This window comes from Paraburkholderia sp. EG286A (assembly GCF_040965375.1).
GTDB lineage: Bacteria > Pseudomonadota > Gammaproteobacteria > Burkholderiales > Burkholderiaceae > Paraburkholderia.
Genome location: NZ_JBFRCB010000003.1, coordinates 342,240 through 396,972 on the forward strand (window position 1 = coordinate 342,240; position 54,733 = coordinate 396,972).

The following is a 54,733-nucleotide window of genomic DNA, read 5'->3' on the forward strand; positions in this document are numbered from 1 at the left end:
CGACCGTCGAGGGCCTCGGCTGGCTGCGCAGCGCGAAGCAGCGCACCGCCGAACTCGCCTGAGCCCCTACGCACATTCACGCATTCGCTTTCACGGAGACACAAGATGGCAAAGATTGGCTTTATCGGACTCGGCATCATGGGCGCGCACATGGCGCGCAACCTCATCAAGGGTGGCCACACGCTCGCCGTGAACGGCAAGTATCCGGTACCCGACGACCTGCGCACGCAAACCGAAGTCGTCGCCGATTCGACGGCTGTCGCGAAGGTGTCGGACATCGTCATCGTGATGGTGCCGGACACGCCTGATGTCGCCAACGTCCTGTTCGCCGACGACGGCGTCGCCAAGGGTCTCTCGGCCGGCAAGCTCGTGATCGACATGAGCTCGATCTCTCCGCTCGAAACGCAGCAGTTCGCCAAACAGATCAACGCGCTCGGCTGCGACTATCTCGACGCGCCGGTCTCGGGCGGCGAAGTCGGCGCACGCGAAGCCACGCTGACGATCATGGTGGGCGGACCGCAGAAGTCGTTCGATCTTGCCAAGCCGCTGTTCGATCTGATGGGCAAGAACATTTCGCTCATCGGCGACAACGGCGCGGGCCAGACCTGCAAGGTGGCGAACCAGATCATCGTCGCGCTGAACATCGAAGCCGTGGCCGAAGCGCTGCTGTTCGCGGCACGTTCGGGCGCGGACCCCGAGCGCGTGCGCAAGGCCCTGATGGGCGGCTTCGCTTCGTCGCGCATTCTCGAAGTGCACGGCGAGCGCATGACCAGGCGCACGTTCAATCCGGGCTTCCGCATCGAGCTGCACCAGAAGGACCTGAACCTCGCGATCGACGGCGCGCGCAAGCTGGGCATCGCGCTGCCGCATACGGCGAGCGCGCAGCAGCTCTTCAGCGTGTGCGCCGCGAACGGCGGCAAGGCATGGGACCACTCGGCCATGATCCGCGCGCTCGAAATCATGGCGAACTTCGAGATCGCCGAGCCGCAAACGCAAGTGAAGGCGGCTTGAGTTTTAGCCGTAGCAGGCAGCAGGACGGCGGTTTGCGCGACGCAACGCGCGGACCGCCCGCAGAACCGGATCACGCATACCGGCTCGCGCGCAACGACTGAAGCGCACGAGCCTCCCGTGGGGCGCTTCGCGGCGGCGGCAACCGCCGCGAGGCAAATCGGTGCCGCTCTGGGCTGAGGGCGGCCAGTGGGGTCCGAAAGCGGCGCCCGGTGACGACGGGGAAGCCTTGGTCGGTCAGACGTCGTCATCGGGTGTCCGCGTGTCGGATGCCCGTTTTTCTTTGCCCTCTCTTTTCTCTCCCCGATTTCACACTCTTTGACGCTGCCCCGATGGACGCCTTCGCGGCCGCGTTTCTAGAATTGTGCTTTCATCCGGCTGTCACGCAGACGGGTCAAGGTGGACACGACGCGTGACCACCCAGTCATTTCCAGCACGTGAGGAGTGTGATCGATGGGCATTATCAATTTCATCAAGGAAGCAGGCGAAAAACTGTTCGGCACGGCTGCAGCGCCGGCCGCCGCCGCGGAACCCGCCGCCGCACCAGCAGACCCCGCAGCGAATCTCGCCGAACTGAACCAGAAGGCCGGCGACGCGATCGCGGCCTATATCCGCTCGCAGGGCCTCGACGCCGACAACCTCGGCGTGACCTACGACGGCGTCTCGCACACGGTGACGGTCACCGGCAACGCCGCCGACCAGCCGACGAAGGAGAAGATCCTCGTCGCGGCCGGCAACGTGCAGAACGTCGACAAGGTCGACGACCAGATGACCGTCACGAACCCCGCGCCCGAAGCGCAGCACCACACGGTCGTTGCCGGCGACAACCTCTGGAAGATCGCCGAAAAGTACTACGGCAGCGGCGCGAAGAACGACGCGATCTTCGAGGCGAACACGCCGATGCTCAAGAGCCCGGACAAGATCTATCCGGGTCAGGTGCTCGTGATTCCGCCGCTGCAGTAAGCGCGGCGCCACGCACGCACGGCAAGAAACGCAACGGGCCTGGCGGAGCGATCCGCCAGGCCCGTTTCTCCTTGTGCGCGGCCAGCCTCAGTACGTGTCGAACACGTCCTGCAGTCCCGCCTTGTCGGTCGTGCCCGCTGCCAGCGCGAGCAGCAGCAGCACACGCGCCTTGTACGGGCTGAGCGTGCCCGACGAGACGAAGCCGAGCGTATCGTCCTTGGCCGCGCCGTTGTGCATCACGTGACCCGAGCCGACGCGCGAGGCACGCACGACGGCCACGCCCTTGGCGGCCGCTTCGGCCAGCGACTGCTGCAACGCGCCGTGAATCGAGCCGTTGCCGGTGCCGGCCACGACGAACCCATCCACACCGGCGGCGACGAGCGCTTCGACCGCCGCGCGCGACACGCCCGCGTAGCTCGTCACGATCTCGACCTGCGGCCATTGCGCCGACGCCGCAAACGGCGCATCGACCGTATGCGGGCGCAGCGCGCGGCGCTGGAATTCCACGCGGCCATCCTGCACCCAGCCCAGCGCGCCGATTTCCGGCGACTGGAAGGCATCCACCGCGTAGGTGCTGACCTTCGCGACGTCGCGCGCGCAATGAATGCGGTTATTGAACGCCACCAGCACGCCCTGCCCGGCCGCGGCCTCGCTCGCCGCGAGCGTGACGGCATTGAGCAGGTTGAGCGGGCCGTCGGCGGAAAGCGCCGTGGCGGGCCGCATGGCCGCCGTCAAAATACATGGCTTCGCGCTCTTCACCGTGAGATGCAGCAGGTACGCGGTTTCTTCGAGCGTATCGGTGCCGTGCGTGATCACCACGCCGTCGACGTCGTCGCTGGCGAGCAGTTCGTTCACGCGCTGCGCGAGCGTGGTCCACAGCGCAAGCGACATGTCCTTGCTGTCGATGCTCGCGATCTGCTCGGCATGGATCTGCGCGATGGCGTCGAGGCCCGGCACCGCTGCGAGCAGTTGCGCGACGCCGATCACGCCGGCCTGGTAGCCCGCGGTGTTCGCGGCGTCCGCGGCGGAGCCCGCAATCGTGCCGCCGGTGGCGAGCACGGCGATGCGCGGCAGCGTGCTGGGCGCTGCCGCGGAAGAGGAAGTGGAAGTATTCATGGCGGCGATTTTAAGCGATCCGCCGCCCGCCGAGAAAATCAGCGCGCTTTTCAGGTTGCCTCGCGCAGCTGGCTCGCGATCTGCTGCTCGGTCAGCTGCGGCGCGAACATTTCGATGAGCCGGTACGCGTACTGGCGCAGGAACGCGCCCTTGCGCAGGCCCACGCGGGTCGTGCTCGCGTCGAAGAGATGCTCCGTGTCGAGCGCGACGAGTTCGCTGTCGCGCTTCGGGTCGTAGGCCATCGCCGCGACGATGCCCACGCCCATGCCGAGTTCGACGTAGGTCTTGATCACGTCCGCGTCGATGGCGGTCAGCACCACGTCGGGCACCACGCTCGCCTTCGCGAACGCCTGGTCGATATGCGAGCGGCCCGTGAAGTCCTGGTCGTAGGTGATGACCGGATACTCGGCCACGTCTTCGAGCGTGAGATTTTCGCGGCCCACGAGCGGATGCGTCTTCGGCACGACCACCACGTGATGCCACGAGTAGCACGGGAACGTGACGATATCGGGGAAGCGGTCGAGCGCCTCGGTCGAGATGCCGAGGTCGGCCTCGCCGTTGATGATCATCTGCGCGATCTGCTGCGGATTGCCCTGGCGCAGCGCGAGGTGGACCTTCGGAAACACTTCGCGGAACTGGTGCACGACCTTCGGCAGCGCGTAACGCGCCTGCGTGTGCGTCGTCGCGACCACGAGGTGGCCGCTGTCCTGGTCGGCGAACTGGCGCGCGACGCGGCGCAGGTTCTCGGCGTCGAGCAGCATGCGCTCGATCAGCTGATGCACGGCCTTGCCCGGCTCCGTGAGGCCGGTCAGACGCTTGCCGCGGCGAATGAAAATGTCCACGCCGAGTTCGTCTTCGAGATCCTTGATCTGCTTGGAGACGCCCGATTGCGACGTATACAGCACGTTCGCGACTTCGGTCAGGTTCATGTTCTGCCGCACGGCTTCGCGCACGAAGCGCAACTGCTGAAAATTCATGGTCTTCTCTCCGGGACTGCTGACCGATTATTCGTTTTTGTCGATGTGAGCACTGTAACGCTCATTGCGCCGGAAATACGCGCAGCCCGCGCGGCACCGCCGTCACGCCCTCGCCCACCGAAAGCCCCAGCGCGCGCCACAATTCGCGGTCGAGCTCGGCTTCGAGCGCGCCGCCCGTGCGGCTTTCCAGCTCCACGCGCACCGAGCCGCCCAGCGTCACCACGCGGCGCACGTCGACCACGATGCCGTCGCGATGATCGCTCGCTTCGCGGTGCAGCACGAGGTCGTGCGGCCGCACATAGGCGAGCGCGGGCCCTTCGAAGCCCGCGTGCACGGAGATCGGCTGCGCCGCGCCCTCGGCGACGAAACCGCGTGCATCGACGCTGCCGCGCAGCCGGTTCGCGGCGCCGAGGAATTCGTACACGAAGGACGTCTGCGGATGATCATAGACGTCCTGCGGGCTGCCCACTTGCTCCACGTGGCCATGATTCATCACGACGATGCGATCGGCCACCTCGAGCGCCTCCTCCTGGTCGTGCGTAACGAAGATCGTCGAGATGTGCAGGTCGTCGTGCAGGCGCCGCAGCCACGAGCGCAACTCCTTGCGCACCTTGGCGTCGAGCGCGCCGAACGGTTCGTCGAGCAGCAGCACCTTCGGCTCGACGGCGAGCGCGCGCGCCAGCGCGATGCGCTGACGCTGGCCGCCCGACAGCTCGGACGGATAGCGCTGCGCGAGCCAGTCGAGCTGCACGAGCTTGAGCAGCTCATGCACCTTTTCGCGAATCACGGCCTCCGAGGGCCGCTCGCTGCGCGGCTTCACGCGCAGGCCGAAGGCCACGTTCTCGAACACCGTCATGTGGCGAAACAGTGCGTAATGCTGGAACACGAAGCCCACCTGACGCTCGCGCGCGCCCACCTCGCCCACGTCCAGGCCTTGCAGCACGACCTGGCCCGCGTCGGCGTATTCGAGGCCCGCGATCACGCGCAGGAGCGTGGTCTTGCCACAACCCGAAGGTCCGAGCAGTGCAACCAGTTCGCCCGGCGGAAAGTCGAGCGAGACGTTGTCGAGGGCGGTGAAGTCGCCGAAGCGCTTATGCAGATTGCTGACGGTGATGCCCATGTTTACTGCTCCCCTGCTTGAATCGGTTGGCGCACGGCGCGAGGCGCTGCGTGTTGTGAGACGTGTTGCGCGGCCACGGGTTGCGGGCCGGCGTAGGCGGGAATCTCGTCCGCGCCGCGCAGTTCCGACGAAAGGCGGCGCTCCGCGAGCAGCTTCAGGCCGAGCGTGACGAGCGCGAGCAACGCGAGCAGCGATGCCACGGCAAACGCCGCCGCGAAGTTGTACTCGTTGTAAAGGATCTCGACGTGCAGCGGCATCGTGTCGGTCTGGCCGCGAATATGGCCCGACACCACCGAAACCGCGCCGAACTCGCCCATCGCGCGCGCATTGCAGAGAATCACGCCGTACAGCAGGCCCCAGCGGATATTGGGCAGCGTCACGCGGCGGAACATCTGCCAGCCCGAGGCGCCCAGCACGTGGGCGGCCTCTTCCTCGTCGTTGCCCTGCGCCTGCATCAGCGGAATCAGCTCGCGCGCGACGAACGGGAACGTCACGAAGATCGTGGCGAGCACGATGCCCGGCACCGCGAAGATGATCTGCACGTCGTGGTCTTCGAGCCACGGCCCGAGCCAGCCCTGCGCACCGAACAGCAGCACGTAGATGAGCCCCGAAATCACGGGCGAAACCGAAAACGGCAGGTCGATCAGCGTGGTCAGCAGCGCCTTGCCGCGAAACTCGAACTTCGCGATCGCCCACGAAGCCGCGAGGCCGAACGCCAGATTCAACGGCACCGCGATCGCCGCCGTGATGAGCGTGAGCCTGATCGCGGCGAGCGCGTCGGGATCGACGAGCGACGTGAAGTAAAAGCCAATGCCCTTCGACAGCGCCTGCCAGAACACGGCGACGAGCGGCACCACGAGAAACAGTGCGAGAAACGCGAGCGCGATGCCAGTCAGCAGCCAGCGCACCCACGCTGATTCGGTGACCGGGTCGGGACGGCGCGTGCTGCGTTGTTGCGGCAGCGTGCTCATTGCGCACCTCCCGCGACGGTAGCGCCCACCACGGCATTCGGCGTGCTGCCGCCCGAGACGCCGCGGCTCGTGCGGCGCTGCAAATACCACTGCAGCGAATTGATGAGGAACAGCATGACGAACGACACGCAGAGCATCATTACGGCGAGTGCCGTCGCGCCCGCATAGTCATATTGCTCGAGCTTCGTGATGATGAGCAGCGACGTGATCTCCGACTTCATCGGCACGTTGCCGGCGATGAAGATGACCGAGCCGTACTCGCCCAGCGCACGCGCGAACGCGAGCGCGAAGCCGGTGAGGAGCGCCGGCAGCACCGCGGGCAGCACGACCCGGCGGAACGTGAGCCAGCGCGAGGCGCCGAGGCACGCGGCGGCCTCTTCCTGTTCGCGCTCGAAGTCCTCGAGCACCGGCTGCACCGTGCGCACGACGAACGGCAAGCCGATGAAGGTCAGCGCCACGAGCACGCCGAGCGGCGTGAAGGCGATCTTCAGACCGAGCGGCTGCAGGAACTGGCCGATCCAGCCGTTGCCCGCATACACGGCGGCGAGTGAAATGCCCGCCACGGAAGTGGGCAATGCGAACGGCAGATCGACGAGCGCATCGATCACCCGTTTGAACGGGAACGTATAGCGCACGAGCACCCACGCGAGCAGGAAGCCGAATACCGCATTGATCAGTGCCCCGCCGAGCGCGGCGCTGAACGTGAGCCGGTACGACGCGATCACGCGCGGCGACCACACGGCGCGCACGAACTGGCTCCAGTCGAGTGTCGCCGTCTTGAGAAAGGTGGCGGCAAGCGGAATGAGCACCACGAGGCTCAGGTAAGCCACCGTGATGCCGAGCGTCAAGCCGAAGCCAGGCAGCGCACTGGGCTTGCGCAATCGAAACGTTGTCATGCTCATCGTCCAGACATGGGTTGCGCGATTCGTGCGTTGCCAATTCGCGCCGAAAAGCGCGCCCGTAGGCGCGCTTCGTTGTTATGCGGTCACGTCGTTATGCGGACCGCGTACTGCCTGACAACTTTACTGCGGCTGGTAGATCGAATCGAACACGCCGCCATCTGCGAAATGCGTCTTCTGCGCGTTGGGCCAGCCGCCGAAGGTGTCGTCGACCGTGTAGAGCTTGAGCTTCGGAAACTTCGCCGTGAGCGCCGCCGGGACCTTGTCCGAACGCGGACGGTAGAAGTTCTTCGCGGCGATCTCCTGGCCCTCTTCGCTATAGAGGAACTGCAGGTAGGCCTCGGCCTCCTTGCGCGTGCCCTTCTTGTCGACGACCTTGTCCACCACGGCGACCGGCGGCTCAGCCAGAATGCTCACGGAGGGCACCACGATCTCGAACTTGTCCGGGCCGAATTCCTTGAGCGAGAGGAATGCTTCGTTCTCCCATGCAATCAGCACATCGCCGATGCCGCGCTGCACGAAGCTCGTCGTCGCGCCGCGTGCGCCCGAATCGAGCACGCCCGCGTTCTTGTAGAGCTTCGTGACGAAGTCCTTCGCCTTCTGCTCGCTGCCGCCCGGCTGGTGCAACGCATACGCCCACGCCGCGAGATAGTTCCAGCGCGCGCCACCCGAGGTCTTCGGATTCGGCGTGACGATCGAGACGCCCGGTTTGGTCAGATCGTCCCAGTCCTTGATGTGCTTGGGGTTGCCCTTGCGCACGAGGAACACGATGGTCGACGTGTACGGCGAGGCGTTGTCGGGCAGACGCTTTTGCCAGTCCTTCGCGACGATGCCCTTGTTGGCGAGCGCGTCGATGTCCCATGCCAGCGCGAGCGTCACGACGTCGGCCTGCAGGCCGTCGAGCACCGAGCGCGCCTGTGCGCCCGAGCCGCCATGCGACTGCTTGATGGTGAGCGTTTCGCCCGTCTTCGCCTTCCACTGCTTGATGAAGGCTTCGTTGATGTCCTGGTACAGCTCGCGCGTCGGATCGTAGGAGACGTTGAGCAGCGAGGTATCCGCGTGAGCGGCGATGGGCGTCATGGCCGCCATCGCCGTGACCCCGACGAGCGGCACAACGCCGATGACCAGTTTTGCCGCCAGTGTTTTCAGCCAGCCCGCGCGCCCCGTATGTGTCGTGCCCATCTATCTGTTCTCCGTTCTCGTGTGTGCTCGTTTGCGCTCATTGTTGAGTTGCAGCTAACGATGGAGGCCAGTCTAGCGATCCGCTTACATTATTAAAAATGATGTTTTTTCATTTTTTAATACGCAAAAGTGGTAAGGACAGAGGAAGTCGCTGCTGGAGCGCGGTTTCATCCGCGCAAACACGGGAAAGCGGCCTGATGGCAACGCTCAGTCGATGAACTTCAAGTAACACTTGAAAAGTGGCGAGTACTGTATAAAAATACAGTTACCTGTTCAAACATACAGTGGCGCCATGACCAAACTCACCGCACGACAGCAGCAGGTTTTCGATCTGGTTCGCCGGGCCATCGAACGCACGGGCTTCCCGCCCACGCGTGCCGAGATCGCGGCGGAACTCGGCTTCAGCTCGGCCAACTCCGCGGAGGAGCATCTGCGTGCGCTCGCGCGCAAGGGCGTGATCGAACTGGCTGCGGGCGCCTCGCGCGGCATCCGCCTCGTGCCGGGGCCCGACGACCTGCCGCACCAGTTCACGCTCCCGCACCCGAGCATCATGCAGCTCTCGCTGCCGCTCGTCGGGCGCGTCGCGGCGGGTAGCCCGATCCTCGCGCAGGAGCACATCTCGCAGAACTACATGTGCGACCCGGCGCTCTTCTCGAGCCGCCCCGACTACCTCCTGAAGGTGCGCGGCCTGTCCATGCGCGACGCCGGCATCCTCGACGGCGACCTGCTCGCCGTGCAGAAGAAGGCCGAAGCGAAAGACGGCCAGATCATCGTGGCGCGCCTTGGCGACGACGTCACCGTGAAGCGCCTGAAGCGCCGTCCGAACGGGCTCGAGCTGATCGCCGAGAACCCCGACTACGACAATATTTTTGTCGAGGCCGGCAGCGCGGAATTCGCGCTCGAAGGCATTGCGGTCGGCCTGATCCGCCCCACCGAATTCTAAGCAATCCGTCTGCGCGCAGTTCACGCAGAGTTTGCGCACGCACCGTCTGCGCACTACCTGGAGAGAGTCATGGAACGCCTTGCCCGCCTGCTGCCCTTCCGCCAATTCGGCCGTCTTCGCCATCTCCGTGGAATCGCCTCGTGCGCGGTCCGCGAAGTGCGCGGTTCGGCTGCCGCGCTGAGCGGCTCGCTTTTCGAAGACTCGCCAGAGATGGTGGCGGCCAGCACGGCCGACCTGCCCGTGCTGCCCTCGGCCCAGCCCGCGTTTGCGCGCGTGTCGCTCAACAGCACGCTCAACACCGAACAGCCCATGCGCCGCGCGCCCGTGCGCGTCTATCAGGGCCCGTCGCGGCTCATCCTCGTCGGCACGGTCGACGCGGTTTGCCGCGCGATCGACCGCTGCATCGCCGAGCAGCACAGCGACCTGCCCGCGGCGCTCGCGAAGTAAGCGGCAACACGGCTTAAATGTGAGAAGAGGTTACGGGCGGGATCGTTTCGCCTGGTTTGCGGTCAACATCGTGTTTGAACGATTTGCCCTATGCCGATGACGGAATCTCTCTCTACCCCGCGTAAGACCCAAGGCTGGAAGAAACCCGTTGCGATCACGGTTGCCGTCGCAATGGTGGTTGCCGCGATCGGCTACGCCTATGCGTCGCCCTATATCGCGGTGAAGCACATGAAAGCCGCCGCCGACGCGCGTGACGCCGTCGCGCTCAACGAGTACGTCGATTACCCTGCGCTGCGCCTGAGCCTGAAACAGCAGGTGGGCGAGATGCTGCATCGGCGCGTCGAGGGGCAGCACAGCAGCAATCCGCTGCTGATCCTCGGCGCCGTGATTGGCGCGGCATTGATTAGTCCGCTCGTCGATGCCTACGCCACACCGGAAGGCGTGGCCGCCCTGCTCGATGGCATGCCGCCGACGGGCAAGCCCGGCGACCGGCCGCACGCGCCGCCACCGGCGGAATCCGGCGCGCCATCCACGCAATCGGCGGAACCGGCGCAATCGGCACCCGCCTCTGCCGCGCCACCGGCCCCGGCGGCATCCGGCAATCCCGCGCCCGAGGCCCGGCCAGTGACCACGGCCGGCTATCGCGGCCTCAACGAGTTCGCGCTCACGTGGGACCGCGACAGTACGGGCGAGCACTACGCCGCCATCCTGCAGCGTCACGGGCTCTTCTCGTGGAAGCTCTCGGCCGTCGAGCTCGACGAAGGCAACGTCTCGAACTGAGACAGACCGGCAATGACAGCCGAGCCAGGCCGGTTCTCTACGAACCGGCCCGCTTGATCCGCTATGCGGCGGCTTGCTGCTGCTTTTCCTCAGCCGCCGACGAACACGCCACGAGAATGCTGCACGAGACGCGGTCGAGCAGCGGCGTGTTGCCCGCGCCCATCCACCAGCGCGAGAGCCCCGTGCGGCAGCGGTGGCCCACCACCACGAGGTCGGCATTCAGCTCGTTGGCCAGATTCGCGATTTCGTCGATCGGATGACCGAACGCGAAATGCCCCTGAGCGCGCACGCCGCGCTCGGTTAGCCAGTCCACGCCTTCCTGAAGGATCTCGCGCGCCGTTTCTTCGAAGCGGCCGCAGGCCACGTCGGTCAACAGGCCGGCGCTCTGGGCGATCGTCGAACGCATGTCGACGACCGAGAGCAAATGCGTCTCGGCTTGCAGATCGAGTGCAAGATCGGCGCCGCAACGCAGTGCCTTGCGGCCTTCGCGCGAGCCGTCGTAACAGAGCAGAATTTTTTTATAGCTCGCCATGATCGCTTCTCCCCGCCCGCGTGATTTGCAGGCTGTGCGATTCTCATGATGGTGCGCCGCAATTCCACATGCAAGGGCTGGAAAACGCCAGGTGTGCATCGAAAAACGCCAGATGTGTCGCGACCGGCGCACGCATCTTGCTCAGTGCTGAATGCTTGCCGTGACATGCATTTGCCCCTGCATTGTCAAACCGCTTCGAAGCGAGGCCCGACCCGCCACGCAGCAATGCACTAAAATGGGCCGCCTTGTTTCGTGCGATTTTTCGTTCGGTACTTCGAGCGACTCGCGCGATGCCCGTTCGACTCACGTTCAACCGGTCCATGCCAGCACCCGCCATCGAATTCGAGCAGGTCATCAAACATTACGGAGACAGGGCGGTCGTCAACGGCCTGTCGTTCGACGTCGTTCCCGGCGAGTGCTTCGGACTGCTCGGCCCGAACGGCGCGGGGAAAACCACGACGCTGCGCATGCTGCTCGGCATCGTTTCGCCCGATGCGGGTCGCATCAGCCTGTGCGGCGAGCCGGTGCCGGCGCGCGCACGCCACGCCCGCCAGCGCGTGGGGGTGGTGCCGCAGTTCGACAATCTCGACCCCGACTTCACCGTGCGCGAGAACCTGCTCGTGTTCGGCCGCTACTTCGGCTTGTCCGCGCGCGAAACGCGCGACCTCGTCGCGCCGCTGCTCGAATTCGCGCGCCTCGAAAGCAAGGCCGACGCGCGCGTGGGCGAGCTCTCCGGCGGCATGCGCCGGCGTCTCACGCTCGCGCGCGCGCTCGTGAACGACCCCGACGTGCTCGTAATGGACGAGCCCACCACGGGCCTCGATCCGCAGGCGCGGCATCTGATCTGGGAGCGGCTGCGCTCGCTGCTCGCGCGCGGCAAGACGATTCTCCTCACCACGCATTTCATGGAGGAGGCCGAACGGCTTTGCAATCGCGTCTGCGTGATCGAGGAAGGCCGCAAGATCGCCGAGGGCGCACCCAAGGCGCTGATCGAATCGGAGATCGGCTGCGACGTGATCGAGGTGTACGGACCGGACCCGGTGGCGCTGCGCGACGAACTCGTGGGCGATGCGAAGCGCACGGAGATCAGCGGCGAGACGCTGTTCTGCTATGTGGACGACCCCGCGCCCGTCCATGCGAAGCTGCGCCATCGCTCCGATTTGCGCTACCTGCACCGGCCCGCGAATCTCGAAGACGTGTTCCTGCGGCTCACGGGCCGCGAGATGCAGGATTAACGGCGGCTGGATTAACGGCGGCAAGATCGACGGCGGCGTACGAATCGCCAAGGACACCATGCAGACACGCACCAACAACCCGACGCCCTCGCGCCCCGAGCATGCGAGCGTGCGCGAGCCGCGCGCCGCGCTGCCTTCGAACGCCACGCACTGGATGGCCGTGTGGCGGCGCAACTATCTGGTCTGGCGCAAGCTCGCCCTCGCGTCGATGTTCGGCAATCTCGCCGACCCGATGATCTATCTGTTCGGTCTCGGCTTCGGGCTCGGGCTGATGGTCGGGCACGTCGACGGCGTCTCGTACATCGCGTTTCTCGCGGCGGGCACGGTGTCGTCTTCGGTGATGATGTCGGCGAGCTTCGAGTCGATGTACTCGGGCTTCTCGCGCATGCACGTGCAGCGCACGTGGGAAGCGATCATGCACACGCCGCTCACGCTCGGCGACGTCGTGCTCGGCGAGGTGATGTGGGCCGCGAGCAAGTCGGTGCTCTCGGGCGTGGCGATCATGGTGGTGGCGGGCCTGCTCGGCTACGCGAGCTTTCCTTCCATGCTGCTCGCGCTGCCCGTGATCGCGCTCGCGGGCCTCGCGTTCGCGAGTTGCGCGATGATCGTCACCGCGCTCGCGCCGTCCTACGACTTCTTCATGTTTTATCAGACGCTCGTGCTCACGCCGATGCTGCTGCTCTCCGGCGTGTTCTTTCCAATCGCGCAGCTGCCCGCGGCCGCGCAGCACATCACGCTGATGCTGCCGCTCGCGCACGCCGTTGCGCTGATCCGCCCCGCCATGCTCGACCGGCCTGTCGAGCAGGCCGGCCTGCACCTGCTGGTGCTCGCGATCTACGTGGTGGTGCCGTTCGCGATCGCATCCGTGCTGTTCCGCCGACGCATGATGCGCTGAAACGGCACCGCGAGGCGCTCAGTCCTCGTCGTCGCCCCAGGGAATATCGACGTCTGAAATAAACGCGACCGTCGCGAACGGGCCGCCTTCCTGGCGGCCGACCTTGCCGTCGGCGCGATGCCATTCCACGCGGAACATCGTCGATTGGGTCTGGGCGAGCAAACGCACCGTGCGGATCTCTTCGGGATCCGACTCCTCCACCGGGCCATCGAGCGAAACCAGCAGCGACTGCGGCCAGAGACCGTCGGCCGGGTCGTAGATGCGATCGCCGTCGGGAATCGAGGTATCCGCCTCGACGCCGATGGTGGCCGAAGCCTCGACGATCATCTTGCCGAGCGCGCGCAGCACCGCCGTGGCGCGGGCCGAGTTGGCCTGGCGAATGGCGAGATCGCCGCGCGTGAGCGCCTGCTCGAGTTTCGGATTGGTTTTTTGCTTTGCCATGCTGGTTTTCGGGCCGCGGCCCGCTCCGTGGCGGACGGCGAACCGTCCGCGTATTACAAGAATGCCAACGCCGAACGCATGGCGCCTGCCTCGTCCCGGCGTCCCTAAAAGCCGAGGGTCACGGCCGCGAGCCCGGCGGCGATGCCGAAGAACACCACCGTCGTGCCCACGACAGCGAGCATGCGCGGCCGGAACGAGCCCGCCAGCATCGCGAACGACGGCACGCTCACAGGCGGCAGCGTCATCAGCAGCGCGCCCGCGGGCCCCACGCCCATGCCGAGCGCGAGCATCGCCTGGATGATGGGGACCTCGCCGGCCGTGGGGATCACGAACAGCATGCCGACCACGGCGAACGTGACGACCCAGCCAAGGCTGCTCGTGACTTCCGGGCCGATGTGCGGGAACAGCCACGCGCGCGCCGCGCCAAGCAACAGCACCAGCACGATGTATTCCGGCACCAGCCGCACGGCCATGCGCGCAAAGATATGCGCCCAGCGCACGAAGACGTTGCCGCCCTCGGCCTGCTGCTGGGCGAGTTGCGCCAGCCGATCGTCGGCGGCACGCGATTCCTCGGGCGTCACGAGCCGGTTGCAGACCCAGCCGAGGCCGAACACCATCAGCAGGCCCAGCGTGAGACGCAGCGCACTCCATTGCCAGCCGAGCACGAAGCCCATGAACACGAGCGTGGCGGGATTGAGCACGGAGTTGCCGAGCCAGAACGCGATCGCGCCGCCCGCCGACGCATTGCGCGCACGCAGGCCCACGACCACGGGCGCGGCGCAGCAGGTGCACATCATGCCGGGCACCGCGAGCAGGCCGCCCGCCGCCACGCTGCCGAAGCCGCGCCGGCCGAGCACGCGCGCGACCCATTGCACGGGCAGGAGCGCCTGCACGCCGGAGCCGAGCAGCAGGCCAAGCACCATGGCCTGCCAGATCGCCTTGCCATAGGCGTAGGCGTAATCGAGCGCAGCGGAGAACGAGGGGTCGGGGGCCGTGGCCGCGCCGCCCATCAGGATCGATTTGCCGATGGAGTGGGTTTCCTCGGCCGTGAATGCGCGGTGATAGTACGGGAACCACTTCACGTAGAAGAGGCCGGCCACCGCCAGCAAAATGAAAATGGGCCAGCCGTAAGACGGGGGCGATTGCGCTGGACGTGCGCTCGTCATTGTGAAAATTCTCCGGGATTGAGCGTATGGACGGCCGCCGGGGCGCCGTCACGCGAGGCGTGATGGCGCCCCGGGCGGCGCATGCTGGATCGTAGTGTATGCCTTGCGAATCGCCAACGACTTTGCTGCGTTGGCGACTCGCGCGGCGCCGCGCGGCCCGGCAAGGGACCGCGCGGTTTCCCGCTTTCCCGTTAAGGGGCCGGATTGGGCTGCTGCTCGTGCAACGCGTCGATCTGCGCGAGCAGTTCGGGAGTGAGTTTGACGTCGGCGCTGGCGATATTTTCCTTCAACTGCTCGAGCGAGGTCGCGCCGATCAGGTTGCTGGTGAGGAACGGCCGGCTGTTGACGAACGCGAGTGCGAACTGCGCGGGCGTGTAGCCATGGGCGCGGGCGAGTTCCACGTAGCGCGTCGTCGCGGCCACCGATTCCGGCTTGCTGTAGCGCTTGAAGCGCTCGAACCGCGTGATGCGCGCGCCTTCCGGACGCGCCCCGCCCTCGTACTTGCCCGACAGCCAGCCGAACGCGAGCGGCGAATACGCGAGCAAGCCCACGGCTTCGCGGTGCGCGAATTCGGACAGGCCGCTTTCGAACGTGCGGTTGAGCAAGCTGTACGGATTCTGGATGCTGACAATGCGCGGCAGCCCGAGCTTTTCGGCCGCGCGCAGGAACTGCGCGACGCCCCACGGCGTTTCGTTCGACACGCCGATATGGCGGATCTTGCCCGCCTTCACGAAATCGGCGAGCACGCTGAGCGTTTCCTCGATCGGCACCGTGTACGCATCGTCGAGATACGGATACATACTGCGGCCGAACGTCATCGTGCTGCGGTCGGGCCAGTGCAACTGATACAGGTCGACGTAATCGGTCTGCAGGCGTTTCAGGCTGCCGTCGAGCGCTTCGGTCAGATTCTTGCGGTCGAACTGGTTCTGCGGCCCGCGAATGTGCTGCGGGTTGTGCGGCTGGCGCGCCGGGCCCGCAATCTTGGTGGCGAGCACGATGCGCTCGCGCGCCGCGCGATGCTGCGCGAGCCACGTCCCGATGAAGCGCTCGGTCTGTCCCTGCGTCTCGGGGCGCGGCGGCACGGGGTACATTTCGGCGGCGTCGATCAGCGTGACGCCCTGGTCGAGCGCGTAGTCGATCTGCTCGTGCGCCTCGCGCTCCGTGTTCTGCTCGCCCCACGTCATCGTGCCGAGCCCGATCAGGCTCACCTTGACGTCGGTATCGCCGAGTGTGCGGTATTCCATGGAAACGTTGTCCATCAGTTCGGTTGGGGAGCGCCGAAACTACCACGACGCGGGAAATTTTTCAGGAGTTGCAGAATACGGCCGCATTCCTGCACAAGCGGCCGCATGCGCCGCGGCCGGCCGCGGCGCCGCTCGGCGACAGACGTGCCAGAATCCGCACAGGCGCCTACGAGGAGCAATCGGCATGGAAAATCGACGCAGCTACGAATACATGGGCTTCGACATGACAGCCGGCGTGGACGGCGACCACGAAGCCGGCTTCTTCGTCTCGACGCAGATCATCCAGAGCCTCACGGACGCGGAAAACGGCAACGTGCCCGTCGACGGCATCGCCGCCGGCCGCTTTCCGACCCAGGACAACGCCTTCGACGCGGCCTTCGATCGCATTCGCGAGGCGATCGACAAGCGCGTGCGCGCCGCATCCTGAGTGTCGCCCCGGGGGAACAACCAGAACGGACGCAGAAAAGCAAAAGCCGGACGTCGCAATGACATCCGGCTTTCAGGCCGCCCGACTGACGGGCGGCTCAGCAGCGAATCGGAAACTTCGGCGCGACTTACTGACCGAAGAAAACCGATTGCGGGCCCGTGGCCTTCGCGTGGCTGCCCGACTGCGAAGCCGAGCCGGCGACACCGCCGTAAGCCGTTTGGGCGCCTTGTTCCTGGACGCGTTCGGCGGCCACGGTCTGGACGCTCTGGCCACGCTGCGAAGCGGGCGCGCCGACGTCCGGGCGATAGAACGGTGCCGGGCCGTAGCCGCTGGCGAACGCCGGAGCGGCAACAGAAGCGGTAGCTGCGACCAGCAGCGCTGCGATGAGTTTGGTCTTCATGGTGGACTCCAATATCAGGTTCAGTTGCGGATCGGGAAGGCGCCGCGCCTGGGAGGTCAGTGCCCACGAGCTGCGTCAACGAAACTCAGTGTATACACCTACTATCGGAAAATAATCGCGATAATCCGAATTTACTATTCTCCGTTCCACAACAATCCTGTCAGGCAGTTCTGACGGGGCTGAGCGACGAACAGACCCTAAAAGCGCTTTCAAAATAATTTGCGCGACGCAGCAAATTCCCTGCGGATTACATAACGCCGTAGGGTTTTTCGGCCGAAAATGGCTATCGGGCGCGCTTCCTGCAGAGGTATCCGGCAAAATGGCGCAGTGCGCAAAGGGTACGAAGAACGCGGCCCGTATGCGTTAAAATGCAAGGTTGTTCCACGCCAGCCGTTACTCATCGGTTTCCCATCGCCATGTCCGCCAACCGTCAAGCCAGCCCCCGCCGCGTTTCCGTCGCGCCGATGATGGACTGGACCGATCGCCACTGCCGTTCGCTGCATCGCTTCATCTCCCGGCACACGTGGCTGTATACGGAGATGGTGACGACGGGCGCCCTCATCCACGGCGACGTGCCGCGCCATCTCGCGTTCACGCCGGCCGAGGCGCCGGTCGCGCTTCAGCTGGGCGGCAGCGAACCCGACGACCTCGCGCGCGCCGCGAAGCTCGGCGAACAGTGGGGCTACGACGAGATCAACCTGAACTGCGGCTGCCCGTCCGAGCGCGTGCAGCGCGGCGCGTTCGGCGCGTGCCTGATGAACGAACCGCAACTGGTGGCGGACTGCGTGAAGGCGATGCGCGATGTCGTCTCCGTGCCCGTGACGGTCAAGCACCGCATCGGCGTGGATACGGTCGAGGACTATGCGTTCGTGCGCGACTTCGTCGGCACGATTGCCGAAGCGGGCTGCGACGTTTTCATCGTGCACGCGCGCAACGCGATCCTGAAGGGCTTGAGCCCGAAGGAGAACCGCGAGATTCCGCCGCTCAAGTACGACTACGCGTACCAGCTCAAGCGCGACTTCCCGCAACTCGAAATCATCATCAACGGCGGCATCAAGACGCTCGACGAAGTCGAGCAGCATCTACAGCACGTCGATGGCGTGATGCTCGGCCGCGAGGCATACCACAACCCCTACGTGCTCGCCGGCGTCGATGCGCGCTTCTATGGCGCAACTGATGCTGCGCTCACGCGCGAGGAAGTGGAAGCGAGGCTTATCGAGTACTGCGCGAGCGAAATTGCGCGCGGCACTTACCTGGGCGCGATCGTGCGCCATGCGCTGGGCCTCTATCGCGGCGTGGCCGGCGCGCGCGGCTGGCGCCGCATCCTCTCGGACAGCCGCAAGCTTGCGAAGGCAGATCTCGCGATCTTCGACGAGGCCCGCGAATATCTGCGCGTTCCGGACGAAATTCTTGAATAAAGGACTAGGCAAGCAAGCTTTGGTATGTATATAATCTTGCTTCTTGATTGACGCCGCTTTCGAAGCAGCGCTAATTGAGGAAAACAGTGGTGGCTGTAGCTCAGTTGGTAGAGTCCAGGATTGTGATTCCTGTCGTCGTGGGTTCGAGTCCCATCAGCCACCCCAAAGAATTCAAGCGCTTAGCCCAGTTCGATGAACTGGGCTTTTTGCTTTCTGGAATCCGTGTAAGCGCCGGTATAAGCAATTTTCGTCAGACTGAACCGTTCGCAGACCAAGTCGAAGCGGCGCGAGCCGACGGATTCATCTAGTGAACGCCATGCGGCGCCCTGCCGCCCTGAAAGCCAGGCACTACATGTGGCCGGCCAGCGGCGGTCAACAAAAGGCGGCGCGAGCGGTTGACCGCGAAAGCGATCCCGTATGCGACGGCTGCAATCCTTTGTGTGTGCACGTTCTGCACATATGCATCGGGCACGCGGCAGTCTGCACCCATGTGCCCCGCGGTAACCTGGTCAACGTAATCAATCGCACCGACGGGTGTCGCGGTAGCGTTCGCGCTTGAAACCGCATGGTTCAAGCCGCCTGCCGCCGAATTCTGGTTCGGTACATCGCGCTTCGGTATCGCCATAACAACGAACACGCGCTTCCCCGCAACATTGGCGCGCTGCGTGAAAATGTTGAGGTCCTGGCGAATTGCGCCTCCGCAGTGAGCTGGGCTGGGTCGTCAGCCTGAACCAGGCATGCAACACTTTTGAACCATCGCCTAAGTAATGCCGCTTGCCCGATCTCTCGCAGCAACGAATTGCCGATGAGTAGCGACCTCGAGCGCGATCAGGGCGCGTATCAAATCGTCGTTTGGGTTTTCGAGGATCAGCGGCGGCAGATCACGGGCCAATCCTTCGCGTGCCGCGACCCAAGCCTCGTAGGCAGTTGTGAGCTCGTCAACTTTGTCCAAAGTTTGTCCCCGACGACTGGCAATGATTCTCCGCGCCATTGCACCGATTTCGCTTGCTGCGCCGCTCGCATGGACGCGAGCGGGAGCAAGTTAATCACACATTTGAGTCAGAAATGACCGAGGATTTTCGAGGCAGCGTTCAGTACATTCGTACGCCGCCAGATCCCCGCCACACAACAGCAGAGAGATGGCCAGGTACGACGACGAGATCAATCAAATCAATACGCAGCGCAGTGGTTGCGTAACCTGACACGCAGCATTAGTCGAGGTCAATCATTTGCAAAGCTTGCAGTTTCCCGATTGCTGTTGCCTCTTCGTAGGTACCGCGATGCATCAAACGACCACTAGACAACGGGACACTGCCAGCCCAGACAGTATCGTCCATTGCGATGGCCCACCGCGGACCGAATTCTCCGTTGCCAACATCAAACGGCGTGAAATCGACGATGTATCCCTTGTAGCGAATGACGTGGTTGTTCATTGGCTCTCCTCCCGGTTGCAATCTAACACCGGCGCCGAGGGTGAATTTTTAGAGATTGTTAAGTGAATGTGGACGCGCCACGGAAATCGTTAACGGCGGCTGTGGCAGCAACCTTTAGCGACTTGGGGCAATCCCCCCATCACATAGCGGCAGAGAGATGACTGCGTATTACAACGAGATCGACAAGCGATGCGCGCGGCAGCGTCATCGCAGCAGCCGACGAAGCAACGACCGCGTAACGAATAGAGGAAGCGATGGCATCAATCAACGAAACATCCGCGTCAACGCCGCCCTTCGCGCCGCGGTAAAGGTCTGCACGCTGTCGAGCCCTGATCACATCGAAGCCTGCCGACTCATCACCGCCGGCGAACGAGTCGCTCTTGTGCCTTCCGATGCGACGAGAGCGCCGAGTGAAACAGGTTTTGGCGAAAGTGCGCAGTTCTCCACAGAAACTGTGGGCAAACCTGTGCGAAGGGCGAGCGACGCAGAGCGCGCTACAGGCAGCAATGAGCGCGACGAGCCTAGCCCGTCAAGATTTCATCGACCATCGCGCGCCCCCAAGCGAACCCGGCGCTTTCCGCATCGTCCCGAGTCCTGTGGCTCGTCTCCAGGTCTTGACTCGAAGCGATGTCGCGTTCCGTGCCCCTGCTTACTTTCGCGCGCCATACCCACATTTCATTGGGGCACTCAAGTGTTTCCGAATGAAGGTCATAGCCACGATAGTCGGTAAAGCGCACGTTCCAGCCCATCAGCAGTCTCCTTTCAAATTGAAAGGAAATAGTAGCATGGCCAGCGCCGGCGCTATGCATGTAACAGGTAATCGCCTCCAATAGCCGGGAACCGACGCACTCAAGGCAAGTAGCGAATAGAGCAATCGATGAGCGACTACCTGACCACGAGCGAACTCGCCGACCTCATCGGCCGCAAGCCGAACCAGCGCACCAGCATGATCAACTAGCTGTCGGACAACCGCTGGAAGTTCGTCATCGATCGCAACGGAATCCCTAAGGTCGCACGCGCGTTCCGCGACCTGAAGCTCGGACTCAGTGCGGATACCAAAGCAACGAAATTACCTGGACCGGCTAAAATAGCAACAGCATTTTGGAACGCTCCGCCGCAAACCCGCGCAAGTGCCAGGTCGATGAAGTGGGGCATGTTCCGAAATCAAAATCACAGGGCTTTGATTTTTAACCTGAATTTGGTGTTCGACGACTCGATTGCGATTCCTGTTGTCGTGGGTTCGAGTCCCATCAGCCACCTCAAAGAATTCAGCAGTGAACAAATGAGCCCGCACTGGTTGCGGGCTTTTTTGCGTCTGTGCACGAGAGACACCCGGGAACGCCTTTGAGCTTCGAGGAATACTACAGGCGGCTGCAACTGCCGGAGACTGCGTCGCCGGCAGAAATCAAACGCGCCTACCGTCAACTGCGCGCGAAGTACCACCCCGACCGCAACAAGGGTTGCGAGGCGGCAGTCGAGCCGGTGTTCAAGCTCATTCAGGAAGCCTTCGAGATTCTGAGCGGCCGGCGCGTCGCGCCAACGCGCACCGCAGGTTCGGCCAGCAAGACCCGCAACGGCGAGGCTCCACCGCGCCAGCGCCGCGCGGCGCCGCCCATGCGCGGCGCCAACTGCCTCGTCGAGCTATTCGTGCCGCTCGAAGTCGCGCTCAATGGCGGCGGCGTTCAGGCCCACTACCCCGTCAAAGGTCCGTGTCCCGCATGTGAAAAGGAAGATCGCGGCGCGCTTTGCGAACAATGTCACGGCACCGGCGTCAAGACATGGCGCAAGTCGGAAATGGTCGAGATCCCTCGCGGGGCATGGGACGGCCAGCGTCTCGTGGTGGCCGGTGGCGGCCATCCCGGCGTCAACGGCGGCCCGTCCGGAGACGCGACTTTCTCGGTCTCCATCGTTTGCGGCCCGGGCTTCACGCGCAACGGGCTCGACCTCGCCTGCGAGCTTCCAGTTGACTTCGTGACGGCCATGCTGGGCGGCGGCGTTCAGGCAAAGGTACTCGGCCGCACGTTCGAAGTGAAAATTCCCGCGAACGCGAATGCGCGCACGCCAATCCGTCTGCCGGGTCTTGGACTCGCGGATCGCAACGGCGTGCACGGCAACCTCACGCTGCACCTCGTGCTCACCGTGCCGGCCGCCGCCGCACATTTGACCGGCGCCGAGCGCCAGCAGCTACGCGACATGTTCGCCGACGCAGCGCGCCGGGCAAGCCAGCCGCCCGGCGCGGGTTCGCAAGGCAAACGCTAGCGCGCTTGCGTGCCGCGCGCATCGATCCACGCGCGCGCCGCTTCGAAGCCCGCCTCTGCCGCCGCGTGCTCGGTGGACCAGAGGCGCGTGATATGCACGAGTTGCCAGTCCTCCACGACCGTATCGCCCTGCAGCACGCGATAGTGCGCCTTCACGCCCGTGAGCACCTGCTCGACCGCGACTTCGATGTCGTAGTCCTTGTAGCGCTCCTGGTAGTCGCCCATGTCGATGCCCTTCGGCTCCATGCTCGCCTCTTTCATCGTCCGCTGACGGTTCATGCTAGCACTTCCGCCCGCCGCGACTCGCGAGCGCCGCCGACTCGCGGGCACGCTTCACAGGCGCGCGATCGACACCTCCGTCGACTTCACCAGCGCGACCACTTCCGAGCCCACCTTCAACTCGAGTTCGTCGATCGAGCGCGTGGTGATGACCGAGGTGACGATGCCGAATGCCGTATCGACATCGACTTCCGAAACGACGGGTCCGCGAATGATCTCCTTGATCTTGCCGCGAAACTGGTTGCGTACGTTGATGGCGGTAATGCTCATAGGTTCGGCTCCGTGAGTTCGAGGATAAACAAGAGGATTCCTGATAAAAAATGATTCAAGCCACTGCGCCCAACGGCCGTCCGGCGGCTTGCTGTGGCCCGTGGCCGAGCACGCGCTGCAGCACGCGCTCCTCGAGCGCGGCGAAGCGTGCGTCGACACGCGCCCGCGGGCGCTCGAGCGGCACGCGCTGATCGAGCGCGATGCGCCCCGCCTCGACGAGCAAAATACGGTCGCCCAGTGCGACGGCTTCGTGCACGTCGTGCGTCACCAGAAGCGCGGTGAAGCGATGCTCGCGCCACAGGCGCTCGATCAGCGCATGCATCTCGAGACGCGTCAGCGCGTCGAGTGCGCCGAGCGGTTCGTCGAGCAGCAACAGGCTCGGACGATGCACGAGCGCGCGGGCGAGCGCCACCCGCTGGCGCTGGCCGCCCGAGAGGCGCGCGGGCCACTCGTCGGCGCGCGCGAGCAGGCCCACCTCGTCGAGCACCGCGCGGGCGTCGTCACGCGCGCCGCGCCCAAGTCCTAGCATCACGTTCTGCAAGACGGTCTTCCACGGCAGGAGGCGCGCGTCCTGAAACATGATGCGCGTATCGAGCGGCGCGCCCTCCGCGCCGCGCCGCTCCACCGCGCCCTCGTCCGGCGTTTCGAGGCCGGCGATCAGGCGCAGCAAGGTGGACTTGCCGCAACCGCTGCGTCCGACGATCGACACAAAACTGCCGCGCTCGATCGCGAGGTCGAAACCGGCGAGCACGGCGCGCTCGCCGTAGCGTTTGCCCACGCCGCGAAGGGCAACGGCGGCGTCCATTTCGGGTGTATGCGTGCGCGGTGTCGCGCCCTCGCGCGCCGCCTGCGCCTTGTCGTTGCGTTCGCGCGCCTGTACGCGCTCGAAAGCTTCTCGCTTTACGCCATAGTTCGGCGCCAGTTGACTCGCGCTCATGCTTCGTTCTCCTGTTGATAAGCGGGGTGCCAGCGCAGCGCCACGCGTTCGAGCGACTTCGCGAGCCAGTCGGCGAGCTTGCCGAGCGCCGCATACAGCAGGATGCCGACCACCACCACATCGGTTTGCAGGAATTCGCGCGCGTTCATCGTCATGTAGCCAATGCCCGACTGCGCGGAGATCGTCTCGGCGACGATCAGCGTCACCCACATCAGGCCGAGCGCGAAACGCACGCCGACGAGAATCGAAGGCAACGCCCCCGGCAATATCACCTCGCGATAAAGCGCGAAACCTTTGAGCCCGTAGCTGCGCGCCATCTCGACGAGATTGGCGTCCACCGAGCGGATACCGTGGAACGTATTCACGTAGACGGGAAAGAACACGCCCAGCGCCACGAGAAAGACTTTCGCCTCCTCGCCAATGCCGAACCAGAGAATCACGAGCGGAATCATGGCGAGCGCCGGAATATTGCGGACCATCTGCACGGTTGAATCGAGCGCGGTTTCAGCGGGCTTGAAGAGCCCGGTAGCCAGCCCGAGCACGAGCCCGATGCTGCCGCCGATCGCGAACCCCGAAAGCGCCCGCCACGTGCTCACGCGCACGTCGGCCCACATTTCGCCCGACTCGATCAGCGACCACGCCGCCCGCACCACGGCGATCGGCTCGGGCAGCACGCGCGTCGAGAGCGCGCCACTTCTTGCGGCGATCTCCCAGATCGCCAGCACCGCCAGCGGCACGAGCCAGGGGGCGAGCCGCCGCCGGCCCGCCCGCACGAAGGCCCGCGCGGCGCGCAGCACGCCGCCGCCTGGGCGCGAGCGGTCGCGTGCGGGTGCAGCCGTTACCAGGGATTGCGTCATCGTTGCATCCTCCACGATTGCTGCCGTTCTCCAGCGCCTCAGCTCTGGCTCACTTTCGGCAGATAGTGATTGCCGACCACTTCGCCAAACGGCCCCGAAAGCGGGCCGCCCGCGCGCTTCGCCGCGCGCCCCGGCAGCAGCGGGAAGACGAGTTCCGCAAACCGGTAGGATTCCTCGAGATGGGGATAGCCGGACAAAATGAACGTCTCAATGCCGAGCTGCGCATACTCCTTCATGAGCGCGGCCACCTGTTCAGGATTGCCGACGAGCGCCGTGCCCGCGCCGCCGCGCACGAGGCCCACGCCCGCCCACAAATTCGGATACACCTCGAGATCCTTGCGCGTGCCGCGCTTGCCGCCGTGCAGCGCGGCCATGCGGCGCTGGCCTTCCGAATCCATCTTCGCGAACGCGGCCTGGGCGCGCGCGACCGTCTCGTCGTCGAGGTGGCTGATGAGCTTGTCGGCGGCGGCCCACGCTTCGTCTTCGGTCTCGCGCACGATCACGTGCAGGCGAATGCCGAAGCGAATCGTGCGTCCATGCTCGGCCGCGCGCGCGCGAATGTCGGCGATCTTGCGCGCGACGGCTTCGGGCGGCTCGCCCCACGTCAGATAGGTGTCGATGTGCGCGCCCGCCATGGCGTGCGCGGCCGGCGACGAGCCGCCGAACCACAACGGCGGATGCGGATGCTGCGCGGGCGGATACAGCACCTTGCCGCCCACCGAGCGCAGATGGCGCCCCTCGAAGTCGATCGCCTCGTTCGCGTGCGATGCCGCGAGCAGCTTGCGCCAGATATGCAGGAACTCGTCGGTGATCTCGTAGCGCGTGTCGTGATCGACGAAGAGGCCGTCGCCTTCCAGCTCGGCCGTGTCGCCGCCCGTCACGACGTTGATGAGCAGGCGGCCATTGGAGAGCCGGTCGAACGTGGCGGCCATGCGCGCGGAGAGCGCCGGCGACGAGAGGCCCGGGCGGATCGCCACGAGAAACTTCAGGCGCCGCGTCGCGGCGATGAGGCTCGACGCCACGACCCACGCGTCCTCGCACGAGCGGCCCGTGGGCAGCAGTACGCCTTCGTAGCCGAGCGTATCGGCGGCGACGGCGATCTGCTGGAAATACGCGAGATCGGCCGCGCGCGCCCCCTGGGTCGTGCCCAGATAGCGGCTGTCGCCGTGGGTCGGGATGAACCAGAACACATTCATGCGTTGCTCCTGCCTGGAAATTCGAAACACGAATCGGGTGACTGCCGGCCAGCGAGCGCGCGCGGGCACGCCGCGCAAACGAATGCGCCGCTCGTGGCTCGACTGAAAGGATTCGACAGCAGACGGAATGCGCCGGCGCGTTCCCCGCGCCTCGCGAGAGCGCCCGGCGACGGCGGCGCCGTCTTCATGGGGAACCAGTCTAGGGATCGCTCGCACCCTTTAGAACGATTTTTTTGAGCTTAGGTTTTCCACTTTCGTGCTTTGCCCGACGCTTTAGCATACGGTGCGCCTCGCGCGCACCGCGCGCCGATATAATGGCGCACGCACCCACAAAAACACCGGCACGCCGCGCGCACACCGCTCCATGAGGCGCATTGCGCAGCGAGGCCAAGAAGCTCTCGCAAGATTCCATGCAAAAACTGATTCTGCCGTTCGTATCCGGCTTTCTGGCGTCGCTCTTCTTTCGCGAGGCGACGCTCGCACTCCTGCATGCCGCACAAGTCATCGACGCGGCCGGATTTTCGACGGACCCGTTCCAGCCGCTCGGGCTGCCCGAGTTCCTCGTAAATGCGATCTGGAGCGCCATCTGGGCCGTGCTGATGGCGTGGCTGCTGCGCGTGTCGCCTTCGCGGCCCGCGCCGTGGGTTCAGGCCTTCGTGTTCGGCGGCATCGTGCTCACCGCGGCGATGGTGTTCGTCGTCGATCCGCTGCGCGGCATCTGGCCGACCGGCAACATGCTGCCGCGGCTTGCCACGGGCTTCGCCTCGAATGCGATGTGGGGTTGGGGCGCGCTGGTTTTCATGCGTGCGTTCATGAGCGAAACCGCCGAAAACTGACCCCGCCTGCGGGCCGTGCGCAATGCGCGGCCCGGGTTTTCCCGCCGCGCGTTTCCCTCCCACCTCCCTCACCGTTCCCTCGCGCTCGCCGGCTCAACCGATGAGTTCGCGCAGCGGATGCTCCATCAAGCTCCAGGGACTCTCGAACATCCGCTCGACGTCTTCGCGGCGCACGTCTTCGCTATTCGCGAAGCGCCAGTGCGGATGATTGTCCTTGTCGATGATGCGCGCGCGGATGCCCTCCATCACGTCGCCAATCGCGAAGCTCGAGCGCGTGAGGTCGAGGTCGCGGCGCAGACAATCGGCCATCGTGCCTTCCGCCCGCGACACCACCTCGAGCGACACCGCCATGGAAAGCGGCGAACGCTCGCGCAGCACGTCCACCATCTGCCCGGCCCATTGCGCCTGGTCGCCCGCGCCCGCATGGCGAGCGGCTTCGAGCGATGCCAGCATGGCCGGCACATCGGCGAGCGAGAAATGCTGGTCGATCCAGCCGCGCACCGCGGCCAGCGAGGAGCCTTCGGCGAGGCGCCGCAGGCCGGGCGCAGGCAAGGCCGCCTGGCGGATGCGCGCGACCACTTCCGCGCCGCTCGCAAACGGCTCGCTCTCCAGCGCATCGAGCAGCGCCGGCCACGCGGACTCGTCGAGCGACGCATCGGCGAGGCCCGCATACACGGCGCTGGCCTGATCGAGCGTCTCGCCGGTCACCGCGAGATAGCGGCCGATCGCGCCAGGCGTGCGCGCAAGAAACCAGCCCATGCCGACATCGGGAAAGAGGCCGATGCGCGTCTCCGGCATCGCCATGCGCGTGGTCGGACCCACGAGCCGCAGCCCGCCCGTGCGATGCGCGCCCTGCGAGATGCCCATGCCGCCGCCCATGACCACGCCGTTGAGCATCGCGATATACGGCTTCGGAAAGGTGAAGATGGCGTGGTTGAGGCGATATTCGTCGGCGAAGAAGGTGTCGAGCGCCGCCTGTTCGCCCGCGCGGTACGACTCGTACAGAAAGCGAATATCGCCGCCCGCGCAGAACGCGCGCGGGTGGCGCGTGCGCACGATCACGGCGAGCACGCCCGGGTCGTCGCGCCAGCGATCGAGCGCCGCGTGCATCGTGCGGACCATGGCGGTGGTGAGCGCATTGAGCGCCTGCGGGCGCTCGAGTTCGATAAAACCGATGCGGTTCGCTACGCGCGTAAGCACATGCGAGTCGGCATCGGCTGCAGTCGGGCTTGCGTTGGCTTCGTGTGACATGGCGATTGGCAAGGCAGAACGATGAGCGGCGCCTGCGTCGGGCGACCCGCGATCACAGACTTCCTGAGGCTATCACGACGCCACACCGGGCGCTTGCCCGGCCGGCAACGTGGCCGCGGCGGCGCGCGTGCCGAACCAGGCATCGAGCGTGGCGTCGATCAACGGACCGGGCGCCGCGTGCTCAAAGCCAGCGCGCGCGAGCGTGAGCATCACCACGCCGTGCAGCGTAGCCCAGAGCGACTGCGCGAGCAGCGGGCCATCGATATGGGCCCCGCTCGCCGGCGTCAGTGCGGACAGCGTGGCGGCAAAGAGTTGCGCGCCGCAGGCCGGCGCGGCGTCCGCTTCAGGCGCGCCAGCCACATCGGCCAGCGCATCGCGTTGACGGCGGGCGGCCGGCCCCACGTGCTCCGGGCGCGCCTTGTGCGCCATGAAGATGAGTGCGTACGTCTGCGGATGGTCGCAGCCGTACGCCACGTATGCATGTGCGAGCGCATGAAGCCGCTCGCGCGCGTCGGCGATCAGCGCGAGCGGTTCGAACTGCGCGAGCAGTTGTGCGTAGCCTTCGCGGCCGAGCGCCTCGGCAATCTCGTCGCGGCCGGCGAAATAAAGGTAGAGGGACGCAGGGGAATAACCGATCGCATCGGCGATCTTGCGCATGGAAAGCGCGGCGAGGCCTTCGCGCATGACGATGCGGCGCGCAGCGTCGAGGATGCGCTCGCGCTGGTCGTGCGCGCGCGCTGCTTGCCTTGCGTGGAGTTCGCGGTCCTTGCGTTCGACAATGCTCATGGCGACGCTAGCCGGTTGCGGCAACCAAAAATCCCGTGACGCCCGAGCGGGCGTGCCTGACTACGAGTTCAAGCCTACGAGTCCAGGCGTCCGGGCGGAAAGTGACCGCTCTTGAGCAGCACCGGCGTGCCGTTGCTGAGCTCGAGATGGGCGCGTGCCACAGCCTCGATGCGCGAGCGGCCGGCGTCGAACGCCTGCATCCACGCGTCGCGGTTCGCGGGCAGCGCGCCGAAATGGTCCTCGAGCGCCTCGACGGAAATCGCGCAGGGTACGCGTGTGCCGTCAACGAGCGCGGCAAAGACCACGGTCAGATTGGCGTCGCGATAGAGCGGCGCGTCGGCGGGAAAGCGAATGATCATGTCCAGCCCCAATGGGGAAAATCTGCAGAAAGCATTGCCGCCGGAGGACGACGCGGCACACGGCGGTAACCGGCCATGTTACGCGCGAGGCGCAAGGTCTGGCGCGAACGTGGCCAATGCGGTGGCCGACGCGGTGACCGATGCGGCGGCCACCGTGATCGCCGGTTCAGCCGCCGTCTTTCAATGCGCCTGCATCTTCGAGAACAGATTCAGCACGACCACGCCGGCCACGATGAGACCGAGCCCGAGCACGGCCGGCAGATCGGGCACCTGCCGATAGAGCGCCATCGCCACGAGCGTGATGAGCACAATGCCTACGCCCGACCACACCGCATAGACGATGCCCACCGGCAAACTGCGCAAGGTGAGCGAGAGCCCGTAGAACGCGATGCCATACCCCACCACGACGATCGCCGACGGCACGAGCCGCGTGAAACCATCCGAGGCGCGCAACGCAGAAGTGGCGATGACTTCCGCGACGATCGCGATGACGAGCCAGGTCCAGGCCGAAAACGGAGGAATGCGCATCGTCTCAGACCTTCGCGAGCGCGAGCTGCGCGTAGTCGACGTCGAGTTGCGCGCACAGCGCTTCGACCACCAGTTCGTGATCGGCGCGCTGGGGCAGGCCCGAGACCGTGATCGAGCCGATCACGCCCGCGCCCGCCACCGTAAGCGGAAACGAACCGCCATGCGGCGCGAAATCGCTGATGGGCAGGCCGTGCTTTTCGGCAAGCGTCGAGCCGGTTTGCTGCATGCGCAAGCCGATCGCATAGGAGCTGCGCCGGAAGTGCTCGACCACGCGCGACTTGCGGCGGACCCAGTCGGCGTTGTCGGGCGTGGCGCCGTCCAGCGCGCAAAAGAAGAGCTGCTGCCCGAAGGTGCGCACGTCGATGGCGACGGGCAGCGCGCGAGCGCGCGCGAGTTCATGCAGATGCGCGCCGAGCTGCCAGGCGCGATCGGCGTCGAAACGGGGAAACACCAGCGCGTGCTCCTGAGCGGCTATCGATTGCAGATCGAGGGGAATGTCCATGGAAGAGGCAAATGAAGCGCAGTGCGCTGTAGAAGGCAAAGGCGCAGCGTGAACACTGCGAAGAGCGTGCACGGCGCCAAACGAGCCCCGATTCTATCCTGACGATTCAAGATGCCCTGACGCGCGCGTCCTGCAAACATTTTGCAATCGCCTGGAAAGGCACTCGTCATTTGTTGTTGCAACGCGGCGCGAACTGTCATATAATCTTTTCTTCGACGGACGCGGGGTGGAGCAGTCTGGCAGCTCGTCGGGCTCATAACCCGAAGGTCGTAGGTTCAAATCCTACCCCCGCAACCAGCAGAATTCGAAAGGGTTACAGGTCATCGGCCTGTAACCCTTTTTCCGTTTACGCCTCTTCAAGACGCGGCCTTCCCAGCGTTGGGCACATGAGCGAAGCCGCTGAGCGGTGATAAACTCGCATCACCCATCCCCCTATCGTGCCCATGAAATTCTGCTCGACTTGCGGTCAGGCGGTCAGCCTGCTCATTCCGCCCGGCGACAATCGCGAACGCTACGTCTGCTCACACTGCGGCACCATCCACTATCAGAATCCGCGCAACGTGGTCGGCACGGTTCCGGTCTGGGAAGACAAGGTGCTGTTGTGCCGCCGCGCGATCGAGCCGCGCTACGGCTACTGGACGCTGCCCGCCGGCTTCATGGAGATGGGCGAGACGACCGCCGAAGCCGCTGCGCGCGAAACGCTCGAGGAAGCCGGCGCGCGCGTCGAGGTGCAGAACCTCTTTTCGCTCCTGAACGTGCCGCGCGTGCATCAGGTGCATCTGTTCTATCTCGCGCGCCTGCTCGACATCGATATCGCAGCCGGTGAGGAAAGCCTCGAAGTGCGGCTTTTCGAAGAGCACGAGATTCCCTGGGACGACATCGCGTTCCCAACGGTCGGGCAGACCCTGCGCTGTTTCTTTGCCGATCGCCAGTCGGGCAGCTTCGGGCTGCACACCGGCGACGTCCTGCGCTCGCTGCGCGACGGCTGATCGCCCTTCTGACTGCGCCCGCGACGATGGTCCCCTGGCTTTCGCCCGACGAACCGTTTCCCGCCGTCGAGCGCGCACTCGGCGCGGCGAGCGGCGCTCCGGGCCTGCTCGCCGCCAGCGCGGACCTGCTCCCCTCGCGCCTCATCGATGCCTACCGGCGCGGCATTTTCCCGTGGTACTCGGACGGCCAGCCGGTGCTCTGGTGGAGCCCCGACCCGCGCATGATCCTGCGCCCCGACGAATTCAAGGTCTCGCCCTCGTTCAGGAAAACGCTCAAGCGCGTGCTGCGTGAGGATGCGTGGGAAATTCGCGTCGACAACAATTTCGCCGCCGTGATGCGCGCGTGCGCGAACGCGCCGCGGCGCGGCCAGCGCGGCACCTGGATCACCGGCGACGTGATCGACGCCTACTCCACCCTGCACCGCGTGGGCGATGCGCACAGCGTCGAGGCCTGGTTCGGCGGCGAGCGTGTGGGCGGCCTCTACGGTGTGGCGCTCGGCACGATGTTCTTCGGCGAGTCGATGTTCGCCTCCATGACCGACGCCTCGAAGATCGCGCTCGCGGCGCTCGTCGCGCATCTGCGCCGCCACGGCGTCGAGTTGATCGATTGCCAGCAGAACACCGCGCATCTCGCCTCGCTCGGCGGGCGCGAAATCTCGCGCAAGGCGTTCATCGCCCACGTACGCACGCACGTGAACGCCGCGCCCATTCCCTGGAAATTCGACAAAGCCGTGCTCGCCGATCTGCTCGGCGGCACAGGCGCGCCTGACGAGTTCTTGCCCGCAGCGTGAATCGCCGGTGAGCGGTAAATGAGTGGCACATGAGCGACGCACGATTGCTGCGTGCGCACTTGCTACAGCCCGCTCAATTCGATGGATACATGTTCGGCGTCAATGTTAGACTGAATAGCGAACCCGTCGCCGCCCGGCCTTCCCTGGCACGCCATGTGCGGCGCGCCGTGTGGCCCGGCAAGGCTTGCGCGCGAGGCTGGGGGCGCGACGCGCGCGCCACGCGACGATCCGAACTGCTACGAGAGCTGCCAACGTGACGCATCCAAACGAGCTGCCGCTTTCACCGCTTTCCGCGCTGCAATTCTATGCAACGGCGCCCTATCCCTGCAGTTACCTGGAGGGGCGCATCGCGCGCTCGCAGGTGGCAACGCCCAGTCATCTCATCAATTCCGACGTCTATACCGATCTCGTGAAGGCCGGCTTCCGGCGCTCGGGCGTGTTCACCTATCGCCCCTATTGCGACGGTTGCCGCGCGTGCGTGCCGGTACGCGTGCCGGTCGAGCGCTTCACGCCGAGCCGCACGCAGCGCCGCGCGTGGAAGCGGCACGGCGCGCTCGTCGCGACGGTTGCGCCGCTGCACTACGACGAGGCGCATTACGCGCTCTACATGCGCTATCAGTCCGCGCGCCACGCGGGCGGCGGCATGGATCGCGACAGCCGCGACCAGTACGAGCAGTTCCTGCTGCAAAGCCGGATCAACTCGCGGCTGGTCGAATTCCGCGAGCCGGACCCTGCGCATCCGGACGAGCCCGGCGCGTTGCGCATGGTGAGCATGATCGACATCCTCGGCGACGGGCTCTCGTCGGTCTACACGTTCTTCGACCCGGACACGCTCCATACGAGCTACGGCACCTACAACATCCTCTGGCAGATCGAGCAGGCCCGCAGCCTTCAGCTGCCTTACGTCTATCTCGGCTACTGGATCCGCGAGAGCCCGAAAATGGCCTACAAGGCGCGCTTCCAGCCGCTCGAAGGCCTCTTCGACGGCGCATGGACCGCACTCACGGCCGAAGCCTGAGCCCCGGGCGCATCGCCCAGGGTCCGCGTTACCGCTAAAATAGCGGGTTCCCATTTTCTGGCGCCCGCGCCTTCTCCCTCGTGTTCAGCACCCTTTATCCGTTCGTCCGCGACCAGCTCTTTCGCATGGACGCCGAAGACGCCCATCACCTCTCGCTGCGCATGATCGGCGCCGCCGGCCGCACCGGCATGGCGGGCCTGCTCGCCCCGCGTGTGCCCGATTCGCCGCGCACCGTCATGGGCCTCACCTTCCGCAACCCGGTGGGGCTCGCCGCGGGCCTCGACAAGGAAGGCGCCGCGATCGACGGTTTCGCCGCGCTCGGCTTCGGCTTCATCGAGGTGGGCACCGTGACGCCGCGCCCGCAGCCGGGCAATCCGCGCCCGCGCATTTTCCGGCTGCCGCAGGCGGGCGGCATCATCAACCGCATGGGGTTCAACAACCACGGCGTCGAGCAGTTCGTGAAGAACGTGCAGGCCGCGCGCTATCGCGGCATTCTCGGCCTGAATATCGGCAAGAACGCCGATACGCCGATCGAGCGCGCCGCCGACGACTATCTCTTCTGCCTCGAGCGCGTCTATCCGTTCGCGAGCTACGTGACGATCAATATCTCGTCGCCGAACACGAAGAATCTGCGCCAGCTGCAAGGCGGCGGCGAACTCGACGCCCTGCTCGCCGCACTCAAGGACAAGCAGCAGCGTCTCGCCGACATGCACGGCAAGCTCGTGCCGCTCGCGCTCAAGATCGCGCCCGATCTCGACGACGAGCAGATCAAGGAAATCGCCGACACGCTCCTGCGCCACAAGATCGAAGGCGTGATCGCGACCAACACCACGCTTTCGCGCGCGGCGGTGGAAGGCATGCCAAATGCGAACGAAACGGGCGGCCTCTCGGGACGCCCGGTATTCGATGCCTCGAACAACGTGATCCGCAAGTTGCGCGCCGAGCTGGGCGGCGACGTGCCCATCATCGGTGTGGGCGGCATTTTTTCGGGCGACGACGCGCGCGCCAAGATCGCGGCCGGCGCCTCGCTCGTGCAGGTCTACACGGGCTTCATCTACCGGGGCCCGGCGCTCGTCGCCGAATGTGCGCGGGCGCTGGCCTCGGGCCGCGCGTAAAGCTATAGTGGCACGCTAGTCATGGCGCATCGGAGGCGCTGTGCACCAGCACCAGAATCGCAGCAGCAGAACAAGAGGAAAACATGAAATCCGGTTTGCTGAAAAAACTCCTTGCACTTGCAATCGTTGGCGCATCGTTCGTCGCAGCCAGCGCCCACGCCGACGACCTGCTCGACCAGGTCAAGGCGCGCGGCACGCTGCGCATCGGTCTCGAAGGCACGTTCCCCCCGTTCAACTCGAAGGCGCCCAACGGCGAGCTGGTCGGCTATGACGTCGACATCGCGAAGGCCGTGGCCGCGAAAATGGGCCTCAAGCCCGAATTCGTCACGACCGAATGGAGCGGCATCATCGCGGGCCTGCAGGCAGGCAAGTTCGACGTGATCGTGAATCAGGTCGGCGTGACCGACCAGCGCAAGGCCGTGCTCGACTTCTCGCCGGCGTACACGTACTCGGCCGCGCAGCTCATCCAGCGCAAGGACGATACGCGCGAGTTCAAGACGCTCGAAGACCTCAAGGGCAAGAAGCTCGGCGTCGGCCTCGGCACCAATTACATGGACATGGCCAAGTCGGTGCCGGGCATCGACGTGAAGACCTATCCGGGTGCCCCCGAATATCTGCGCGACCTCGCAGCGAGCCGTCTCGACGCGGCGCTCAACGACCGCCTGATGCTCGCCTACCTGCTCAAGAACTCGCAGCTGCCGCTGCGCACGGGCGCGATGGTCGGCGCCGGCAACCCGTCGGCCATTCCGTTCAAGAAGGGCAATCCGAAGTTCGCCAAGGCGATCGACGACGCGATGACGCAACTCGAAGCCGATGGCACCTTCACGAAGATCTCGGACAAGTGGTTCGGCATCGACGTGACGAAGCCGATCTCGCAATGATCCGGCAATGATCGCGAGCGCCGCACATTCCGGCTGACGCGAAGGGCGGCATCATACGATGCCGCCCTTCGCACATATGCCTCCATTGCAAACCGCGCCACTTCCATTCGTTACCTACGCCCATGCCCATCTATACGCTCATCATCCAGTCGCTGCCGGTGCTCGCACAGGGCGCGGTGCTGACGGTCAAGTTCGCCGTGCTTTCGATGATCTTCGGGCTCATCGGCGGTGCCGTGCTAGCGCTCATGGGCATCAGCTCGAACCGCACGCTCGTCTTCATTGCGCGCGTGTATGTGAGCCTGATGCGCGGCACGCCGCTGCTCGTGCAGATCTTCGTCATTTATTACGGATTGCCGAGCGTCGGCATCTCGCTCGACCCGACGCCCGCAGGCGTGATCGCGCTCTCCGCGAACGTGGCGGCGTATCTCTCGGAGAGCATGCGTGGCGCGATTCTCGGCATTCACAGCGGACAGTGGCTCGCGGCCTATAGCCTCGGCCTCTCGCGCAGCCAGACCCTGCGCTACGTGATCGCGCCGCAGGCGTTGCGCATCGCCGTGCCGAGTCTCTCGAACAGCCTCATCAGCCTCATCAAGGACACGTCGCTCGTTTCGGTCATCACCGTGACGGAGCTGCTGCGCAGCGCGCAGGAAATCATCGCTTCGACGTATCAGCCGCTGCCGCTCTATCTCGCGGCCGCCGCCGTGTACTGGGTGCTCTGCCAGGTGCTCGAATGGGTGCAGCACTGGTACGAAAAGCGCCTCGCGCTGCCTGCGCGCCACTGATTTTCCTCCCTGCCTCAGGCGTTTTCATGCACGGCCCGCCCACGCGGGCCGTGTCACTCGCGGGCCGCTGTTTAGCTTGTCACTCGCAGGGGAAACGCAGTCCGAGCGCCGCTCGCGCGGCGTCGGCCATGGCGAGCATGCGGCGCGAGGTGTCGTGCGTCATCACCGGGCTTTCCAGCGCGCCCGCGCGCAGCAGCTCGCAGAAGTGCGCGGTCTCGTAGTTGAGGCCGCCGCCCTCGAACGGCTCGTCGAGTTCGACGACGCGGCCGTCCACGTAGCGCACCGTCGCGCGCGCCGGATTCCACCAGTTCGCGTGGATCGTCACGTTGCCGAGCGGCCCCGCCAGCAGCGCGTCGCCATAGCCGTGCAGATCGAGCCCGCAGAACAGTTGCGCAATGCCGCGCTCATGCTGGCAATTGAGACTCGCGAAGATATCCACGCCAGTCGAGCCGAGGCGCCCGACGGTCTGCACTTCGCGCGGCGCACCGAGCCAGTCGACCGCAAGAAACATTTCATACACGCCGATGTCGAGCAGCGCCCCGCCCGCGTGTTCGAACGACAGCGAGGGATGGTCGGCAGGCACGCTTGCCACCGAACAACCCGCGCGCACGAGCCCGACCGGCCCGATGGGATCGGCCTCAAGTTGCGCGCGCAACTTTCGATAGAGGGGATAAAACGGCGGCTTCATCGCCTCCATGAAGAGGCGCTGCGCGCGGCGCGCCGCGTCGAGCACGCGTTCGAGCTGCGCGCCGTTCACGGTGGCGGGCTTTTCGCACAGCACGGGCAGGCCGGCTTCGAGCGCGGCAATGGCGTACTGGGCGTGACTGTCCTGCATCGTGGCGATATACACGGCGTCGATGCCGCTCGCGAAGAGCGCATCCAGGCTCTCGCACGCCTTTGCGCCGCAGGTAGCGGCAAGCGCCTGCGCAGTGGCCGCGCGCCGCGACCAGACCGCCTCGACGCGTGCATGCGGCACGTGCGCGACGCCCTGCGCGAAGCGGTGCGCAATGCGGCCCGCGCCGACGATGCCCCAACGTATCGTTTGTGTTTCGCTCATGTGCTGCGTGCTCCGGCTGTGAGGTCGAGGGCCGCCGCACAACGTACCTCACGTACGTCACGCGCGGCGCACCCAAAGACACGCACGATACCGGCACACGCAGCGCGCCGCAATGCGCTCGCCTCGATCCACGCACGGCGCCTGGATCGAGGCGAGCGAAGCGACGCCGCGAACGGCCTTAGCGCTGCTCCAGCGCCTCGGGCGCGAGCGCGCGAGTGAGTTCGTCGGCGGTGTATTCGATCATCGCGAGCGCGGCCGCTTCGGCCTCTTTCGGCGCACGCCGCTCGATCGCTTCGACGATGCGCCCATGGGCCGCCACGACGTTGTTCCAGCCGCCGTCACGCGTGTTGAGAATCGGATTCACGAGCGACAGCGCGCCGCGAATGATCGCCGCCATCTGCTGATAAAACTGATTCCCGCTCGCCGCGAGGATGCGCGTGTGCAGAAGCGCGTCGGCGGTCTGGAAATTCGGATCGTCGGTGCTCGTCTGGCGCAGCGCCTCGAACGCCTCGCGAATGCCGGTAATGTCCGCGGCGCTCGCGCGCGTGGCCGCGAGCGCGCACGCCGCCGGTTCGATCAGGCCGCGAAACTCGATCACGTCGCGCAAGAACGTCTTGTCCGGTTTCGAACGGAAACGCCAGTTCACGACGTCCTCGTCGATCATGCGCCAGTCGCGCATGGGCCGGATGCGCGTGCCTATTTTCGGCCGCACGTCGAGCATGTGACGCGCGAGCAGCATGGAGAGCGCCTCGCGCATCACCGTGCGGCTCACGTCGAACTCCTTCGAGAGGATGTCCTGCGGCGGCAGCACGGCGCCATACCGCTCCTCGACGATGCCTGAAATCAGCCCGTCCATCACCTTGCTGACGAGCGAGCGTTCCTTGTTCCCCAGTTCCATGACCCTACCCCCCCGATGTGGGCGTTATCGCCCATGTTTGCCGGATACTGCGCGGGCCCTCGTGCGTCGTCGAACTTAGGTGTTACGTTGCCATGCGCCTCGCATAATTCGCCAGCCAGGATATCTCCTGACATGATGCTTGCGCGCACGCATCTTGTTCGTATTTACGCGTGTTCCGTCGGCCCTTGCGCTGCTGTTTTTGTAAGGCGTTCGTATGAATCGCCCACTTACTTCAATCGACACGCTTTCAACTGGCTTCAAATCGATCGGCAGTCCCTGGCTGTGCATATGCAGGGATGCCGGCGTGCATGTTTCTTCTGCGCACGCTTTTTCGCGCGCGGCCCAACGTCGTGCTTTTCAACCTTGTACTTGTTCACCGTTGTATCCGGCCGTACTCATCGTCGAAGCGCACGATGTCGTCTTCGCCCAGATAACCGCCTGACTGCACCTCGATGATCTCGAGCGGCGTCTTGCCCGGATTCTCCAGCCGGTGCTTCACGCCCAGCGGAATGTAGGTCGATTCGTTTTCCGACAGCAAAAAAACCTCCTCGCCGCGCGTGACGCGCGCCGTGCCACGCACCACGGTCCAGTGCTCCGCGCGGTGATGATGCATCTGCAGCGACAGCCGCCCGCCCGGCTTCACGACGATGCGCTTGACCTGAAAGCGTTCGCCCTGATCGAGCGAGTCGTAGCAGCCCCATGGCCGCTCCACGCGCCGGTGATGCTGCGCGACCGCGCTGCGCTCCTGCCTGAGCTTGCCCACGATCGCCTTGACGTCCTGCACGCGATCCCTGGCCGCGACGAGGACGGCGTCGGCCGTTTCGACCACCACCACGCCGTGCACGCCTACGCAGGCCACGAGCCGTCCGTCCGAATGCGCGAACGTGTCGGTCACGTCTTCGAACATCACGCGCCCGCGGGCCACGTTGCCGCTCGCGTCCTTGTTCGACACCTGCCACACCGCATCCCACGCGCCCACGTCGGACCAGCCGGCCACCAGCGGCACGACCACGCCCGTGAGCCGCGCGTTGGCGCCGAGCGACTCCATCACCGCGTAGTCGATCGAATCGGACGGGCACGCGGCGAGCGCCGCGGCATCGAGATGCACGGTGCCGTCGGCGTCGATCGCGGCCGCCTCGAACGCCGCCGCGCATTGCGCCGCGATAGCCGGCCGGCAGTGCGCGATCGCAGCCAGCCAGACTGATGCGCGCACCACGAAAATGCCGCTATTCCAGAGGTAATCTCCCGAGGCCACGTAACTCTCCGCGAGTTCGGGACCGGGCTTTTCCACGAAACGTTCGATCACGCGTGCGCCGCTCGCGCCGAGCGCCGCCCCCGCGCCGATGTAGCCGTAGCCGGTCTCCGCGCGCTGCGGCGGCACGCCCAGCGTGACGATCGCGCCGCGCGCCGCGTACCCCACCGCTTCTTCTAGCGCGGCGGCAAACGCCGCGCGATCCGCGATCAGGTGGTCCGCCGGCATGGCGATGAGCACGGGGTCGCTGTCGCATACGGCATCCGCGCCATTGCGGACGAGCGCCGCCTCGTGCCCGGCGCGCGCTGCCAGCGCCGCCACAGTGAGCGCCGGCGCCGTGTTGCGTGCGACCGGTTCGAGCACGACGCGAGCGGACATGCCGCTGCGGCCGAGCCGGTCGACGGTCATGAGCCGCAATTCCTCGCTGCTCACGACGACCGGCGCGGCCTTGCGGATCGCCGCGCCCGCCTCGGCATACACGCCGTCGAGCCGCCGCACCGTGGCTTCGAGCAGCGACTCGCCGTCGAGCAGATCGATCAGCTGTTTCGGGCAATGCTCGCGCGAGAGCGGCCACAGCCGCGTGCCCGAGCCCCCGGCCAGCACCACGGGCTGAACGATGAGCGCGACGTCGGGTTCATTGGCTGCCGCGAGCAAGCCGGCAGGCGTCACGAGCTGATTCATGCGGTGAGCTCCCCGTTGAAATACGCCGGGTCACGTCGACGAGCGCCGCCCCTGCCTGCCGGCCGGCTCGCCCGAAGCGTCACGCGCTTCCCGGATCTCTCAAGCCTCACAACGCCTCGAGGCTTTTTACGGACCTCATTGGAGCAAACCTCGGCATACCAATCTGTACGCATACCCACACTGACCGCATGCGCACCGGCGGGCACGCCGCAAAGCCACCCGCGCGCGATGTTTCAGCGCCGAACGTTTTTTCGCCGGCTTCGTCTGCGTTGCAACAGAAGTGAATCAAAACCGCTTGTTTTTTGGGTCGCTGCCCGAATCGCCCCGGATCCATGTTTCAACGAGGAGCCATTTCTGAATCCCCCGCTCGCCACGGGAAATAAGTCAATCAAATCATTGGCTTGCGATTCTCAATCGGGCAGCGCGCAGCACGGCGGCCCGCAAAGTCGCCGTACAAAACTGAAACAAAAACGCGGCGTTTCGCCGCGCTGCCGCATGGCCGGCTCGCGCTCAGCCGCTTCAATGCGTGCTTTCGCACCAACTGGCACACACCCTGCTAAAGAGAGATCGCCACACGAGCGCAGATGCGGACGAACGATACCGCGCCCGCAAACGCGCGAATGGGACGAGGCAAGTACAAGCTGGAACAAGCACCAACAAGCGGGACTATGGGGCCGGCACGACGAACACAAAAGCCGCACGGGAAACGGCAGACAACAACGAGTTCGGCGAACGGAATCAAAAACAGGAGGCGGCTCGCGCTGCTTCACACGAGGACCAGTCATGTTAACCCTTCAATCCGATCTTCACGGCAACCATTTGCTGGGCGCCCTCCCGTCGCATGAATGGCAGGCTCTCGCCCCGCACCTCGAACTCGTTCATCTGCGCACCGAACAGTTGATCTGCGATTCCGGCCAGCGCATTCATCACGTGTACTTTCCGACTACCGCGATCGTCTCGCTGCTCTCGACAATGGAAGACGGCAGCTCGGTCGAAATCGCGGCGGTCGGCCGCGAAGGCATGACGGGCGTGCCCGTGCTGACGGGCGGCGAAACGATGCCGAACCGCGTGCAGGTGCAATGCGCGGGCTTCGCCTATCGCATGAGCGCGCAAGCCCTCAAGCAGCAATTCGCGCGCTCGGACTTCCTGCGCCGTCTCATGCTGCTCTATATGCACGCGCTGCTCACGCAGGTCGCACAGACCGCTGCGTGCAATCGTCACCACTCGCTGAGCAAGCAGCTGTGCCGCTGGCTGCTGATCGAAGTGGACCGCGTGGCTTCCAACGATCTCAGCGTCACGCAGCAGCTGATCGCCGACATGCTCGGCGTACGCCGCGAAGGCATTACCGAAGCCGCCGGCAAGCTGCACGACGAAGGCCTGATCCATCACAGCCGCGGCCATATCCGCGTGCTCGATCGCGAAGGCCTCGAAGCCCGCGCCTGCGAGTGCTACGGGCTCGTGCGCCGCGAATTCGACCGGCTGCTGCCGCGCCTGCATCAGGCGGAAACGGTCGCTTGAGCGGGTAATCGCGCGCGCGTGCGTTTCGCGCCGCGCGTTCATTCGCGTGTCGTCGCCGAACAAAGCGTGCCCGTAGCGGCACGCTTTTGCGCGCCTGCTCGCTTTGCCTGCGCCATCGCGCGACCCGTCAGGCAAGGTCGAAGGCAACCGGAACATAGAGGATGCCGAATCGATCGTAGCTTGCCGCGCCAGCTGGAGAGAACAGGCGCGCGCCCTCTTCTCTTCAGCCTTGCCGGACTCAATGGGCCGAAGGCACGAGCGCCTGCGCAAGCGGCAAGGCGGGCAAGTGCTCGCGTTCGCGCACGAACGGGTCGGTCGGCTCCTGGAGCTTCGGATCCGGGCTCGTGTCGGCATTGCGCAATTGCACGGGTGCGCCGTCGTTCTTCGCGACCTTGCGATTGTCGCCGCAAGGATGATCGGTCAGCGCGGCAGCCTCGCGGAAGTCGTCTTCCTGACACATGATGTTGAACGCGATGTCCTTGCGGTCCATGCGCCAGGCCACGGCCGCATTCAGGCGCTTGTTGCAGTCCATATCCTTGATGGTGCCCGCGGCCGTCGCGCCCACGCCCACCACCGACACCGCGGCGGAAATACTGCCCCAGCAGGTCTCGGTCACTGAGGCCGTCAGGGCCGGCGCGTAGACCGTAGGCGTCGTGCGTACATCGTAGCCGCCGTGATACGTGACGTCCGACGTACCGCCGCTCGGCAATACGACGGTATTGGAGACGGTGCTCGTCTGGCTCGACGTGGACGTGGTCCCCGACGTCATCGTCGGCGTGGTTTGCGCCCACGCGGCGCCTGCAAACAGCAACACCCCGGCAACGGCAATTTTTTGCTTCAGCTTGCTCATTCTTCTCTCCGTGAACGGAAAGGGGGCTGCGCCCCCTCTCCGACGCGCTAGTGAACGGCTGACCCGTTCGGATTACCAGTGCATGCCACCCGTGAGCGAACCCGAACCGCCCGCTGCGACGATGCCGACGCCGCCGTCCGCATTGGCCGTGCCGCTGCCGTTCGCGGTCGCGTTCGACGTGAAGCCCGAGCCGCCGTAGCTGCCGCTCGAACCGTCGAACGACGTGTTGATCACCGACGAGTTGAAATTCTGCGAGCCCGACTGCGTGGCGCTCGTGAAGCCGAGCGTCGACGAATTCTGGTTCGTGGTCGTCGTGCCGGTCTGGCCGACGTAGCCGCTAGCCGTCTGGCCGTAGGTCTGCGAGTTGCCGTTTTGCGTCGTGTAGCTCGAACCGAACGTGAGGCTCGCGTTCGAGAACGACTGGTTGCCTTGCGACACGGTGGCGTCGATATGGCCCGGCACCGTCAGCGCCGACGTGAAGCTGCCGTTGACCGACGAAGTCGAGTTCGACGTGAGTGCCGTCGCACCAAAGCCGACGCCCGCTGCGCCCACCGCCGACGTGGTGGAGGACGACGGCGCGCCCATGCCGCCGGGACCGCCTGCAAATGCGGCAGCCGAACCGAAAGAGAGCATGGCGGCGAGCGAAATGGCCTGAATCTTCTTCATGATTGTGGTCTTCCTGATAAAACAGGGGAACGTTGGATGAATGCGCGCGCACTCCCCCTGATAGCGCGGGCGCATTTAACACGACTTCAATTGCAATGCCGATAAAATCACTGCATTTAAGACGCGCGAATATCCCCGCGGACCAGCCCGGAATCGGGAAGACCGTTTAACGGAGTGACCAGATTAAAACTCGCGCGCAGAACGCCTTAAGCTTTACGCATTCGCGTAAATCAGGCGGTCATGCAGAATTGAAAATCCGGAGAACAGAAAGGAATGCCCCGTAAAGCCCCGTACGCTTCGCGGACTCCATTGAATAGCAGTCCGATACAAATCGCCCAACACCCGCTGTTGTCATTATTTCCCCGTGTACCGCACGGCGTACGCCAGCCACTCTCACGCACTGCCTGACAGAAACCCTCGAGCCGCTGCGCATTTTTGCGCGCCGCCCTTCCCCAGTCCGGTCGTTTCGAAGTCTCTTTTAGCGAACCGTTTGCATAACAGCGCCGGACGGTGAATTTATATCCCAGACAGTCAGACTATTGCTACGTCATTCGCAGGTTTTGTGTGCGGTTCTCAACGTAGTGAATTGCGAAGATCTTGAATCAGGGAATTTCCTTTCGAAAATAATCGAAAGGCGAATTGAAGTTTAGATGGATGCGCAGACAACCAGATTCCGGAAAATCGCGTTCTTTTAATGATTAATCGCGACGTTCGGTTCGGCAGGCCACGCAGGCCTGCCGGAATAAAGAGCGGCAGCGCACAGGCAATCAGGCGCAAGCCTGTTGCACGCGCCGCTCGCGCGAGGCCGCTCAGGCCTTGCGGTAATCGACGCGCTCGACGCCGTTTTCACCGCCGAGCAGGCAGAAGTCCGCGCCGCGGGCGGCGAACAGGCCCACCGTCACCACGCCCGGCCATGCGTTGACATGCGCCTCGAGCGTGCGCGGGTCGCTGATGCGCAGCCCCTTCACATCGAGGATCTCGTTGCCGTTGTCGGTGATGAAGGGCGAGCCGTCCTTTTGCACGCGCAGCACCGGCACGCCGCCGAGCGCCGTCACGCGGCGGCCGATGGCCGTGCGCGCCATCGGCACGACTTCGATGGGCAGCGGGAACTGGCCGAGCACGTCGACACGCTTGCTCGCATCGGCGATGCAGACGAACACGTCCGACACCGACGCGACGATCTTCTCGCGCGTGAGCGCGCCGCCGCCGCCCTTGATCATGGCGCCGGCGCCGTCGATTTCATCGGCGCCGTCCACGTACACGGGCAGCGATTCGATCTCGTTGAGGTCGAAAATCTTGAAGCCGTGCGCTTCGAGGCGCGCGGTGGTCGCGACCGAGCTCGACACGGCGCCGCGGTAGCGGCCCTTGCTCGCCGCCAGCGCGTCGATGAAGCAGTTCGCGGTGGAGCCCGTGCCTACGCCGATCACGGCGCCTTCCGGCACGTTCGCGTTGACATAGTCGGCGGCGGCCTGGCCGACCAGTTGCTTGAGTTCGTCTTGAGTCATGGGAGTACAGCCCGAGGAGGAGAAAAACGCGGAATCCGCATAGTTTACCGGAGATGCGGGCACGGGCTGCCCGCGTCTCGCAGGATCGCGCGGCAGGTCATCCCGCCGGCGACCGGTCGGCGCTCAGCGCGCGGCCGCGCGTTGGCGCACCGCTTCGAAGAGGCACACGCCCGAAGCCACGGAAACGTTGAGGCTCTCGACCGTGCCCGCCATCGGAATCTGCATGACTTCGTCGCAGGTTTCGCGCGTGAGGCGGCGCATGCCCTCGCCTTCGGCGCCCAGCACGAGCGCCACGGGACCGTCGAGCTTCGTCTCGTAGAGGCTCGCGCTCGCGTCGCCGGCGGTGCCGACCACCCACACGCCCGCGTCCTTGAGTTCGCGCAGCGCACGCGCGAGATTCGTCACGGTGATATAGGGCACGGTGTCCGCCGCCCCGCTCGCCACCTTCGCGGCCGTGGCGTTCAGACCCACGGCGCGGTCGCGCGGGGCGATCACGGCGTGCGCGCCGGCCGCGTCGGCCACGCGCAGGCACGCGCCGAGATTGTGCGGATCGGTCACGCCGTCGAGCACGAGCAAGAGCGGCGAGCCCTGGATGCCGTCGAGCAGCTCCGCGAGGTTCTGCGCGAGCGCCAGATCGTGGACGCGGGCCACCACGCCCTGGTGGCGCTCCGTGTGCGCGAGACCCCAGAGGCGCGTTTCGTCGGCTGCGATCACGCGCGCGCCGGCTTCCTTCGCGGTGTGCAGGAAGTCCTGCATGCGGCGGTCGCGGCGCGTCGGATCGTAGTAGACATCCTCGACCGTGGACGCGTCGTGCCGCAAGCGTGCGATCACCGCATGAAACCCGTAAAGAACCTTGAGACGTGACATGACTGAGACAACCCCTGATGAACGTTTTGCGACGCAGATACAGCGCCGCCGACAACGATAGTCAGCCGGCCGCGTCGTGCGGTCCGGCGTATGCAAGCCGCGCGCGCATGTGGCAAAAGCCGACGCGGCTGGCAAGTGAAAAAACCGGGCGCGCGCACGGCGGCGCGGCCCGGATAATGAAACGGCTGCGGAGCACGTTGGCGCTCCGCATGCAGGTGCTCAGCGCTTCTTGCGCGGCGCCTGCTTCTTGGGCGTCGGCTTCACGGCCGAGCGCTTCTTCGCGGTCTTGGCGGCGCCGCGCGCCGCGCGCGCCTCCTTCACCGCGACGCTCGGCGCCGGCGCAGCCTTCTTCTGGCGCGCCATGTCGCCGCCCTGCAGCGCGCGCACGCGCGGACCACCCTCCATGCCGCTCTTGTCGACCGGCATCGGCCGGTTGCCGCCCGGCTTCACGGGCGTATCGCGCACGAGGCGGAAGTCGATCTTGCGCGCGTCGAGATCCACGCGGCTCACCTGCACGCGCACGCGGTCCGACAGGCGATAGCGAATGCCGGTGCGCTCGCCACGCAGCTCGTTCTTGATCTCGTCGTACTGGAAGTAGTCCGAGCCCAGTTCCGTCACGTGCACGAGGCCTTCGATGAAGAGCGCGTCGAGCTGCACGAAAATGCCGAACGACGTCACACCGCTCACCATCCCGCCGTACTCTTCGCCGAGCTTGTCGCGCATGAAGTAGCACTTGAGCCAGGCTTCGACGTCGCGCGAGGCTTCGTCGGCGCGGCGCTCGTTCGCCGAGCAGTGCAGGCCCAGTTCTTCCCAGATCGCCGTGTTGGCGCCGCGGGCGCGCTTGCCGCGCTTCTCCTCGTCCTCGGCTTGCAGCGCGCGGGCGCGCGGCGAGAGCGCGGTATTGAGCTCGACCCCCTCGGGTGCCTGCGGCTGGTACTTCTTGCCCTGCAGGATCGCGTAGATCGCGCGGTGCGTGAGCAGGTCGGGATAGCGGCGAATCGGGCTCGTGAAGTGCGCGTACGCCTCGTAGGCAAGACCGAAGTGACCGATATTGTCCGGGCTGTACACGGCCTGCTGCATCGAGCGCAGCAGCATGGTCTGCAGCATCTGCGCGTCGGGCCGGTCGCGGATGTGCGCCATCAGCGCGGCGTAGTCGCTCGCGTGCGGCGTGTCGCCGCCGCCGAGCGAAAGGCCCATGCCGCGCAGGAAGGTACGCAGATTTTCGAGCTTTTCGGCAGTCGGCCCCGCGTGCACGCGGTACAGGCCCGGGTGCTTGTGGCGCTTCATGAAGTCCGCCGCGCACACGTTGGCCGCGAGCATGCACTCTTCGATCAGCTTGTGCGCGTCGTTGCGCTGGCGCGGCACGATCTGCTCGATCTTGCCTTGCGCGTTGCAGACGATATACGTCTCGGTCGTGTCGAAATCGATCGCGCCGCGCTTCTGGCGCGCGGCGAACAGCGACTTGTACACGCCATAGAGATTCTGCAGTTGCGGCAGCAGCGCCGCACGGCGTGTCGCCTCGGGGCCCTTGGTGTTGGTGAGCACCGCCGCGACTTCGGTATACGTGAGCCGCGCCGCCGAGTGCATGACGCCCGGATAGAACTGGTACGCCTTGATCTCGCCGCGTGCGGTGATCACCATGTCGCACACCAGCACACAGCGGTCGACGTGCGGATTGAGCGAACAGAGCCCGTTCGACAGCTTCTCCGGCAGCATCGGGATCACGCGGCGCGGGAAGTACACCGAGGTGCTGCGCTCGATCGCGTCCACATCGAGACCGCCGCCCGGCAGCACGTAATGCGAGACGTCGGCGATGGCGACGATCAGGCGGAAGCCCTCGCCACGGCCGACCTGCATCGGCTCGCAATAGACGGCGTCGTCGAAGTCGCGCGCATCTTCGCCGTCGATGGTGACGAGCGGCACGTCGCGCAGGTCCACGCGATAACGAATGTCGGTGGGACGCACGGCGTCGGGCAGCTTCGCGGCTTCGTCGAGCGCGGGCTTGCTGAACTCGTGCGGCACGCCGTACTTGCGCACGGCGATCTCGATCTCCATGCCCGGATCGTCGATGTCGCCGAGCACTTCCATCACGCGGCCGAGCGGCTGCGAGTGGCGGCTGGGGAAATCGGTGAGTTCGACGACCACGACCTGGCCGACCTTGGCCTTCTTGGGATTCTGCGTGACGAGGATATCGTGGCCGATGCGCTTGTCTTCCGGCGCGACGATCAGCGCGCCGTTCTCGTTGAGCAGGCGCCCGATGACACTGCGGTTCGCACGGTCGGTGACTTCGACGATATGCCCTTCCGGCCGCCCGCGCCGGTCATAGCCGACGATGCGCGCGAGCACGCGGTCGTTGTGCATGACCTTCTGCATTTCGCCTTGCGGCAGGAACAGGTCGTCCTGACCGTCGTCGCGCACGAGGAAGCCGTAGCCGTCGCGATGACCCTGCACACGCCCGGCGACGAAATTCGAAGGATGGGCGAGCTGGTAGTGGCCGCGCGAGTCGAGCCGGATCTGCCCGTCGCGCTCCATGGCGGCGAGCCGCCTGAAGAACCCTTCACGCTCCTGGCGCTTGATGGAGAGCGCCTCGGCGATATCGTTCGCGGTGCACGGCGAGTCGCTGGTCCGCAGCACGCCGAGAATCTCTTCGCGGCTGGGAATCGGATACGGATATTTGCTCAAGGGCTTATCGATGGTTGTTCTCGTTGCGTGGACGTCGGATTTTGCGCGGCCTGAATGTGCGATACATGCGGGCGGCGCCCGGTCTTCGAGTGCTGCAATCTGCCGGCCCGTAACGTGGATTGCCTGACCGCTCGCGTTGCGTGCGCCACGCTGCACGCAGCACCTGAATCACGGACTTTTGCCGGCGGAACTTCTGCGAGGCATTCTAACACCCGCATCGCACCCTACGAGCCGTGGGAGCGGCCTCGCGGCCCGACGAGACGGCCACTCCACGCGGTCTGCAACGCTTCGGCAGGCGCGTTTTATCACCTTCCATAAAACGCTTGACAGCCGTTCCGATCCCGCTATAATTTCGGTCTTTGCTGCACAACACGTTGAACAGCAAACGACACCTTGCCCAGGTGGCGGAATTGGTAGACGCACCAGGTTCAGGTCCTGGCGGTGGCAACACTGTGGAGGTTCGAGTCCTCTCTTGGGCACCAGATTCAAAAGGCCGGCTTTATGCCGGCCTTTTTCATTTCCGGCGTAGGCAACGAGTACAACTGCCCTGCTATCGCGCAAAACGCAGCAGCCCCGTTCCCGGGAAGAAGATTTTTTGAAAAGATCTATTGACAGACACGCGAATTCACGTCACAATCTTTTTCTAGCTTGAAGACGTGCCCAGGTGGCGGAATTGGTAGACGCACCAGGTTCAGGTCCTGGCGGTGGCAACACTGTGGAGGTTCGAGTCCTCTCCTGGGCACCACGTCTCATCAAGCAGAACTCGCAGCACCCAGGATTCATCGAAAAAGCCCGCAAATCTGCGGGCTTTTTTGTTTTGCGGCCTGTATCCGTCTGCCTCTCTTCGTTATATTTCATGGTATACATTGCCACACGGCACGGCGCGTGCGTGCAAACCCATGACAAGCCGATTGAGGAAGACCGAATGGAATTCGTTGTCGTCGCAGCGATCGTCGCCGTCAGCTTTGGCGCTGCCGCGACCTGGCTGCTCGCAACCCGGCTGCCCGAGCACTGGCTCGACAAGAGCGCCAGCGAGGGCCGTTACGCGCATCTCGGGCAGGAAAACGAGCGATCCGCCGAGGCGGACCCGCGTCGCGATCAGGCCCGCATCGATACGCGGCGCGTACGGCGCTCACGCGTGCGTGCAAGACTCCAGAACGCGGCGCGGCTGATGCGGGCATTGCGCCCCGCAAGCGCGCGCCGCGATCACGACCGCACCGCCCGCCCATAGCGCTTCAGGGCGCACCCATCAACCGAGCTCACTCATGCGAGCCCAGCGGCGAAGGGACGAACGCCGAATCGGCGATCCTCGCCTCCTCACCCGACTGAAAGATCCAGCGCCGGCGCATCGGCTGCAAGATCACCTTGGCGCTCACGCCCGCCATCATCGCCACGCAGGCGACCATGTCGAACACCATGTTCCAGCCGCCGTGGATCGCCAGCAGCGTCGCGACAGGCACGAGCATCGCCGCGGTCCCCTTCGCGGTATAGAGCGTGCCCGCGTTGCCGGCCGCGTATTTCGCTCCGAACGTATCGGCGCAGGTCGCCGGAAAGTTCGAAAAGATATCGCCGTAGAACAGGAACACGAGCCCCGAGAACAGCATGAACAGATACGGGTCGTGGCCGAACGCGCGCAAGCCCAGCAGCGCGAGCCCCTCGCCGAGAAACGTGATGAACATCGTATTCTCGCGGCCGATGCGATCCGAAATGAGCCCGCACAGCGGCCGCGTAAAGCCGTTGCAGAGATTGTTGATCGAGAGCGTCATGGTGAGCAGCGGCAGCGTCGCCGCGACGAGCGTGACTGGCATCGAGGCGAAGCCGTAGCTCTTCGCGATCGGGCCGATCTCCGCCGTCGCGATGATGCCGCCCGCCGCCACGCAGACGAACATCGCATACATCACCCAGAATACGGGCGCGCGCACCATTTGCTTCGTCGTATAGTCAGTCTTCGTCGCCACGATGCGCTTCATGCCTGCCGCGTGTGCGGGGGGCTTCGGCCGCACCATCACCAGCGCGAGCAACATGATGCAGGCACCCTGCAGGAGTCCAAAGAACACGAACGCGCGCTCGTAGCCCGACTGCTGGATCATGTTCGAGATCGGAATGACCGTGAGCGCCGCGCCCGCGCCGAAGCCCGCCGCCGTCATGCCGGCGGCGAGACCGCGCCGGTCGGGAAACCATTTGAGCGCGGTGCCGACGCACGTGCCGTACACGCACCCCGCGCCGATGCCCGAGATCACCGCCGCCACGTAAAGCACCGGCAGCGTGGGCGCCCACGCGTCGAGCACCCAGCCGAGCGCCACGCAGCACGCTCCGCCCATGACCACCGGGCGCGGGCCGAAGCGGTCGACCAGCCAGCCCTCCACGGGCACGAGCCACGTTTCCGTCACGATGAAAATCGAGAAGGCGAGCTGAATCGCAGCTTGCCCCCAGTGATGCCGTGCGTCCATCGGCACGACGAAGAGCGTCCACGCGTACTGCAGGTTCGCCACGAGCCCCATGCAGAGAATGCCGGCGACGAGCTGCACCCAGCGGTTGTGCCGCCGGGCCGTATAGCCGCCATCGATACGATCGGTATATGCCACGTTGTCTGTCTCCATCCGTTGTGATTGCGCGCGGGCTTTTCTCGCATCGCCTCGACGCCAGTGCGTGCACCATGTCCCGCGTTACAGCCAGCGCGGCAGACTTGAGTCCGCCACGCCTTGCTTCAAACGTCAAGCGGCTTCGAGTTGCCGCAGCAGCGCGTCGACGCTGCCTTTCGCGTCGCCAAACAACATTCGTGTGTTGTCCTTATAGAAGAGCGGATTGTCCACGCCCGCATAGCCCGTGGCCATGCTGCGCTTGGAGACGACCACGGTACGCGCCTTCCACACCTCCAGCACCGGCATGCCGGCGATGGGGCTACCCGCATCCTCCTGCGCGCCCGGGTTGACGATATCGTTCGCGCCGATCACGAGCACGACGTCGGTGCTCGTGAAGTCTTCGTTGATTTCGTCCATTTCGAGCACGATGTCGTAGGGCACCTTCGCTTCCGCGAGCAGCACGTTCATGTGGCCAGGCAAGCGCCCCGCTACGGGGTGAATGCCGAAACGCACGCGAATGCCCAACGCGCGCAGCCGCCGCGTGATCTCGCTGATGGTGCCTTGCGCCTGCGCGACGGCCATGCCATAGCCCGGCACGATCACGACTTCCTGCGCGTCGCGCAACAGCGACCCCACTTCGTCCACGCTGGTCGCCACGACTTCGCCTTGCGGGGCCTCGCTGGCCGTTGAACTCACCGTACCGAAGCCGCCGAGGATCACCGAAACGAAGCTGCGATTCATCGCGCGGCACATGATGTAGCTGAGGATCGCACCGCTCGATCCAACCAGCGCGCCCGTCGTGACGAGCAGGTCGTTATCGAGCATGAAGCCCGTTGCCGCTGCAGCCCAGCCCGAATAGCTATTGAGCATCGAGACCACCACGGGCATGTCCGCGCCGCCGATCGCCATCACGAGGTGCACGCCGAGCGCCGCCGCCAGCACGCACATCACGATCAGCGCGTAGAGTGCGTCGCCGCCATCGGGCGCACTGACGAAGCGATAGCCGAGCGCGATGCATGCGCCCAGCACGACCGCGTTGAGCAGATGCCGCGCGGGCAGCACGAGCGGCTTGCCGCTCACCGTGCCCTGCAGCTTCAGGAACGCGACGATCGAACCGCTGAACGTGACCGTGCCGATGAAAGCGCCGATATAGATCTCGGTGTCGTGAATCGCGCGCTCGACGCCGCTCATCGCGATCTTTGGCGAGAGAAAGTTCGCAAAGGCGATGAGCGTGGCCGCGAGGCCGACGAAGCTGTGCAGCACCGCGACGAGCTGCGGCATCTGCGTCATCTCCACCCGGCGCGCGAGCGTCGCGCCGAGCCCGCCGCCCACCAGCGCGGCGATGAGCGCGATTTGCAGGCCCGCACCGCCCGTGACGAGCAGCGTGGCGAGCACGGCGATCACCATGCCGGTCACGCCATAGAGGTTGCCGCGCCGCGCACTGGCGGGATGACTCAGCCCGCGCAGGCTGAGGATGAAGAGCGTCGCCGCGCCGAGCCACGCCATGTTGCCGATTCCGTTGAGCATGACGTCTCCTCAGGTCCGTTGGAACATCTTCAGCATGCGCTGGGTGACGAGAAAGCCGCCCGCGATGTTGATGGTCGCGACGACGAGCGCAATGCCCGCCAGCACGGTCACGATCGTGCTGGCGTTGCCCGGATGCAGCAACGCGCCGATCACGATGATCCCGCTGATCGCATTCGTCACGCTCATGAGCGGCGTATGCAACGAGGGCGTGACGTTCCAGACCACCTGATAGCCGACGAACACGGCCAGCACGAACACCGTGAAGTGCGCGACGAACGCGGGCGGCGCGACCGCGCCGAGCGCGAGCAACAGCAACGCGGCAACGACGAGCGCCGCGAGCGACCAGACACCGTTGCGGCGCGCGGCCTGCGCGGTGGCTTCTTTCGCGTTGCCAGTCACGACGGCAACGGGCTTCGTCTGCGCAGCCGCTTGCGGCGTCGCCGAGACCTGTACCGGCGGCGGCGGCCAGCACACCTGGCCGCGCTGCATGACGGTGGTGCCGCGCTGCACGACGTCGTCCATATCGAGCTTCAACTCGCCGTCTTTTGCCGGCGTGAGATCGGTCAGCAAATGGCGGATATTGGTCGCGTAGAGCTGGCTCGACTGGTTCGCCATGCGGCTCGGCAGATCCGTATAGCCGATCACGGTCACACCGTTCGCATTCACGACCTCACCCGGGCGAGTGAGTTCGCAGTTGCCGCCCTGCTCGGCCGCCATGTCGACGATCACGCTGCCCGCGCGCATGCACGCCACCGTCTTCGCGTCGATGAGGCGCGGCGCCGGCTTGCCGGGAATCAGCGCCGTCGTGATGATGATGTCGACCTCGCGCGCCTGGGCCTCGAACAGCGCCATCTCCGCTTCGATGAACTTCGCGCTCATCTGTTTGGCGTACCCGCCCGAGCCGCCGCCCTCCTCTTCGATGTCGATGCTCAGGAACTCCGCGCCCATGCTTTCGACCTGCTGGCCGACTTCGGGGCGCGTATCGAACGCGCGCACGATGGCGCCAAGACCGCGCGCGGCACCGATCGCCGCGAGCCCCGCCACGCCCGCGCCGATCACGAGCACCTTGGCCGGCGGCATCTTGCCCGCCGCCGTGATCTGCCCCGTGAAAACGCGCCCAAAATGCTGGGCCGCCTCGACGACCGCGCGATAGCCAGCCATGTTCGCCATCGAACTCAGTGCGTCGAGCTTCTGCGCGCGCGAGATGCGCGGCACGCAGTCCATCGCGAGCACAGTGACCTCGCGCGCCGCGAGTTGTTCGAGCAGCGCAGCGTTTTGCGCGGGCCAGATGAAACCGATCAGCGTCGCGCCGGGCTTCAGGCGCTGCACCTCTTCGCTCGAAGGCGGACGCACCTTGACGACGATATCCGCGCCGCTCAAGAGCGCTTGCGCGTCGTCCACGACACGCGCGCCTGCCGAGCGATATGCGTCGTCCGGGTAGGACGCATTCACACCCGCCGCCGTTTCGACCTCCACGGCATAACCGAGCTTGATTAGTTGTGCCACACTTTCCGGCGTCGCCGCGACGCGTCGTTCGCCTTCGAGTGTCTCGCGGGGGACCGCAATGGTCATCGCCATGATGCGCCTCCGTCGTTCACAACAGAGCGCGATGCGGCGAGACCATACGAAATGGGCGGCGCGCCAATGCATCTGGCGCGCCGAAAGCGTAGCCACGACTTCATGAAACGTCTCCTACTGATGTTGGAATTCTTTGTGTGCCGCGGCTCGATGAGGGCTTTGCCCTATGACACGCCCAGGCTGGGCGAATTGCCGCTCTTGAGAAAAGCAAGCGCCGCCTCACGCGCACCGGCAATGGCGGCGGCCTCGCTTTCGAATACGGTTTCGTCAACTACCCATTGACGGGGGAGAACAGCGGCCGCCGGTTCGTCGGCAGCGGGCTCGACCGCGTGGATCGCGGCGAACGCGGCCCAGCCGCCGTTGTGAATCATTTGCCGGGCCGAGAGTTCGACCTCGAAATGTCCGAGTCTTTCGGTGTGCATCGAAGAGCTCCCGAGGTTTCAGCGGGTTTCAGGATTGCTGGGCCTGTGCTTCGAGTTCGGTGATGCGTTTCTTGAGCGCGCGCTCCTCCTGGAAGCGCACGGTTTCGTCGCGGATCACGGCGACGATGCCGTCGAGTTCGCCCTGCGGCGAGTGCAGCAGCGCCACGGTGAAGGCAATGGAAAGCGCCTTGCCCGCCTTGTCCACGGCCGGTACACGCAGCACGTCGTTGCCATAGCGCGTCTGGCCGGTCGCCATCGTCTTGTGATAGCCCTCCCAATGGCGCCCGCGCAGCCGCTCGGGAATGATCACGTCGAGCGTCTTGCCGAGCGCTTCTTCCTGGGTATAGCCGAACATGCGCGTGGCCGCGGGATTCCAGAAGGTGATGTCGCCGGCTGCGTCCGAGATGACGATGGCGTCCCCGATGGCGTTTGCGAGCTGCTCGAAATCGATGGCGGATTGCATGGCGATGACTATGTGGGGGAATGTCGTTTATCGTCGCCGCACGGCTCGCATTGCACATGCTGCGCGGCGTCCTGCCTGTCTGGTATTGCGGTGCTGCGCGGACGCAGCGTTGGCCGCGCCCGCTTCCTGCGTTCAGCTTGTGGAACTCGATGCGGAACTCAAACCGCGCGCACCTCGTGCAGCGCCGCGATCTGCTGAGCCGTGTAACCAAGGTCGGCCAGCACCTGGTCGGTGTGCTCGCCGAGCAGCGGCGAACCCGTGATCTCCGGCTTCAGCTCCGAGAACTTGATCGGGCTGCCCACCGTGAGGTACGAGCCGCGCTCCTTGTGCGGCACTTCGACGATAGTACCGCTTGCCCGCAGCGAAGGGTCATTAGCAATTTCCTTCATGCTGAGCACCGGCGCGCACGGAATGTCGAACTTGCGCAGGATGTCGACCGCTTCGAACTTGGTCTTGTCGGCGAGCCACGCTTCGATCGTCGCGAAGATGTCGAAGATATGCGGCTGACGCGCCTGCGCCGTAGCGTAGTTCGGGTCGTTGATCCATTCGGGTTTGCCCAGAGCGCGGCAGATCGGCTCCCAGGCGTGGCCCTGCACCGTGAAGTAGATGTACGCGTTCGGGTCGGTCTCCCAGCCCTTGCACTTGAGCACCCAGCCCGGCTGGCCGCCGCCGCCCGCGTTGCCGCCGCGCGGCACGACGTCGCTGAAGGTGCCGTGCGGATATTGCGGGTATTCCTCGAGGAAACCCTGGCGGTCCAGACGCTGCTGGTCGCGCAGCTTCACGCGGCACAGGTTGACCACGCTGTCCTGCATCGATACGGCCACCTTCTGGCCCTTACCGGTCTTGTCGCGGCCGATCAGCGCCGTGAGAATGCCGATGGCGAGGTGCATGCCCGTGTTGCTGTCGCCGAGCGCAGCGGCGCTCACCGTGGGCGGGCCGTCCCAGAAGCCCGT

The 54,733-nt window shown here is 65.3% G+C and carries 58 protein-coding genes and 4 tRNA genes (2 of these 62 only partly in view); 24 read left to right on the top strand and 38 right to left on the bottom strand.

Features of this window, described 5'->3' with window-relative positions:
* The 3 genes from hyi to lysM form a co-directional block, all read left to right on the top strand.
* Nucleotides 1–62, top strand: the 3' end of a protein-coding gene (gene hyi / locus AB4Y35_RS14275; protein ID WP_368704840.1) for a hydroxypyruvate isomerase. It extends 736 nt beyond the left edge of the window; only the last 62 of its 798 coding nucleotides appear in the window; its start codon lies beyond the left edge, outside the window; its stop codon occupies nt 60–62.
* A gap of 43 nt (nt 63–105) precedes the next feature.
* Nucleotides 106–1,011 (top strand): 2-hydroxy-3-oxopropionate reductase, encoded by a 906-nt coding sequence (locus AB4Y35_RS14280; protein ID WP_368704841.1) that lies wholly within the window; start codon nt 106–108, stop codon nt 1,009–1,011.
* Nucleotides 1,012–1,461: 450 nt separating this feature from the next.
* Nucleotides 1,462–1,971: a peptidoglycan-binding protein LysM gene (gene lysM / locus AB4Y35_RS14285; protein ID WP_069267544.1), complete on the top strand. Its 510-nt coding sequence runs from the start codon at nt 1,462–1,464 to the stop codon at nt 1,969–1,971.
* 87 nt (nt 1,972–2,058) lie between these two features.
* On the opposite strand, the gene AB4Y35_RS14290 is transcribed toward lysM, so the two are convergent.
* The 6 genes from AB4Y35_RS14290 to AB4Y35_RS14315 form a co-directional block, all read right to left on the bottom strand.
* Entirely contained in the window at nt 2,059–3,087 is a 1,029-nt protein-coding gene (locus AB4Y35_RS14290; protein WP_368704842.1) for an asparaginase, read from the bottom strand.
* Between the two features lie 50 nt (nt 3,088–3,137).
* On the bottom strand, nt 3,138–4,064 hold the full coding sequence (locus AB4Y35_RS14295) for a CysB family HTH-type transcriptional regulator (protein WP_266228933.1): 927 nt from the start codon (nt 4,062–4,064) through the stop codon (nt 3,138–3,140).
* A gap of 61 nt (nt 4,065–4,125) precedes the next feature.
* On the bottom strand, nt 4,126–5,184 hold the full coding sequence (locus AB4Y35_RS14300; protein WP_368704843.1) for a sulfate/molybdate ABC transporter ATP-binding protein: 1,059 nt from the start codon (nt 5,182–5,184) through the stop codon (nt 4,126–4,128).
* 2 nt (nt 5,185–5,186) lie between these two features.
* The gene (cysW, locus tag AB4Y35_RS14305) at nt 5,187–6,155 is read right to left on the bottom strand and encodes a sulfate ABC transporter permease subunit CysW (RefSeq protein WP_368704844.1); all 969 of its coding nucleotides are present in this window, start codon (nt 6,153–6,155) and stop codon (nt 5,187–5,189) included.
* The gene (gene cysT / locus AB4Y35_RS14310; protein ID WP_368704845.1) at nt 6,152–7,051 is read right to left on the bottom strand and encodes a sulfate ABC transporter permease subunit CysT; all 900 of its coding nucleotides are present in this window, start codon (nt 7,049–7,051) and stop codon (nt 6,152–6,154) included. The genes cysW and cysT overlap by 4 nt, the downstream gene beginning before the upstream one ends.
* Before the next feature lie 126 nt (nt 7,052–7,177).
* A complete protein-coding gene (locus AB4Y35_RS14315) occupies nt 7,178–8,236 on the bottom strand; it encodes a sulfate ABC transporter substrate-binding protein (protein ID WP_368704846.1) in 1,059 nt (352 codons plus the stop codon).
* 292 nt (nt 8,237–8,528) lie between these two features.
* On the opposite strand from AB4Y35_RS14315, the gene lexA reads away from it, so the two are divergent.
* The 3 genes from lexA (at nt 8,529) to AB4Y35_RS14330 (ending at nt 10,406) form a co-directional block, all read left to right on the top strand.
* On the top strand, nt 8,529–9,179 hold the full coding sequence (lexA, locus tag AB4Y35_RS14320) for a transcriptional repressor LexA (RefSeq protein WP_042268621.1): 651 nt from the start codon (nt 8,529–8,531) through the stop codon (nt 9,177–9,179).
* Between the two features lie 69 nt (nt 9,180–9,248).
* Entirely contained in the window at nt 9,249–9,626 is a 378-nt protein-coding gene (locus AB4Y35_RS14325) for a hypothetical protein (RefSeq protein WP_133184263.1), read from the top strand.
* Nucleotides 9,627–9,722: 96 nt separating this feature from the next.
* On the top strand, nt 9,723–10,406 hold the full coding sequence (locus tag AB4Y35_RS14330; RefSeq protein ID WP_368705407.1) for a DUF2939 domain-containing protein: 684 nt from the start codon (nt 9,723–9,725) through the stop codon (nt 10,404–10,406).
* Between the two features lie 61 nt (nt 10,407–10,467).
* Here AB4Y35_RS14330 and AB4Y35_RS14335 read toward each other — a convergent pair whose 3' ends face one another.
* Entirely contained in the window at nt 10,468–10,938 is a 471-nt protein-coding gene (locus tag AB4Y35_RS14335) for a universal stress protein (RefSeq protein WP_069267551.1), read from the bottom strand.
* A 320-nt stretch (nt 10,939–11,258) separates the two neighbouring features.
* On the opposite strand from AB4Y35_RS14335, the gene nodI reads away from it, so the two are divergent.
* Together nodI and AB4Y35_RS14345 are read left to right on the top strand one after the other, a co-directional pair.
* Nucleotides 11,259–12,173, top strand: coding sequence for a nodulation factor ABC transporter ATP-binding protein NodI (gene nodI / locus AB4Y35_RS14340; RefSeq protein ID WP_368704847.1), 915 nt, complete (start codon nt 11,259–11,261; stop codon nt 12,171–12,173).
* A 58-nt stretch (nt 12,174–12,231) separates the two neighbouring features.
* Nucleotides 12,232–13,068 carry an ABC transporter permease gene (locus AB4Y35_RS14345; protein ID WP_368686393.1) on the top strand — a complete coding sequence of 279 codons (837 nt, stop codon included), beginning with the start codon at nt 12,232–12,234 and terminating at the stop codon, nt 13,066–13,068.
* 18 nt (nt 13,069–13,086) lie between these two features.
* Here AB4Y35_RS14345 and AB4Y35_RS14350 read toward each other — a convergent pair whose 3' ends face one another.
* The 3 genes from AB4Y35_RS14350 to AB4Y35_RS14360 form a co-directional block, all read right to left on the bottom strand.
* Nucleotides 13,087–13,509, bottom strand: coding sequence for a hypothetical protein (locus AB4Y35_RS14350; protein ID WP_042268617.1), 423 nt, complete (start codon nt 13,507–13,509; stop codon nt 13,087–13,089).
* 104 nt (nt 13,510–13,613) lie between these two features.
* Nucleotides 13,614–14,675, bottom strand: a complete 1,062-nt coding sequence (locus AB4Y35_RS14355; RefSeq protein WP_368704848.1) for a permease — start codon at nt 14,673–14,675, stop codon at nt 13,614–13,616.
* A 191-nt stretch (nt 14,676–14,866) separates the two neighbouring features.
* Nucleotides 14,867–15,919, bottom strand: coding sequence for an NADP(H)-dependent aldo-keto reductase (locus tag AB4Y35_RS14360; RefSeq protein ID WP_342920500.1), 1,053 nt, complete (start codon nt 15,917–15,919; stop codon nt 14,867–14,869).
* Nucleotides 15,920–16,103: 184 nt separating this feature from the next.
* On the opposite strand from AB4Y35_RS14360, the gene AB4Y35_RS14365 reads away from it, so the two are divergent.
* Nucleotides 16,104–16,346 (top strand): hypothetical protein, encoded by a 243-nt coding sequence (locus AB4Y35_RS14365; protein WP_368686396.1) that lies wholly within the window; start codon nt 16,104–16,106, stop codon nt 16,344–16,346.
* Between the two features lie 127 nt (nt 16,347–16,473).
* On the opposite strand, the gene AB4Y35_RS14370 is transcribed toward AB4Y35_RS14365, so the two are convergent.
* A complete protein-coding gene (locus AB4Y35_RS14370; RefSeq protein WP_028204875.1) occupies nt 16,474–16,746 on the bottom strand; it encodes a hypothetical protein in 273 nt (90 codons plus the stop codon).
* A 416-nt stretch (nt 16,747–17,162) separates the two neighbouring features.
* Between AB4Y35_RS14370 and dusA the strand changes: the two genes are divergently transcribed.
* Nucleotides 17,163–18,164 (top strand): tRNA dihydrouridine(20/20a) synthase DusA, encoded by a 1,002-nt coding sequence (gene dusA / locus AB4Y35_RS14375; protein ID WP_368704849.1) that lies wholly within the window; start codon nt 17,163–17,165, stop codon nt 18,162–18,164.
* Nucleotides 18,165–18,253: 89 nt separating this feature from the next.
* Nucleotides 18,254–18,329, top strand: a tRNA-His gene (locus AB4Y35_RS14380).
* A gap of 595 nt (nt 18,330–18,924) precedes the next feature.
* Here AB4Y35_RS14380 and AB4Y35_RS14385 read toward each other — a convergent pair.
* From AB4Y35_RS14385 to AB4Y35_RS14395, 3 genes are all read right to left on the bottom strand, one after another.
* Entirely contained in the window at nt 18,925–19,116 is a 192-nt protein-coding gene (locus AB4Y35_RS14385) for a hypothetical protein (protein WP_368704850.1), read from the bottom strand.
* 259 nt (nt 19,117–19,375) lie between these two features.
* Nucleotides 19,376–19,597 carry a hypothetical protein gene (locus AB4Y35_RS14390; RefSeq protein ID WP_069267557.1) on the bottom strand — a complete coding sequence of 74 codons (222 nt, stop codon included), beginning with the start codon at nt 19,595–19,597 and terminating at the stop codon, nt 19,376–19,378.
* Between the two features lie 521 nt (nt 19,598–20,118).
* Nucleotides 20,119–20,346, bottom strand: coding sequence for a hypothetical protein (locus AB4Y35_RS14395; RefSeq protein WP_368700945.1), 228 nt, complete (start codon nt 20,344–20,346; stop codon nt 20,119–20,121).
* Between the two features lie 595 nt (nt 20,347–20,941).
* On the opposite strand from AB4Y35_RS14395, the gene AB4Y35_RS14400 reads away from it, so the two are divergent.
* Nucleotides 20,942–21,856 carry a DnaJ C-terminal domain-containing protein gene (locus tag AB4Y35_RS14400; protein ID WP_368704851.1) on the top strand — a complete coding sequence of 305 codons (915 nt, stop codon included), beginning with the start codon at nt 20,942–20,944 and terminating at the stop codon, nt 21,854–21,856.
* Here AB4Y35_RS14400 and AB4Y35_RS14405 read toward each other — a convergent pair.
* From AB4Y35_RS14405 to ssuD, 5 genes are all read right to left on the bottom strand, one after another.
* The gene (locus AB4Y35_RS14405; protein WP_368686709.1) at nt 21,853–22,101 is read right to left on the bottom strand and encodes a DUF6566 family protein; all 249 of its coding nucleotides are present in this window, start codon (nt 22,099–22,101) and stop codon (nt 21,853–21,855) included. The two genes, AB4Y35_RS14400 and AB4Y35_RS14405, sit on opposite strands and share 4 nt — an antisense overlap.
* 87 nt (nt 22,102–22,188) lie before the next feature.
* Complete coding sequence (locus AB4Y35_RS14410; protein ID WP_028204871.1) at nt 22,189–22,404, bottom strand: molybdopterin-binding protein; 216 nt, start codon at nt 22,402–22,404, stop codon at nt 22,189–22,191.
* Nucleotides 22,405–22,459: 55 nt separating this feature from the next.
* The gene (locus AB4Y35_RS14415; protein ID WP_368694716.1) at nt 22,460–23,341 is read right to left on the bottom strand and encodes an ATP-binding cassette domain-containing protein; all 882 of its coding nucleotides are present in this window, start codon (nt 23,339–23,341) and stop codon (nt 22,460–22,462) included.
* Complete coding sequence (ssuC, locus tag AB4Y35_RS14420; RefSeq protein ID WP_368704852.1) at nt 23,338–24,198, bottom strand: aliphatic sulfonate ABC transporter permease SsuC; 861 nt, start codon at nt 24,196–24,198, stop codon at nt 23,338–23,340. The genes AB4Y35_RS14415 and ssuC overlap by 4 nt, the downstream gene beginning before the upstream one ends.
* Nucleotides 24,199–24,236: 38 nt before the next feature.
* Nucleotides 24,237–25,394 carry an FMNH2-dependent alkanesulfonate monooxygenase gene (gene ssuD / locus AB4Y35_RS14425; protein ID WP_368704853.1) on the bottom strand — a complete coding sequence of 386 codons (1,158 nt, stop codon included), beginning with the start codon at nt 25,392–25,394 and terminating at the stop codon, nt 24,237–24,239.
* Nucleotides 25,395–25,804: 410 nt separating this feature from the next.
* Here ssuD and AB4Y35_RS14430 point away from each other — a divergent pair, with 410 nt between their 5' ends.
* A complete protein-coding gene (locus AB4Y35_RS14430) occupies nt 25,805–26,230 on the top strand; it encodes a hypothetical protein (protein WP_368704854.1) in 426 nt (141 codons plus the stop codon).
* A 93-nt stretch (nt 26,231–26,323) separates the two neighbouring features.
* Here AB4Y35_RS14430 and AB4Y35_RS14435 read toward each other — a convergent pair whose 3' ends face one another.
* The 5 genes from AB4Y35_RS14435 to AB4Y35_RS14455 all read right to left on the bottom strand — a co-directional run bounded on the left by AB4Y35_RS14435 (nt 26,324) and on the right by AB4Y35_RS14455 (nt 29,656).
* Complete coding sequence (locus AB4Y35_RS14435) at nt 26,324–27,481, bottom strand: enoyl-CoA hydratase/isomerase family protein (RefSeq protein WP_368704855.1); 1,158 nt, start codon at nt 27,479–27,481, stop codon at nt 26,324–26,326.
* Nucleotides 27,482–27,553: 72 nt separating this feature from the next.
* On the bottom strand, nt 27,554–28,267 hold the full coding sequence (locus AB4Y35_RS14440) for a TetR/AcrR family transcriptional regulator (protein WP_368704856.1): 714 nt from the start codon (nt 28,265–28,267) through the stop codon (nt 27,554–27,556).
* 74 nt (nt 28,268–28,341) lie between these two features.
* Entirely contained in the window at nt 28,342–28,626 is a 285-nt protein-coding gene (locus AB4Y35_RS14445) for a DUF1488 domain-containing protein (protein WP_368694712.1), read from the bottom strand.
* A 180-nt stretch (nt 28,627–28,806) separates the two neighbouring features.
* Complete coding sequence (locus tag AB4Y35_RS14450; RefSeq protein WP_042268604.1) at nt 28,807–29,154, bottom strand: multidrug efflux SMR transporter; 348 nt, start codon at nt 29,152–29,154, stop codon at nt 28,807–28,809.
* Between the two features lie 4 nt (nt 29,155–29,158).
* Nucleotides 29,159–29,656, bottom strand: coding sequence for a heme-degrading domain-containing protein (locus tag AB4Y35_RS14455; RefSeq protein ID WP_368704857.1), 498 nt, complete (start codon nt 29,654–29,656; stop codon nt 29,159–29,161).
* 220 nt (nt 29,657–29,876) lie between these two features.
* On the opposite strand from AB4Y35_RS14455, the gene AB4Y35_RS14460 reads away from it, so the two are divergent.
* The 7 genes from AB4Y35_RS14460 (at nt 29,877) to AB4Y35_RS14490 (ending at nt 35,232) form a co-directional block, all read left to right on the top strand.
* A tRNA-Met gene (locus tag AB4Y35_RS14460) sits at nt 29,877–29,953 on the top strand.
* Nucleotides 29,954–30,099: 146 nt separating this feature from the next.
* Entirely contained in the window at nt 30,100–30,645 is a 546-nt protein-coding gene (locus AB4Y35_RS14465) for an NUDIX hydrolase (protein WP_110384546.1), read from the top strand.
* Between the two features lie 26 nt (nt 30,646–30,671).
* Nucleotides 30,672–31,436, top strand: coding sequence for a leucyl/phenylalanyl-tRNA--protein transferase (gene aat, locus AB4Y35_RS14470; protein WP_342920611.1), 765 nt, complete (start codon nt 30,672–30,674; stop codon nt 31,434–31,436).
* 253 nt (nt 31,437–31,689) lie between these two features.
* Nucleotides 31,690–32,454, top strand: a complete 765-nt coding sequence (locus tag AB4Y35_RS14475) for an arginyltransferase (RefSeq protein WP_342920612.1) — start codon at nt 31,690–31,692, stop codon at nt 32,452–32,454.
* Nucleotides 32,455–32,534: 80 nt separating this feature from the next.
* Nucleotides 32,535–33,569, top strand: coding sequence for a quinone-dependent dihydroorotate dehydrogenase (locus AB4Y35_RS14480; protein WP_028204861.1), 1,035 nt, complete (start codon nt 32,535–32,537; stop codon nt 33,567–33,569).
* An 83-nt stretch (nt 33,570–33,652) separates the two neighbouring features.
* Entirely contained in the window at nt 33,653–34,450 is a 798-nt protein-coding gene (locus AB4Y35_RS14485; protein ID WP_368704858.1) for a transporter substrate-binding domain-containing protein, read from the top strand.
* 122 nt (nt 34,451–34,572) lie between these two features.
* Entirely contained in the window at nt 34,573–35,232 is a 660-nt protein-coding gene (locus tag AB4Y35_RS14490) for an amino acid ABC transporter permease (protein ID WP_342920615.1), read from the top strand.
* A gap of 79 nt (nt 35,233–35,311) precedes the next feature.
* On the opposite strand, the gene AB4Y35_RS14495 is transcribed toward AB4Y35_RS14490, so the two are convergent.
* The 3 genes from AB4Y35_RS14495 to AB4Y35_RS14505 form a co-directional block, all read right to left on the bottom strand.
* Complete coding sequence (locus AB4Y35_RS14495) at nt 35,312–36,289, bottom strand: Gfo/Idh/MocA family protein (RefSeq protein WP_368704859.1); 978 nt, start codon at nt 36,287–36,289, stop codon at nt 35,312–35,314.
* 178 nt (nt 36,290–36,467) lie between these two features.
* Nucleotides 36,468–37,187: an FCD domain-containing protein gene (locus tag AB4Y35_RS14500; protein WP_342920617.1), complete on the bottom strand. Its 720-nt coding sequence runs from the start codon at nt 37,185–37,187 to the stop codon at nt 36,468–36,470.
* Between the two features lie 373 nt (nt 37,188–37,560).
* Nucleotides 37,561–39,120 (bottom strand): mannose-1-phosphate guanylyltransferase/mannose-6-phosphate isomerase, encoded by a 1,560-nt coding sequence (locus tag AB4Y35_RS14505; RefSeq protein ID WP_368704860.1) that lies wholly within the window; start codon nt 39,118–39,120, stop codon nt 37,561–37,563.
* Between the two features lie 783 nt (nt 39,121–39,903).
* Between AB4Y35_RS14505 and AB4Y35_RS14510 the strand changes: the two genes are divergently transcribed.
* Nucleotides 39,904–40,638, top strand: a complete 735-nt coding sequence (locus AB4Y35_RS14510) for a Crp/Fnr family transcriptional regulator (protein ID WP_028204855.1) — start codon at nt 39,904–39,906, stop codon at nt 40,636–40,638.
* Between the two features lie 238 nt (nt 40,639–40,876).
* On the opposite strand, the gene AB4Y35_RS14515 is transcribed toward AB4Y35_RS14510, so the two are convergent.
* The 5 genes from AB4Y35_RS14515 to rnr all read right to left on the bottom strand — a co-directional run bounded on the left by AB4Y35_RS14515 (nt 40,877) and on the right by rnr (nt 47,208).
* Nucleotides 40,877–41,488: a hypothetical protein gene (locus tag AB4Y35_RS14515; RefSeq protein WP_342920619.1), complete on the bottom strand. Its 612-nt coding sequence runs from the start codon at nt 41,486–41,488 to the stop codon at nt 40,877–40,879.
* Nucleotides 41,489–41,560: 72 nt separating this feature from the next.
* Nucleotides 41,561–42,154, bottom strand: coding sequence for a hypothetical protein (locus tag AB4Y35_RS14520; protein ID WP_368704861.1), 594 nt, complete (start codon nt 42,152–42,154; stop codon nt 41,561–41,563).
* An 809-nt stretch (nt 42,155–42,963) separates the two neighbouring features.
* Nucleotides 42,964–43,659 carry a ribose-5-phosphate isomerase RpiA gene (gene rpiA / locus AB4Y35_RS14525; protein WP_368704862.1) on the bottom strand — a complete coding sequence of 232 codons (696 nt, stop codon included), beginning with the start codon at nt 43,657–43,659 and terminating at the stop codon, nt 42,964–42,966.
* A 123-nt stretch (nt 43,660–43,782) separates the two neighbouring features.
* On the bottom strand, nt 43,783–44,526 hold the full coding sequence (gene rlmB / locus AB4Y35_RS14530) for a 23S rRNA (guanosine(2251)-2'-O)-methyltransferase RlmB (RefSeq protein WP_368704863.1): 744 nt from the start codon (nt 44,524–44,526) through the stop codon (nt 43,783–43,785).
* A gap of 219 nt (nt 44,527–44,745) precedes the next feature.
* Nucleotides 44,746–47,208, bottom strand: coding sequence for a ribonuclease R (gene rnr / locus AB4Y35_RS14535; protein ID WP_368704864.1), 2,463 nt, complete (start codon nt 47,206–47,208; stop codon nt 44,746–44,748).
* A 395-nt stretch (nt 47,209–47,603) separates the two neighbouring features.
* Between rnr and AB4Y35_RS14540 the strand changes: the two genes are divergently transcribed.
* The 3 genes from AB4Y35_RS14540 to AB4Y35_RS14550 all read left to right on the top strand — a co-directional run bounded on the left by AB4Y35_RS14540 (nt 47,604) and on the right by AB4Y35_RS14550 (nt 48,439).
* A tRNA-Leu gene (locus tag AB4Y35_RS14540) sits at nt 47,604–47,690 on the top strand.
* A gap of 176 nt (nt 47,691–47,866) precedes the next feature.
* Nucleotides 47,867–47,953, top strand: a tRNA-Leu gene (locus AB4Y35_RS14545).
* A gap of 180 nt (nt 47,954–48,133) precedes the next feature.
* A complete protein-coding gene (locus tag AB4Y35_RS14550) occupies nt 48,134–48,439 on the top strand; it encodes a hypothetical protein (protein ID WP_368704865.1) in 306 nt (101 codons plus the stop codon).
* 28 nt (nt 48,440–48,467) lie between these two features.
* Here AB4Y35_RS14550 and oxlT read toward each other — a convergent pair whose 3' ends face one another.
* The 6 genes from oxlT to frc form a co-directional block, all read right to left on the bottom strand.
* Nucleotides 48,468–49,793, bottom strand: a complete 1,326-nt coding sequence (oxlT, locus tag AB4Y35_RS14555; protein WP_368704866.1) for an oxalate/formate MFS antiporter — start codon at nt 49,791–49,793, stop codon at nt 48,468–48,470.
* Nucleotides 49,794–49,922: 129 nt separating this feature from the next.
* On the bottom strand, nt 49,923–51,317 hold the full coding sequence (locus AB4Y35_RS14560) for an NAD(P)(+) transhydrogenase (Re/Si-specific) subunit beta (RefSeq protein WP_368704867.1): 1,395 nt from the start codon (nt 51,315–51,317) through the stop codon (nt 49,923–49,925).
* Between the two features lie 9 nt (nt 51,318–51,326).
* Nucleotides 51,327–52,895 carry a Re/Si-specific NAD(P)(+) transhydrogenase subunit alpha gene (locus tag AB4Y35_RS14565; protein ID WP_368704868.1) on the bottom strand — a complete coding sequence of 523 codons (1,569 nt, stop codon included), beginning with the start codon at nt 52,893–52,895 and terminating at the stop codon, nt 51,327–51,329.
* A 164-nt stretch (nt 52,896–53,059) separates the two neighbouring features.
* Nucleotides 53,060–53,317, bottom strand: a complete 258-nt coding sequence (locus tag AB4Y35_RS14570) for a hypothetical protein (RefSeq protein ID WP_324160725.1) — start codon at nt 53,315–53,317, stop codon at nt 53,060–53,062.
* Between the two features lie 28 nt (nt 53,318–53,345).
* Nucleotides 53,346–53,780: a PAS domain-containing protein gene (locus AB4Y35_RS14575; RefSeq protein WP_368694682.1), complete on the bottom strand. Its 435-nt coding sequence runs from the start codon at nt 53,778–53,780 to the stop codon at nt 53,346–53,348.
* Between the two features lie 158 nt (nt 53,781–53,938).
* Nucleotides 53,939–54,733, bottom strand: the 3' portion of a protein-coding gene (gene frc, locus AB4Y35_RS14580) for a formyl-CoA transferase (protein WP_368704869.1). The gene runs 456 nt beyond the window's last position; 795 of the gene's 1,251 nt are visible here — the last part of the coding sequence; its start codon lies off the right edge, out of view; the stop codon is at nt 53,939–53,941.

Bases quoted from the DNA above. Each gene is read 5' to 3' on its own strand.
- AB4Y35_RS14550 (WP_368704865.1), top strand. From the start codon at position 48,134: ATGGAATTCGTTGTCGTCGCAGCGATCGTCGCCGTCAGCTTTGGCGCT.
- AB4Y35_RS14575 (WP_368694682.1), bottom strand. From the start codon at position 53,780: ATGCAATCCGCCATCGATTTCGAGCAGCTCGCAAACGCCATCGGGGAC.
- AB4Y35_RS14570 (WP_324160725.1), bottom strand. From the start codon at position 53,317: ATGCACACCGAAAGACTCGGACATTTCGAGGTCGAACTCTCGGCCCGG.
- AB4Y35_RS14430 (WP_368704854.1), top strand. From the start codon at position 25,805: ATGCAAAAACTGATTCTGCCGTTCGTATCCGGCTTTCTGGCGTCGCTC.
- nodI (WP_368704847.1), top strand. From the start codon at position 11,259: ATGCCAGCACCCGCCATCGAATTCGAGCAGGTCATCAAACATTACGGA.
- ssuD (WP_368704853.1), bottom strand. From the start codon at position 25,394: ATGAATGTGTTCTGGTTCATCCCGACCCACGGCGACAGCCGCTATCTG.
- AB4Y35_RS14300 (WP_368704843.1), bottom strand. From the start codon at position 5,184: ATGGGCATCACCGTCAGCAATCTGCATAAGCGCTTCGGCGACTTCACC.
- AB4Y35_RS14510 (WP_028204855.1), top strand. From the start codon at position 39,904: ATGTTAACCCTTCAATCCGATCTTCACGGCAACCATTTGCTGGGCGCC.
- AB4Y35_RS14295 (WP_266228933.1), bottom strand. From the start codon at position 4,064: ATGAATTTTCAGCAGTTGCGCTTCGTGCGCGAAGCCGTGCGGCAGAAC.
- lysM (WP_069267544.1), top strand. From the start codon at position 1,462: ATGGGCATTATCAATTTCATCAAGGAAGCAGGCGAAAAACTGTTCGGC.
- AB4Y35_RS14435 (WP_368704855.1), bottom strand. From the start codon at position 27,481: ATGTCACACGAAGCCAACGCAAGCCCGACTGCAGCCGATGCCGACTCG.
- AB4Y35_RS14330 (WP_368705407.1), top strand. From the start codon at position 9,723: ATGACGGAATCTCTCTCTACCCCGCGTAAGACCCAAGGCTGGAAGAAA.
- AB4Y35_RS14455 (WP_368704857.1), bottom strand. From the start codon at position 29,656: ATGGACATTCCCCTCGATCTGCAATCGATAGCCGCTCAGGAGCACGCG.
- AB4Y35_RS14280 (WP_368704841.1), top strand. From the start codon at position 106: ATGGCAAAGATTGGCTTTATCGGACTCGGCATCATGGGCGCGCACATG.
- AB4Y35_RS14365 (WP_368686396.1), top strand. From the start codon at position 16,104: ATGGAAAATCGACGCAGCTACGAATACATGGGCTTCGACATGACAGCC.
- cysT (WP_368704845.1), bottom strand. From the start codon at position 7,051: ATGACAACGTTTCGATTGCGCAAGCCCAGTGCGCTGCCTGGCTTCGGC.
- aat (WP_342920611.1), top strand. From the start codon at position 30,672: ATGGTCCCCTGGCTTTCGCCCGACGAACCGTTTCCCGCCGTCGAGCGC.
- AB4Y35_RS14465 (WP_110384546.1), top strand. From the start codon at position 30,100: ATGAAATTCTGCTCGACTTGCGGTCAGGCGGTCAGCCTGCTCATTCCG.
- AB4Y35_RS14410 (WP_028204871.1), bottom strand. From the start codon at position 22,404: ATGAGCATTACCGCCATCAACGTACGCAACCAGTTTCGCGGCAAGATC.
- AB4Y35_RS14370 (WP_028204875.1), bottom strand. From the start codon at position 16,746: ATGAAGACCAAACTCATCGCAGCGCTGCTGGTCGCAGCTACCGCTTCT.
- AB4Y35_RS14440 (WP_368704856.1), bottom strand. From the start codon at position 28,267: ATGAGCATTGTCGAACGCAAGGACCGCGAACTCCACGCAAGGCAAGCA.
- AB4Y35_RS14325 (WP_133184263.1), top strand. From the start codon at position 9,249: ATGGAACGCCTTGCCCGCCTGCTGCCCTTCCGCCAATTCGGCCGTCTT.
- AB4Y35_RS14515 (WP_342920619.1), bottom strand. From the start codon at position 41,488: ATGAGCAAGCTGAAGCAAAAAATTGCCGTTGCCGGGGTGTTGCTGTTT.
- lexA (WP_042268621.1), top strand. From the start codon at position 8,529: ATGACCAAACTCACCGCACGACAGCAGCAGGTTTTCGATCTGGTTCGC.
- rpiA (WP_368704862.1), bottom strand. From the start codon at position 43,659: ATGACTCAAGACGAACTCAAGCAACTGGTCGGCCAGGCCGCCGCCGAC.
- AB4Y35_RS14520 (WP_368704861.1), bottom strand. From the start codon at position 42,154: ATGAAGAAGATTCAGGCCATTTCGCTCGCCGCCATGCTCTCTTTCGGT.
- AB4Y35_RS14355 (WP_368704848.1), bottom strand. From the start codon at position 14,675: ATGACGAGCGCACGTCCAGCGCAATCGCCCCCGTCTTACGGCTGGCCC.
- AB4Y35_RS14290 (WP_368704842.1), bottom strand. From the start codon at position 3,087: ATGAATACTTCCACTTCCTCTTCCGCGGCAGCGCCCAGCACGCTGCCG.
- AB4Y35_RS14490 (WP_342920615.1), top strand. From the start codon at position 34,573: ATGCCCATCTATACGCTCATCATCCAGTCGCTGCCGGTGCTCGCACAG.
- AB4Y35_RS14445 (WP_368694712.1), bottom strand. From the start codon at position 28,626: ATGATCATTCGCTTTCCCGCCGACGCGCCGCTCTATCGCGACGCCAAT.
- AB4Y35_RS14485 (WP_368704858.1), top strand. From the start codon at position 33,653: ATGAAATCCGGTTTGCTGAAAAAACTCCTTGCACTTGCAATCGTTGGC.
- AB4Y35_RS14350 (WP_042268617.1), bottom strand. From the start codon at position 13,509: ATGGCAAAGCAAAAAACCAATCCGAAACTCGAGCAGGCGCTCACGCGC.
- cysW (WP_368704844.1), bottom strand. From the start codon at position 6,155: ATGAGCACGCTGCCGCAACAACGCAGCACGCGCCGTCCCGACCCGGTC.
- AB4Y35_RS14560 (WP_368704867.1), bottom strand. From the start codon at position 51,317: ATGCTCAACGGAATCGGCAACATGGCGTGGCTCGGCGCGGCGACGCTC.
- rlmB (WP_368704863.1), bottom strand. From the start codon at position 44,526: ATGTCACGTCTCAAGGTTCTTTACGGGTTTCATGCGGTGATCGCACGC.
- AB4Y35_RS14315 (WP_368704846.1), bottom strand. From the start codon at position 8,236: ATGGGCACGACACATACGGGGCGCGCGGGCTGGCTGAAAACACTGGCG.
- AB4Y35_RS14405 (WP_368686709.1), bottom strand. From the start codon at position 22,101: ATGGAGCCGAAGGGCATCGACATGGGCGACTACCAGGAGCGCTACAAG.
- AB4Y35_RS14395 (WP_368700945.1), bottom strand. From the start codon at position 20,346: ATGGGCTGGAACGTGCGCTTTACCGACTATCGTGGCTATGACCTTCAT.
- AB4Y35_RS14495 (WP_368704859.1), bottom strand. From the start codon at position 36,289: ATGAGCGAAACACAAACGATACGTTGGGGCATCGTCGGCGCGGGCCGC.
- AB4Y35_RS14415 (WP_368694716.1), bottom strand. From the start codon at position 23,341: ATGAGCGCGAGTCAACTGGCGCCGAACTATGGCGTAAAGCGAGAAGCT.
- AB4Y35_RS14505 (WP_368704860.1), bottom strand. From the start codon at position 39,120: ATGAATCAGCTCGTGACGCCTGCCGGCTTGCTCGCGGCAGCCAATGAA.
- AB4Y35_RS14345 (WP_368686393.1), top strand. From the start codon at position 12,232: ATGCAGACACGCACCAACAACCCGACGCCCTCGCGCCCCGAGCATGCG.
- AB4Y35_RS14565 (WP_368704868.1), bottom strand. From the start codon at position 52,895: ATGGCGATGACCATTGCGGTCCCCCGCGAGACACTCGAAGGCGAACGA.
- ssuC (WP_368704852.1), bottom strand. From the start codon at position 24,198: ATGACGCAATCCCTGGTAACGGCTGCACCCGCACGCGACCGCTCGCGC.
- dusA (WP_368704849.1), top strand. From the start codon at position 17,163: ATGTCCGCCAACCGTCAAGCCAGCCCCCGCCGCGTTTCCGTCGCGCCG.
- AB4Y35_RS14360 (WP_342920500.1), bottom strand. From the start codon at position 15,919: ATGGAATACCGCACACTCGGCGATACCGACGTCAAGGTGAGCCTGATC.
- AB4Y35_RS14335 (WP_069267551.1), bottom strand. From the start codon at position 10,938: ATGGCGAGCTATAAAAAAATTCTGCTCTGTTACGACGGCTCGCGCGAA.
- AB4Y35_RS14390 (WP_069267557.1), bottom strand. From the start codon at position 19,597: ATGAACAACCACGTCATTCGCTACAAGGGATACATCGTCGATTTCACG.
- AB4Y35_RS14450 (WP_042268604.1), bottom strand. From the start codon at position 29,154: ATGCGCATTCCTCCGTTTTCGGCCTGGACCTGGCTCGTCATCGCGATC.
- AB4Y35_RS14500 (WP_342920617.1), bottom strand. From the start codon at position 37,187: ATGGAACTGGGGAACAAGGAACGCTCGCTCGTCAGCAAGGTGATGGAC.